This window comes from Mycobacterium sherrisii, from assembly GCF_002102355.1.
GTDB classification, from domain to species: Bacteria; Actinomycetota; Actinomycetes; order Mycobacteriales; family Mycobacteriaceae; genus Mycobacterium; species Mycobacterium sherrisii.
In genome coordinates, this window is the sequence record NZ_LQPT01000033.1 from 56395 (window position 1) to 98614 (window position 42220).

Annotated in this window: 41 protein-coding genes and 1 pseudogene; 12 read left to right on the forward strand and 30 right to left on the reverse strand. The window is 67.1% G+C overall.

What is annotated here, in order from left to right; all coding sequences use genetic code 11:
* Positions 1-213 precede the first annotated feature (213 nt).
* On the forward strand, positions 214-648 hold the full coding sequence (locus AWC25_RS06415) for an SRPBCC family protein (RefSeq protein WP_069400225.1): 435 nt from the start codon (positions 214-216) through the stop codon (positions 646-648).
* A 37-nt stretch (positions 649-685) separates the two neighbouring features.
* Here AWC25_RS06415 and AWC25_RS06420 read toward each other — a convergent pair whose 3' ends face one another.
* Positions 686-1045 carry a hypothetical protein gene (locus tag AWC25_RS06420; protein WP_069400224.1) on the reverse strand — a complete coding sequence of 120 codons (360 nt, stop codon included), beginning with the start codon at positions 1043-1045 and terminating at the stop codon, positions 686-688.
* A 72-nt stretch (positions 1046-1117) separates the two neighbouring features.
* Here AWC25_RS06420 and AWC25_RS06425 point away from each other — a divergent pair, with 72 nt between their 5' ends.
* Together AWC25_RS06425 and AWC25_RS06430 are read left to right on the forward strand one after the other, a co-directional pair.
* Positions 1118-2002 carry a helix-turn-helix transcriptional regulator gene (locus tag AWC25_RS06425; protein WP_084229306.1) on the forward strand — a complete coding sequence of 295 codons (885 nt, stop codon included), beginning with the start codon at positions 1118-1120 and terminating at the stop codon, positions 2000-2002.
* Between the two features lie 305 nt (positions 2003-2307).
* Positions 2308-3267 carry an alpha/beta fold hydrolase gene (locus AWC25_RS06430; protein WP_069400222.1) on the forward strand — a complete coding sequence of 320 codons (960 nt, stop codon included), beginning with the start codon at positions 2308-2310 and terminating at the stop codon, positions 3265-3267.
* On the opposite strand, the gene AWC25_RS06435 is transcribed toward AWC25_RS06430, so the two are convergent.
* Positions 3262-4608, reverse strand: a complete 1347-nt coding sequence (locus tag AWC25_RS06435; protein WP_069400221.1) for a flavin monoamine oxidase family protein — start codon at positions 4606-4608, stop codon at positions 3262-3264. The genes AWC25_RS06430 and AWC25_RS06435 overlap by 6 nt on opposite strands.
* Before the next feature lie 184 nt (positions 4609-4792).
* Here AWC25_RS06435 and AWC25_RS06440 point away from each other — a divergent pair, with 184 nt between their 5' ends.
* Positions 4793-6031 carry an MFS transporter gene (locus AWC25_RS06440; protein WP_276048712.1) on the forward strand — a complete coding sequence of 413 codons (1239 nt, stop codon included), beginning with the start codon at positions 4793-4795 and terminating at the stop codon, positions 6029-6031.
* 5 nt (positions 6032-6036) lie between these two features.
* Positions 6037-7389, forward strand: coding sequence for an LLM class flavin-dependent oxidoreductase (locus AWC25_RS06445; RefSeq protein ID WP_142278716.1), 1353 nt, complete (start codon positions 6037-6039; stop codon positions 7387-7389).
* A 35-nt stretch (positions 7390-7424) separates the two neighbouring features.
* On the opposite strand, the gene AWC25_RS06450 is transcribed toward AWC25_RS06445, so the two are convergent.
* Positions 7425-8540, reverse strand: coding sequence for an Rv3169 family protein (locus tag AWC25_RS06450; RefSeq protein ID WP_085166508.1), 1116 nt, complete (start codon positions 8538-8540; stop codon positions 7425-7427).
* Complete coding sequence (locus AWC25_RS06455) at positions 8540-9673, reverse strand: phosphotransferase family protein (RefSeq protein ID WP_069400217.1); 1134 nt, start codon at positions 9671-9673, stop codon at positions 8540-8542. The genes AWC25_RS06450 and AWC25_RS06455 overlap by 1 nt, the downstream gene beginning before the upstream one ends.
* A 57-nt stretch (positions 9674-9730) precedes the next feature.
* Here AWC25_RS06455 and AWC25_RS06460 point away from each other — a divergent pair, with 57 nt between their 5' ends.
* The 7 genes from AWC25_RS06460 (at position 9731) to AWC25_RS06490 (ending at position 15433) form a co-directional block, all read left to right on the forward strand.
* Positions 9731-10333: a TetR/AcrR family transcriptional regulator gene (locus AWC25_RS06460; RefSeq protein ID WP_069400216.1), complete on the forward strand. Its 603-nt coding sequence runs from the start codon at positions 9731-9733 to the stop codon at positions 10331-10333.
* The gene (locus tag AWC25_RS06465) at positions 10330-11199 is read left to right on the forward strand and encodes an SDR family NAD(P)-dependent oxidoreductase (protein ID WP_069400215.1); all 870 of its coding nucleotides are present in this window, start codon (positions 10330-10332) and stop codon (positions 11197-11199) included. Before AWC25_RS06460 ends, AWC25_RS06465 begins: the two co-directional genes overlap by 4 nt.
* Before the next feature lie 101 nt (positions 11200-11300).
* Entirely contained in the window at positions 11301-12239 is a 939-nt protein-coding gene (locus AWC25_RS06470; RefSeq protein ID WP_069400214.1) for a DUF4129 domain-containing protein, read from the forward strand.
* Entirely contained in the window at positions 12236-12718 is a 483-nt protein-coding gene (locus tag AWC25_RS06475; protein WP_069400213.1) for a hypothetical protein, read from the forward strand. The genes AWC25_RS06470 and AWC25_RS06475 overlap by 4 nt, the downstream gene beginning before the upstream one ends.
* Before the next feature lie 14 nt (positions 12719-12732).
* Positions 12733-13719 carry an AAA family ATPase gene (locus AWC25_RS06480; protein WP_142278717.1) on the forward strand — a complete coding sequence of 329 codons (987 nt, stop codon included), beginning with the start codon at positions 12733-12735 and terminating at the stop codon, positions 13717-13719.
* On the forward strand, positions 13716-14981 hold the full coding sequence (locus AWC25_RS06485) for a DUF58 domain-containing protein (RefSeq protein WP_069400211.1): 1266 nt from the start codon (positions 13716-13718) through the stop codon (positions 14979-14981). Before AWC25_RS06480 ends, AWC25_RS06485 begins: the two co-directional genes overlap by 4 nt.
* A gap of 2 nt (positions 14982-14983) precedes the next feature.
* Complete coding sequence (locus AWC25_RS06490) at positions 14984-15433, forward strand: hypothetical protein (protein ID WP_069400210.1); 450 nt, start codon at positions 14984-14986, stop codon at positions 15431-15433.
* 4 nt (positions 15434-15437) lie between these two features.
* Here AWC25_RS06490 and nuoN read toward each other — a convergent pair whose 3' ends face one another.
* From nuoN to AWC25_RS06620, 26 genes and pseudogenes are all read right to left on the reverse strand, one after another.
* Positions 15438-17033 carry an NADH-quinone oxidoreductase subunit NuoN gene (gene nuoN / locus AWC25_RS06495; protein ID WP_069400209.1) on the reverse strand — a complete coding sequence of 532 codons (1596 nt, stop codon included), beginning with the start codon at positions 17031-17033 and terminating at the stop codon, positions 15438-15440.
* Positions 17033-18613, reverse strand: a complete 1581-nt coding sequence (locus AWC25_RS06500; protein ID WP_085166509.1) for an NADH-quinone oxidoreductase subunit M — start codon at positions 18611-18613, stop codon at positions 17033-17035. The genes nuoN and AWC25_RS06500 overlap by 1 nt, the downstream gene beginning before the upstream one ends.
* A complete protein-coding gene (gene nuoL, locus AWC25_RS06505; RefSeq protein ID WP_069400207.1) occupies positions 18607-20502 on the reverse strand; it encodes an NADH-quinone oxidoreductase subunit L in 1896 nt (631 codons plus the stop codon). The genes AWC25_RS06500 and nuoL overlap by 7 nt, the downstream gene beginning before the upstream one ends.
* Positions 20503-20512: 10 nt before the next feature.
* On the reverse strand, positions 20513-20812 hold the full coding sequence (gene nuoK, locus AWC25_RS06510; protein WP_044510267.1) for an NADH-quinone oxidoreductase subunit NuoK: 300 nt from the start codon (positions 20810-20812) through the stop codon (positions 20513-20515).
* Entirely contained in the window at positions 20809-21579 is a 771-nt protein-coding gene (locus AWC25_RS06515) for an NADH-quinone oxidoreductase subunit J (protein ID WP_142278718.1), read from the reverse strand. The genes nuoK and AWC25_RS06515 overlap by 4 nt, the downstream gene beginning before the upstream one ends.
* Before the next feature lie 20 nt (positions 21580-21599).
* A pseudogene (nuoI, locus tag AWC25_RS06520) lies at positions 21600-22166 on the reverse strand (NADH-quinone oxidoreductase subunit NuoI); the annotation flags it as partial.
* Positions 22150-23412 (reverse strand): NADH-quinone oxidoreductase subunit NuoH, encoded by a 1263-nt coding sequence (nuoH, locus tag AWC25_RS06525; protein WP_142278719.1) that lies wholly within the window; start codon positions 23410-23412, stop codon positions 22150-22152. The pseudogene nuoI and the gene nuoH, both read right to left, overlap by 17 nt.
* A gap of 8 nt (positions 23413-23420) precedes the next feature.
* On the reverse strand, positions 23421-25841 hold the full coding sequence (locus AWC25_RS06530; RefSeq protein WP_069400203.1) for an NADH-quinone oxidoreductase subunit G: 2421 nt from the start codon (positions 25839-25841) through the stop codon (positions 23421-23423).
* 114 nt (positions 25842-25955) lie between these two features.
* The gene (nuoF, locus tag AWC25_RS06535) at positions 25956-27299 is read right to left on the reverse strand and encodes an NADH-quinone oxidoreductase subunit NuoF (protein WP_069400202.1); all 1344 of its coding nucleotides are present in this window, start codon (positions 27297-27299) and stop codon (positions 25956-25958) included.
* Positions 27299-28081: an NADH-quinone oxidoreductase subunit NuoE gene (nuoE, locus tag AWC25_RS06540; RefSeq protein WP_069400201.1), complete on the reverse strand. Its 783-nt coding sequence runs from the start codon at positions 28079-28081 to the stop codon at positions 27299-27301. Before nuoE ends, nuoF begins: the two co-directional genes overlap by 1 nt.
* Positions 28078-29424, reverse strand: coding sequence for an NADH dehydrogenase (quinone) subunit D (nuoD, locus tag AWC25_RS06545; protein ID WP_069400200.1), 1347 nt, complete (start codon positions 29422-29424; stop codon positions 28078-28080). Before nuoD ends, nuoE begins: the two co-directional genes overlap by 4 nt.
* A complete protein-coding gene (locus AWC25_RS06550) occupies positions 29424-30152 on the reverse strand; it encodes an NADH-quinone oxidoreductase subunit C (RefSeq protein WP_069400199.1) in 729 nt (242 codons plus the stop codon). The genes nuoD and AWC25_RS06550 overlap by 1 nt, the downstream gene beginning before the upstream one ends.
* The gene (locus tag AWC25_RS06555) at positions 30149-30703 is read right to left on the reverse strand and encodes a NuoB/complex I 20 kDa subunit family protein (RefSeq protein ID WP_066816174.1); all 555 of its coding nucleotides are present in this window, start codon (positions 30701-30703) and stop codon (positions 30149-30151) included. The genes AWC25_RS06550 and AWC25_RS06555 overlap by 4 nt, the downstream gene beginning before the upstream one ends.
* A 7-nt stretch (positions 30704-30710) precedes the next feature.
* Positions 30711-31088, reverse strand: coding sequence for an NADH-quinone oxidoreductase subunit A (locus tag AWC25_RS06560; RefSeq protein WP_044510284.1), 378 nt, complete (start codon positions 31086-31088; stop codon positions 30711-30713).
* A 233-nt stretch (positions 31089-31321) separates the two neighbouring features.
* Positions 31322-31723 (reverse strand): Rv3143 family two-component system response regulator, encoded by a 402-nt coding sequence (locus tag AWC25_RS06565; protein ID WP_085166511.1) that lies wholly within the window; start codon positions 31721-31723, stop codon positions 31322-31324.
* A gap of 83 nt (positions 31724-31806) precedes the next feature.
* Positions 31807-32220, reverse strand: a complete 414-nt coding sequence (locus tag AWC25_RS06570) for a nuclear transport factor 2 family protein (protein WP_069400196.1) — start codon at positions 32218-32220, stop codon at positions 31807-31809.
* A gap of 9 nt (positions 32221-32229) precedes the next feature.
* A complete protein-coding gene (locus AWC25_RS06575; protein ID WP_069400281.1) occupies positions 32230-32568 on the reverse strand; it encodes a DUF6285 domain-containing protein in 339 nt (112 codons plus the stop codon).
* Entirely contained in the window at positions 32568-33605 is a 1038-nt protein-coding gene (locus tag AWC25_RS06580) for a phosphotransferase family protein (protein WP_069400195.1), read from the reverse strand. The genes AWC25_RS06575 and AWC25_RS06580 overlap by 1 nt, the downstream gene beginning before the upstream one ends.
* Positions 33602-34840 (reverse strand): acyl-CoA dehydrogenase family protein, encoded by a 1239-nt coding sequence (locus AWC25_RS06585; RefSeq protein WP_085166512.1) that lies wholly within the window; start codon positions 34838-34840, stop codon positions 33602-33604. Before AWC25_RS06585 ends, AWC25_RS06580 begins: the two co-directional genes overlap by 4 nt.
* 24 nt (positions 34841-34864) lie before the next feature.
* Entirely contained in the window at positions 34865-35494 is a 630-nt protein-coding gene (locus AWC25_RS06590; RefSeq protein WP_085166513.1) for a TetR/AcrR family transcriptional regulator, read from the reverse strand.
* Positions 35491-36402: a hydroxymethylglutaryl-CoA lyase gene (locus AWC25_RS06595; protein ID WP_085166514.1), complete on the reverse strand. Its 912-nt coding sequence runs from the start codon at positions 36400-36402 to the stop codon at positions 35491-35493. The genes AWC25_RS06590 and AWC25_RS06595 overlap by 4 nt, the downstream gene beginning before the upstream one ends.
* On the reverse strand, positions 36399-37682 hold the full coding sequence (locus tag AWC25_RS06600; RefSeq protein WP_085166515.1) for a CaiB/BaiF CoA transferase family protein: 1284 nt from the start codon (positions 37680-37682) through the stop codon (positions 36399-36401). The genes AWC25_RS06595 and AWC25_RS06600 overlap by 4 nt, the downstream gene beginning before the upstream one ends.
* Positions 37679-38878 carry an alpha/beta hydrolase gene (locus AWC25_RS06605; RefSeq protein WP_085166516.1) on the reverse strand — a complete coding sequence of 400 codons (1200 nt, stop codon included), beginning with the start codon at positions 38876-38878 and terminating at the stop codon, positions 37679-37681. Before AWC25_RS06605 ends, AWC25_RS06600 begins: the two co-directional genes overlap by 4 nt.
* Positions 38878-39981 (reverse strand): homogentisate 1,2-dioxygenase, encoded by a 1104-nt coding sequence (locus AWC25_RS06610; protein ID WP_085166517.1) that lies wholly within the window; start codon positions 39979-39981, stop codon positions 38878-38880. The genes AWC25_RS06605 and AWC25_RS06610 overlap by 1 nt, the downstream gene beginning before the upstream one ends.
* Before the next feature lie 170 nt (positions 39982-40151).
* A complete protein-coding gene (locus tag AWC25_RS06615) occupies positions 40152-41120 on the reverse strand; it encodes an NADPH:quinone oxidoreductase family protein (protein WP_069400189.1) in 969 nt (322 codons plus the stop codon).
* Between the two features lie 22 nt (positions 41121-41142).
* Positions 41143-42141, reverse strand: coding sequence for an acrylyl-CoA reductase family protein (locus AWC25_RS06620; protein WP_069400188.1), 999 nt, complete (start codon positions 42139-42141; stop codon positions 41143-41145).
* Between the last annotated feature and the right edge of the window lie 79 nt (positions 42142-42220).

Here is a 42220-nt window from a genome sequence, read left to right on the forward strand (position 1 = left end):
GCCTGTCGTGATCAAATCGTTACTAGCTAAGGCAGGTATCAGCAAACTCCCCTTAAGCTCGTTATCTGGCATCAATCGAAGCGTGGAGTAGCAGCCGCAAAGCCAGTGAGGGTTGCCCGGTGAACCCAGTGCGCCGCGGCGGCAGCCCGCCGAGACGGCATCGGGCTAGCATGTGCGGGAGCCGCTGCAGTCACCGCCCGCGGGGGAATTCTGATGGTCGAGATTCGCTTGGAACGCACGATCGCCGCGCCTGTGGAGCAGGTTTTCGATTGGCTGGCCGAACCGGTCAATTTCGCCGCCGCTCCGCTGGTGCTCAGGGGCAAGTGGGCTAAGGGCACGACGGGTCCCGGCCCGGGCGCCGTGCGTGAAGTGATCGGCGCCGGCACCTGGTTCCGTGAAGAGCTCACGGTTTACGACCGGCCACGCAGCTACAGCTATCTGATCCTGCGATCCTTCCCGCCGTTCGATCACGACGGTGGCACCCTGACATTCACCACGGTCGGCGACGCAACCCGGGTGGACTGGCTGACCAGTTACACCCATGCGGCCGCGGTGGGGGGCAAGGCGCTGGAGGCGGTGACGCGCCACCTGTTGCGTCCTAACCTCCTCGCGATTCTCGACGCATGCGCCAAGGCGCTGCAGAAATAACCCAGTCTTGTTGGTGCGCGGCGTTTTCGGCACCGGCTCAGCGGTGCGGAACGACGGAGTCGGCCAGCAGTGCGCCCGTGACGACGGCGGCCACGATCAGTACCAGCGCCGCGGCCGGCCACACCCACAGCACGCGCTTGCGTGACGCCGCGATGATGATGCCCGCGACGGCGAGGACGGCGGCGAGCCCCACACCGCCCCACGTCACCGCATAGGCCCAATCGAGTGCCGAAGTGTCGCAGGCGTTGGGCGAACACGAGTCGGTGGCCATCGCGAAGAAAAAGGAGAAAGACACCGACAGCGTCCCGGCAATCACGGCCAGCACGAACAGGATGACCGTGGCGATGGTGTCGGCCGTCGAGCGCTGCTTGGTCTCGGGATGCTGGGCGGCAGTCATACGGCAACTCTATGCCCGCATCGTTTCCTGGCAACGCCGCATGGCGGCCCGCCGCTGGGGTACCCGGAACGGGTGGACGTTGCCAAGGACATCAGGGACTTCTTGATGACGCGGCGTGCCCGGATCGCGCCCGAGCAGGTAGGCATGCCGCCGGGGCGGCGGCGCCGAGTGCCCGGCTTGCGACGTGAAGAGGTTGCCCAGCTGGCCGGCGTCAGCATCGAGTACTACACCCAAGTAGAGCGCGGGAACGTTGCCGGCGTCTCCGACGACGTGCTGCGTGCCATTGCCCGGGCGTTGCAACTCACCGAGGCCGAAGAGGCGCACCTGTTCGATCTGGTGCGCGCCGTCAAGGGCGATCGGGGCCGACCGGCGCGGCCACCGGACCGCGGCCTACCCGAAGGCGTACAGGCGCTGCTGGACGGCATGGTCACCGCACCGGCGATCGTGATCAACGGCCAACTCGATGTGGTGGCCGCCAACGCGCTCGGGCGTGCGCTCTACGCACCCGTTTGCACCGGGGCGAAGGCGACACCGAACCTGGCCCGGTTCATCTTCCTCGATGCCGCGGCCCGCCGGTTCTTTCCCGATTGGGACCGCGAAGCCGACGACGTCGTGGCGCTGCTGCGGGCCGAAGCGGCCCGCTCACCCGACTCGCCGGAGCTCGGCCGACTCATCGGTGAACTCACCGCTCGCAGCGAGCAATTCCGCGGCAGTTGGGCAGCGCACAATGTCAAGGCGCATCACCATGGTGTCAAGCGATTTCACCATGCCGAGGTCGGTGAATTGACGTTGACCTACAACGTCTTCGACATCACCAGTGTGGGCGGCTTGTCACTGATCGGCCATACCGCCGAACCGCAATCACGATCCGACGAAGCGCTGCGGCTGCTCGCCAGCTGGGCCGTGACTGAGCACCAGTCCGACGCGGATCCTCGAAATGACAACGCGTCCACCTGACCCGTAGTCCGTCTGGAAACCACTGGGGCGACCACGTTTTGGTGGTCTAAGGTGTCAGGTGCTGGATAAGTTGACGTGCGGCGTTGCGGCCGCTGAGCACCGCCCGACGGGACATCGGGGACATGACAGTCACCCTCTCACACCGCAACCGGGCCCGTGGTGCGGTCGGCGCGCCCGCCCGGACACGTGTGCTGCGATTCGCTGCGCGCGGTTTGGCGAAAGTTGCATAGTTGGACGCGCGTGCCGATATAAGATTCCGGTATCCGGGGTGCGGCGACGGGGCCGTGTTCGAGGGGGGAGCGGCGATGAGTGCTCGGCGATCGAGGCGAGTGGCCGACCCACTGTCCGGCGCGTTACCGCCGAGCCGCACCCTGACCGTCCGTGCGGTCGACGGCACTCCCTTGCACACCGAGGTTTTTGGGCCGCCCGAGAGGCTTCCGATCGTGCTGACACACGGCATCACCTGCTCGATCAGGGCGTGGGCGTACCAGATTGCGGAATTGGCCACCGAATACCGGGTGATCGCGTTCGACCACCGCGGACACGGCCGCAGCGGCGTGCCGCGGCGCTGCGCGTATAGCCTCAAACATCTTGCCTCCGACCTCGATTGCGTCTTGGAGGCGACGGTGGCTCCGCACGAGCGCGCGGTGCTGGCCGGGCATTCGATGGGAGGCATCACCATCGCCGCCTGGTCGGCCCGTTACCGGCACAAGGTCCATCGCCGAGTCAATGCCGTGGCGCTGCTCAACACCACCACCGGTGAGGTCGCCCGCCGGGTAGAGCTGCTGTCGGTGCCGGGGCTGCTCTCGCCGGCGCGGGTACTCGCCGCGCGCGGCCTGATCGCCGCGTTCGGCGGACTGCCGATTCCGGCGACGGCGCTGCTGGCTACTCGCTCCGTGGTGGCGATGCTGGCGGTCGGAAAAGAGGCAGATCCGAACACGGCGAAATTCATCTACGAGTTGTTCGCCCAGACATCGCCCGCCGGGCGCGGCGGCTGCGCCAGGATGCTGGTCGAGTCGCTGGGTGCCCGCTACCTCGATCTGTCCGGGCTGACGGTGCCAACCCTGGTCATCGGTAGCGAGAACGACCGACTGACACCGCTGCGCCAGGCCCGCGAGATCGCCCGCACCGCACCCAACGTCGTCGGTCTTGTCGAGTTACCCGGCGGCCATTGTTCGATGCTCGAATATCCGCACGAGGTCAACCGGCAGCTACGCTTGCTGGCCGAATCGGTCAGCGTGCACGCGGAGCCGATCAGCTCATAGCTTGGCGCTGACCTCGGCGGCCGCGCGCTGACCCGACCTGACGGCGCCGTCGAAGAACCCGGTCCATTCGTCGGCGGTCTCGGTGCCGGCCCAATGGATCGGGCCGACCGGTTCGCGCAGCCAAGGACCGAACTGTGTCCACGACCCCGGCGGCACCGCCGCGGTCGGTCCCCCAGGGGCGAAAGCCTCGGTGCCCCAACGATAATCCGTGTAATCGAGGGGTGTGAGGGCCGCATCCCCGAACAGCGACGCGAAGCAGCGCAACGCGTCGCGACGGCGTTGATCGGTGGGCAACGAATCGAAGGCGCGGGCGTCGACAAAGCCCATCAGGATGCCGGGCCCGTCACCGTCCGGACTGACGTCGAACGTGATGAACACCGGCCCCCGATCGGAGAGCGCCTGGCCGGAAAAGCCGTTGGCCCGCCAAAACGGTGTCTCATAAGCCGCGAAGGCCTTACTGAGCCGGCCCTGCGGCCAGCGGTCGAACAGGTGGTGGTACTCGGCGGGCAGCGGGGGAGTGAACTCGATGGCCGCCCGGTGCGCCGGTGGGATCGCGACGATGACGAACCCGGCCTCGGCCGCGCCGCGATCCGAGGTGACCGTGACACCCGCACCGTGCCGCTCGATGCGCCGGACGGGCGCGTCGAGCACCACACGTGCGCCCAGGGCGTCGGCCGCCGCCCGGGCGATCTGCTGCGTGCCGCCCGGGAAATGGTCCTGCTGGGCGCCGTCCCGGACATCGAGCAACCGGTCCAGCCCACCGGCGGCACGCACGTAGCGCACCGCGTGCAGCATCGACACGTCCTCGAGTTCGCATCCCCAGGTCACCCGGGCCATGATCGCCATCAGATCCCGAGACGAGGCGGTGGCCCGGACCGAGCGCAGCCAGCCGGCGAACGACAGGCTGTCCAGCTCGCGCGCACGGCGGGCCTGCCACGGGGCGTCGACCGGGATGCTGCGGGTGATTCTCTCGAATTGCCAACGCAGGCGGCCGATGTCGAGCAGCCCGGTCAGCGAGAGCTTGGGGATGGTGCCGTGATACGAGCGCGTCCAACCGCGCCAGTGGATGACGTTCTTGCCGTCATGGTGGGTGGGGGTGGTCGGGATCGAAAGTTCGGCGGCCAGCGCCAGCACGGCGTCTTGGGTGGGGCCGACGAACGCGCCGCCCATGTCCACTGGCAGCCCGGCCACGCTGCCGGTGAAGGAGCGCCCGCCAACCCGGTCTCGGCCCTCGAAGACCACCACGTCGTGGCCCTGGTGGGTCAGCGCTCGCGCCGCGCTCAGGCCGGCAAAGCCCCCGCCGACCACCACAACATCGACAGTCCACGACGGCTTCGTCACGCCCCTAGTCAACCGCATGGTGACGTGGCCTCGGCAGCGCGGTCCCGTTCGGGGTTCTCCTCACCGCGATGGCAACGGTATGCCGGCGGGGGCACCCCGGCTAATCTGCGGTCACGTGACAGTTATCGAGCCGACCGCGACCGCCGGTGCTCAACCGCAGCTGCGCACCGTGGCCCTGGGCAGCATGATCGGCACCACGATCGAGTGGTACGACTTCTATCTCTACGCCACGGCGGCGGCGTTGGTATTCAAACCGCTGTTCTTCCCGAATGTTTCGCCGACTGCCGGAACGCTCGCGTCGTTTGCCACCTATGCGGCGGGCTTCGGGGCCCGTCCGCTCGGGGCGGTGGTGTCCGGCCACTTCGGCGACCGGCTGGGCCGCAAGACCGTTCTGGTTGTCGCCCTCGTGACAATGGGTTTGGTTACCACCGCCATCGGGCTGCTGCCCAGCTACGCCCAGGCCGGCCTGCTGGCCCCCGCACTGCTGGCGGCGCTGCGGGTGCTGCAGGGGCTGGCCGTGGGCGCCGAATGGGGCGGTGCCGCCGTGCTGTCGGTGGAGCACGCACCGCCCGGCCGCCGGGGACTTTTCGGTAGCTTCACCCAGCTCGGTTCTCCCGCGGGCATGTTGCTGGCGACGTCGGTGTTCTATCTGACCCGCAAGGTCACCGGCAGCGCGGAGTTTCTGAGCTTCGGCTGGCGAATCCCGTTCTTGTTCAGCGCCGTTTTGGTGGGTATCGGGTTGTTCATCCGCCTTCGGCTGACCGATGCCGCGGTCTTCGACCGCCTCAGAGAACGTGACGACCTCGCGGCCCGGCCGGTGCTGGAAGTGCTGCGCCGGCAGCCGCGGAATGTCTTGATCACCACCGGGTTACGACTGTCGCAGATCGGCCTGTTCGTGCTGCTGACCACGTACTCGCTGACCTATCTGCAGGACACGTTCGGTAAGAACAGTGGGATCGGTTTGCTGGCGGTGTTGATCTCGTCGGCAATCGGCCTGATCAGTACCCCCGGCTGGGCGGTGCTGTCCGACCGGATCGGCCGTCGGCCACCGTATCTGTTCGGCGCCGTCGCCGGGGTGGTGGCACTGACGCTGTTCTTCGTGGCCGCCGCAACGCGGTCGCCGCTTGCGGTGTTGCTGGCGATTGTGTTCGGCGTCAACGTCGTTCACGATGCGATGTACGGCCCGCAAGCCGCCTGGTTCGCGGAACTCTTCGATACCCGGGTTCGTTACAGTGGGTCGGCTCTGGGCTATCAGGTTGGAGCCGTGCTTTCGGGTGGCTTTGCGCCGCTGATCGCGGCGGCGCTGCTGGTCGTCGGTGGCGGTAGACCGTGGTTGATCGTTGGGTACTTCGCGGTACTGGCCGCAATCACCGTCATCGCGGCCCTGGCAGCGCGGGAAACGTACGCGGATCAGATCGAGTGAGTGCAGTGAGCAGGATATATCTCAATGCCTTCGACATGGCATGTGTCGGGCATCAGTCGGCGGGACTGTGGCGGCACCCGCAGGATCAGGGTTACCGGTACCGCGAGCTCGGCTATTGGACCGAGCTGGCCCGCATCCTAGAGGCGGGCGGCTTCGACGCGCTGTTTCTGGCCGACGTGCTGGGCGTCTACGACGTGTATGGCGCCTCGCGCGACGCGGCGGTCCGCGACGCCGCCCAGTTCCCGGTCAACGACCCGACCGCCGCGGTGTCGGCGATGGCCGCCGTCACGGAGACCCTGGGCTTCGGGATCACGCTGTCGCTGACCTACGAGCAGCCGTACGCGCTGGCGCGTCGGTTGTCGACACTGGATCACCTGACCGATGGGCGAGTGGCGTGGAACATCGTGACGTCCTACTTGGACAGCGCCGCACGCAATCTCGGTCTGGACGCCCAAATTCCGCACGATCGGCGTTATGACATCGCCGACGAGTATCTCGAGGTTTGCTACAAGCTCTGGGAGGCGTCCTGGGAATCCGATGCGCTGGTACGCGATCCGGAGCGTGGAGTGTTCACCGACCCGGCCAAGGTGCACGACATCGAACACAAGGGCCGTTACTTCACCGTCCCGGGACCGTTTCTGTGCGAGCCGTCGCCGCAACGTACCCCAGTGCTGTTTCAGGCAGGGGCGTCGCCGCGGGGGGTCAAGTTCGCGGCCGCCAACGCCGAGGCCGCGTTCATCTCCGGTCCGACCCCGCAGATCGTGCGAGGTCCGGTCCGGGCATTGCGGGAAGCCGCCGCCGCGCTGGGCCGAGACCCGCGTTCTATCAAGGTGTTCACGATGGTGACCCCAGTGGTCGCCGAGACCCGTGAGCAAGCGCTGGGTAAGTTGGCCGGGTATCGCGAATACGTCAGCACCACAGGCGCTTTGGCGCTGTTCGGCGGGTGGACGGGGGTCGACTTGGCCGAGCTCGGTGACGAGGATCCGTTGCGCTACAGCGAGACCGATGCCAACCGGTCCGCGCTGGCCTCCTTCACCACCGACGAGCGGACCTGGACCGCACGCGAACTCGCCGAGGAGATCGGCATCGGCGGTCGCGGCCCGGTGCTGGTGGGTTCGCCCACCGACATCGCCGACGAGCTGGAACGGTGGGTCGACGAGGCCGACGTCGACGGTTTCAACCTGGCCTATGTGACGACACCGGGCACCTTCGTGGACTTCGCGAAGTTCGTCGTGCCCGAACTGCGTCGCCGCGGGCGGGTGCCGGAACGGGTGCCGCGCAGCACGTTACGGGAACGGTTGGGCGGCAAGGGGCCGCTGTTGCCCGACGATCACCCCGGCGCCGGCTACCGCCGCTGAGACCAGCACCGGGCCCGTCGGCGCCGAGCGGCAGGCTACGGCGCCACCGTTAACCAGTCGGCGAAACCGGACGGGTCGTGGCGGCCCAGCGCGCCGTGCTCGTAAAGGCCCCAGCCCTCGACCGGATCCCGGCCGTCCTCGACGCAGACCGCGCGACCGACGTGGTCGATCACACCGAAGCCGGCGCGTCCGACGATGGCCGGGTCGGTCATGTTGTACGTCAGGCGTTCGGCGAACTTCTCGCCCTTCCACATGCCGTGTATCCAATCGGAATCACCGCCGTAGCCGCCGCCGACGTGAATCGGTACCGGCAGCTTGGACTCGACGTCGAAGTGCACCGGCAAGCCGTCGGGTGTGGTCGCGTCGATGGTGGCGCCGGTCGGGATCCGGGTACCGGAGCGGTAGTGGATCTGCACCCGGGGCCAGCCCAGCTGCTCCACGCGTCCGTCGCGCCAGATCCGGGTGCAGTCGTTGAGTGAGCGAAACCCGTTGGGCTCCTCCTGAATGATCAGCACGATGGCGAAGTCGTCGAAAGCCATTGGTACATAAAGCCACCACATGCCCTCGAACGGCGGGTCGGCGGGCCGTCCCGCCGGCTCGGCCTCACCGATCGGGCGGATGCCCCAGGATCGGTCACGGCTGCCCAGCCACGTGCCGGGATCCACCGTGATCCTTTCACCGTCGATCACGATGTGTCCGCTCCAACTGCCGAGTTGGGCAAATCGCTGCGCATCCAGGGTGACCCGGGTGCCGGACCGCAGGATGTGCGGCTGTTCCTGCACGACGTCGAACAGCCCCGTCCAGGTGAGATCGGCAGCGATGCCCTCGGTTTCGTCGAGGACGATGCGCAGCTCGTGCAGCGGCTCGATCACCTCGACGCGGTAGCCGTTGACGTGCTGGTTGAGCCGGTCTTGATCGATCGCGTCCGAAACGTGCACGGCGGTCTGCGTGTCGCCGCGCCGGACGAGCACGAAGGCATCCTTGACGCCGAGGTTGGGATAGTAGCCGATGCCGCTGATGAGGAAGATGTTGCCGGTGCGGTCGTGGGCGTTGAAGTACGACCGATCGTAGAAGTTGCGGTCCGAGGAGCCCGGCCAGGCGATCGGTTGGGGAATCTGGTGTACCGGGTATTCGTCGAGCGGTCCGAGCATCACTGGTCCTCTCCGATAAGACGTTTCATCAGTCCGGCGTGGTAGAACAGCGACTCGACGTCGTCGGGCTTCTCGGTTTCGCCGAAATGCACTCGGCGCGCACCGGTGCGCATGAAAACGCATGCCCACATCACGCCCGAGTACACATAGAACCAGCGCAGGTCACCCACCTCGACGCCGGTGAGTTGCCGGTAGGTGGCGCGCACGTCCTCCTCGCGCATCACCTCGGGCAGCCCGGGGAGTCCGGCCAGACCGGTGAGCTCTTGAAAAACCATGTGCGCGTAGATCATCCACGCGACGTCGAGCTCGCGGGGACCCAGCGTCACCATCTCCCAGTCCAGCACCGCAACCGGCTGGAAGTCACGGTACAAGACGTTGCCCACCCGGGCGTCGCCCCACAGCAGCACCGGTTCGCGTGCGGCGACCTCCGTCGGCCAGTTGTCGTTTAGCCACGCGAAAGTCCGCTCCAACAGCGGCGAACGGCCGATGTCGGGCACCGCGAATTCATACCAGCTCTGCACCCAGTTGAAGTGTCGGCGCAGCGCGCTGTCTCCGGGGCCACCGGAGAGGAATCCGAATGTCTGTTCGGCGTTAGGAATTGAGTGCAACTTCGCCAGCACCCCCACGGTGGCGTCCTGCAGTTCGCGTTGCTTTTCGGCGGGTGCATCGGCGAACCAGTTGTTACCGAAGGTGTAGGGCATGACGTCGGGGGGCACCACACCGTCGACGTAGTCCATCACGAAGAACGGCGTCCCCAAGACATCGCCGGTGGGTTCGAGCCAGCGCACCGGGGGAACCGGGACGTCGGTGAGTTCGCCGACCTTGCGGATCACGTCGAATTGGTGATCGAGTCGGTAAGTGGGAAAGACCTGGACGTCCGATGCGCTGGGGGCAACCCGGGTCACCAGCTTCCGCTGCACCGGCTCCCCGTCTTGCTGCCATCGGGTGGAGAGGATGATGGTCTCCGAGGACATGCCCGTCGAGTCGATGCCGCTTTCGACGGTCACCTCCGGTGCGGCGCCTTCGGGGAGGATGGTAGACAGCCATTTCGACATCACCGCGGGCAATGTCGTGACGTCGCGACTGGAACGTTGAAGTCGATCGACGTTGTCGAGCACGGGTTCAGTGGCCACGCGGTGCCTCCATTCGTTGAGACCTTTCGCGGCAATTACGATACGGTAGGTAGCGATATGAAAGCAGACCCGCCCACCCTTGACAAGGCCCCCGGCGCCGGCCGCCCGAGAGATCCGCGTATCGACTCTGCCATCCTGACGGCCACCGCGGAACTGCTTGTCGAAATCGGCTACTCGAACCTCACCTTGGCCGCCGTCGCCGAGCGGGCCGGCACCACGAAATCGGCGCTGTATCGCAGGTGGTCGAGCAAGGCCGAGCTGGTGCACGAAACCGCGTTCCCCACCGCGCCCAGCGCGCTGGAGGCCCCGGCCGGCGACTTCGCCGCCGACCTGCGGATGATGCTCGAGGCGACGCGAGATGTGTTCACCACGCCCGTGGTGCGGGCGGCGTTACCGGGCCTGGTCGCGGACATGACGGCCGATGCCGAGCTGAACGCCCGGGTGATGGCGCGCTTTACCGACCTGTTCATCGCGGTGCGGACCCGGCTGAGGGAGGCCGTCGACCGCGGAGAAGCGCACCCGGACGTGGACCCCGATCGCTTGATCGAGTTGATAGGGGGCGCCACGATGCTGCGGATGTTGCTGCGGCCGGAGGAGAGTCTCGACGACGCGTGGGTGGCCCAAACCGCCGCCATCCTGGTACACGGAGTCACCCGTTGACGCGGCGACTCGAGGGGCGGGCCGCGATCGTCACCGGCGGCAGCCGGGGCCTGGGCCGGGCGATCGCGCTGGCACTGGCCGCGGAGGGGGCCGCCGTGGCAGTGGTCGGGCGGACCGAACAGGTGTGGGATGACCGGCTCCCGGGGACCATCGGGGAAACCACTGCCGCCATCGAGGCGGCGGGCGGACGGGCCGTGCCGATTCGGGCCGACCTGACCGATCGGGACGACGTGGCGCGGTTGGTGGGGGAGGCGCGAGCGGCGTTGGGGCCCATCACCGTTCTGGTCAACAACGCGGCGTTCACCGCGCCCGGACGCCCGCCGGTGCCGGGCACCGCGGCGCGTCCGAGGGCCGCCCGGCCCGCCGGCGCGGCGAAACCGGGCTGGCCGGGCTTCGTCAGCACACCGGTGTCCGCATTCCGCCGACACTTCGACATCGCGGTGTTCGCCGCCTACGAGCTGATGCAACTGGTATGTCCGGACATGATCGAGACCGGCGGGGGTTCGATCATCAACATCACCTCGGTGGCGTCGCGGCTGCCCGGCGATGGGCCTTACGCGGATCGAAGCGGCGGTGTCTTGCCTGGCTACGGCGGCTCCAAGGCGGCGCTCGAGCATCTCACCCAGTGCGCGGCGTTCGACTTGACCGAATACCGCATCGCCGTCAACGCGCTGGCGCCGTCGAAGCCGATCATGACGCCCGGACTGTCGTACTACGCAACAGCATTCGACGACACGGCAACCGAAGACGAATTCGCGCGGGCGGCAGTGCAATTGGCGCTGGTGACGCCGGATACCGTCACCGGGCGCACGATCGGGCATCATCAGGTCCTGGACGGCAGCTTTCGTCGGTTTGCGCTGGACTAGAACCGGTACCCGCCGATGCTGGCTACCTGACGGCTTGACGTGCAAGGATAAACCAAGCCCGTGCCGCGACGGCGTGGGGAACCCGGCGAGTGGTGTGTCATATGCCCGATAGGCCGACTGGGCGCGTCGTTGCGCTCATCGTGCTGGTGATCGTTGTTGCTGCGGCCTTGCGGGGATATCTTCCGGTGCGCGACGGGCCGCCGCACACCCAACCGGGCGGGGGCCGGGCCGCGACGGTATTCGTCGTCGTTGCCCTCTCTGCTGCCCTCGCGTTGCTGACGGTGGCCGTCGTCGCGCGACTGCGGGATCCGCGCGCGATGGCGCCCAAGGCCGGCGACCTTTCCGAGCTGCTCGGCACCGGCCGGCGCCGGCCGAGCTGGCGCGTAGTGGTGATCGGGCTCGTCGTGATGGTCGGGTGGTTGCTGATCGTCCTGCTGCTGTCCCGGCTGTCGCTGCCGCACGGCGAGGTTCCCGTCCAGCAGGCACCCGAGGCCGCCGCGGCACCGCACGGTGCCCCACCGTCGCAGGCGCCGCGAACCGCACCGTCCAAGGACACCGGCACCATGCTGGGAATGCTGCTCGCCGCAACGGTGCTGATGCTGCTGGTCCTCGTGACGGGCACGATCCTCATGTCGCGACGCAAAGCACGCGCCGTCGCCCCGCACCCGTCGCTCGACGACGGCAGCGACGACTTGCCCTCGCCGCAGCGCTCCGAATGCCTGGTCCGCGCAGCCGAACTGGGGCTGGCAGAGATGGCGGACCTGACCCGCGACCCCCGGGAGGCGATCATCGCGTGCTACGCCGCGATGGAACGCGAACTGGCGAACTTTCCGGGCGCCGCACCGCAAGAATTCGACACCCCGACCGAGGTGCTGGCCCGCGCCGTCGAACTGCGCGCGCTGCACCGAGACAACGCCGCCGAGCTGGTCAACCTGTTCGAGGAAGCAAGGTTCAGTCCCCATGTCATGCGCGAGACACATCGGGACGCCGCGACGCATGTGCTTCGGCTGGTTCTCGGCGAACTTCGGAGCCCGGCATGAAAAAGCTGATTGCCCTTGGTGTTTGCCTCATTGCCGGTGTCGAGTTGTTGGCGTTGATCGTGCAGGACCGCCGCTTGGTGTTGGTGGCTGCCGGTATCGCCCTGGCGCTGGTGCTGCTCGACGTCCGTCGACTCCTGGGACGCAAAACGGAGCCCGGCGCGGATCTGGACCCCGATGATCTCGGCGATTCGCTGCGCCGCTGGCTTGCCAACACCGAGACGACGATCCGCTGGTCGGAATCCACCCGAGCGGACTGGGATCGGCATCTGCGGCCAATGCTCGCCCGCCGCTACGAGATTGCGACCGGGCAGCGACAAGCCAAGGATCCGGCGGCTTTCCAGTCGACCGGCCGCATGCTGTTCGGCTCCGAACTCTGGGAGTGGGTCAACCCCAACAACGTTGCGCGCACCGGCGATCGGCGGCCGGGACCCGGCCGGGCCAGATTTGAAGAAATCCTTTCGAGGTTGGAGCAGGTATGACCGAGGGCGCTACGATGCCGGCCGGGCAAGCCACCGTGCACTGTGAGGCGGTGCTCGACGAGATCGAGCGCGTGGTGGTCGGAAAGCGCAGCGCGTTGACCCTCATCCTCACCGCGGTTCTTGCGCGCGGACACGTGCTCATCGAGGATCTGCCGGGACTCGGCAAGACGTTGATCGCGCGATCCTTCGCGGCCGCACTGGGATTGCGGTTCACCCGGGTGCAGTTCACGCCGGACCTGCTGCCCGCCGATCTGCTCGGCTCGACGATCTACGACATGCAGTCGGGACGGTTCGCGTTCCGTGCCGGCCCCGTTTTCACCAACCTGCTGCTCGCCGACGAGATCAACCGCACGCCGCCCAAGACTCAGGCGGCGCTGCTCGAGGCGATGGCCGAGGGTCAGGTCAGCATCGACGGCGAAACCCATAGGCTACCTATGCCATTCATTGTGTTGGCGACCGATAATCCGATCGAATACGAGGGCACCTACCCGCTGCCCGAGGCGCAGCTGGACCGCTTCGCGATGCGGCTGGAACTGCGCTATCTCTCCGAGCACGACGAGACGTCGATGCTGCGCCGGCGACTCGAGCGCGGTTCGGCCGAGCCGACGGTCCATCAGGTGGTGGACGCACACGATCTGCTGGCGATGCGCGAATCGGTGGAACAGGTCACGGTGCATGACGACGTGTTGCATTACGTGGTGTCGCTGGCCACCGCCACCCGCCGTCACCCACAGGTCGCGGTGGGCGCCAGCCCGCGCGCCGAACTCGACCTGGTCCAGCTGGCCCGGGCCCGCGCGCTGCTTTCGGGGCGCGACTACGTGATCCCCGAGGACGTCAAGGCGCTCGCGATTCCGGCCATCGCCCACCGCATCACGCTGCGACCGGAAATGTGGGTCCGCAAAATTCAGGGCGCCGACGTCGTCGGAGAACTGTTGCGGCGGGTGCCGGTGCCTCGAACCAACATGGACACCAACCTGGAGACCCCGACGAGTTCGCCATGAACGATGACGAGGTCGAGTTCCGTTGGCGAGCAGCACCTTTGACGCGGGCAATCGCCAGCTGCGCCGGCGTCGCGCTGGCCGGCGCCGTGATCGGCGCCCGCTGGGAGCTCATCGCGTTCGCGGCGCCGCTGCTCGGCGTACTGTGCTCGATCAGCTGGCAACCTCCGGTACCCCGCGTTCGCGTTCAGGGGGCACCGGAGTCGCAGCGCTGCTTCGAAGGCGAACGCGCCCGCGTCACGCTCTCGGTGGCCGGCGACGACCGGCTGGGCAGTACCGCGACGGTGCGACTCACGGTCCCCGACGTCGACGGCATGCAGATCGAGCATCTCGAGTCGCCATCTCGATGGTCGAAAAGCGTTGCGGCAGTGGCCCAGCGTTGGGGACGATACTTCATTGCGGCGCGGGTCGACGTGGTCGCGCGCGGTGGCCTGCTCGCGGGGACGGCGGTCGTCGACGCCGCCGACGTCATCGTGTTTCCGCTTACGCCCCCGCAGTCGACGCCGATACCGCGGACCCCGCTGCTCGACCGGTTGGGCGCCCACCTCACCGCGCATGTCGGGCCCGGTGTCGAGTACGCCGACATCCGCCCGTACGTTCCGGGTGATCAGTTGCGCGCCGTGAACTGGCCGGTTAGCGCCCGGCGCCGGCAGTTACACGTGACAGAGCGGTTGACCGACCGCGCCGCCGACGTGGTGGTGCTGATCGATTCCTACCGGCAGCCGGCGGGCCCGGCGACCGCAGCGACCCAGCGAGCCGTGCGGGGCGCAGCGCAGGTAGTGCAGACCGCGCTGCGCTACAGCGACCGGGCCGGCATCGTTGCGCTCGGCGGCAATCGGCCGCGCTGGCTCGGCGCCGACATCGGACAGCGCCAGTTCTATCGGGTGCTCGACACCGTACTGGGCGCGGGGGACCGATTCGAAAACACCACCGGCACGTTGGCGCCCCGCGCGGCGGTGCCTGCCGGGGCGATCGTCATCGCCTTTTCCACCCTGCTCGACACCGAATTCGCCCTGGCCCTGATCGATTTGCGCAAGCGCGGCCATGTCGTGGTCGCTGTCGACATCCTGGATCGTTCGCCGTTTGAACACGAGCAGGACCCGCTGGTGGATCGGCTGTGGGCGTTGCAGCGCTCGGCCATGTATCGCGACATGGCGTCCATCGGTGTCGACATCGTGTCCTGGCAGGACGATCAGGCGCTGGAGCAGTCGATGAGCGTGTTGCCGGACCATCGCCGCCGCGTGCGGGAACGGTTGCGGCGGTAGCGATGCCAACGTTCACACGTATCGGTCTGCACGTCCTCTCGGTCGCGTTCGGCCTACTGATGGTGGGATTGGCCGCGGCGGATGCAAACGGTCCGGCGCGCGGGATCGCGATCGCCGCGGCGGCGGCGGCGGGTGTCGCAATGGCCTTTCGGCCGGCGGCGACGCTCGCCGTGGCGGGGTCGGTGCTGACGATCCTGCTGTCCGAACCGCCATATGAGGTGGTCGGGCTCTCGGGGCTATGTGCGGCCGGGTATCTGGTCTGCCGCCACGCGGCCGGGACGCCGGGCGCGGTCGTGATGGCCAGCTGGCCGACAGTCGTTGGTGCCGTGGGGTTTACCGGCGCGGGGATGGTCGCGATGTTTTTCCCGCTGCAGCTGCCCTGGGTGCCGCTGGCGGCCCCGCTGGTGGCGCTGGCGATCTATCTGCTCGCCGCCCGGCCGTTTCTCGGTTGACGGCTCACTGTAATAACTGCGCGGCGTGGTCGGCGAGGTCGAGCAGCGGCTGCGGGAAGATACCCAAAACCACGGTGATCGCGGCGCACAATGCGATCGCGATCTTGCTCAGGATCCCGGGTGCGACGACGTGGGGGGTATCGTCGGTCGGTTCGGTGAAGAACATCAGCACGATCACCCGGACGTAGAAGTACGCGGCGACCCCGCTGGCGATCACACCGATGATCACCAGCGGCACGGCGCCGCCCTGGGCGGCGGCCTTGAACACTGTTAGCTTGCTGATGAATCCACTGGTCAGCGGGATGCCGGCGAACGCGAGCAGGAACATCGAAAGCATCACGCCGACAATGGGAGACCGTTGTCCCAAGCCCGCCCAATGCGACAGTCTGGCGTCTTCGACGCCGTCGGAGTTGCGAACCAGGCCGACGATGGCGAACGCGCCGACGGTGCTGAAGCTGTAGGCGACCAGATAAAACAGGGTCGCGGCGAGACCGGCATGGTTGTCGGCAATCACGCCGGTGAGGATGAAGCCGACATGGGCGACCGACGAGTAGGCGAGCATCCGCTTGACGTCGACCTGGTTCACCGCGGTGACCGTGCCGACCGCCATGGTCAGGATCGAAATCGCCCACAGCACCGGCCGCCACTGTTCGTGCAGCGGTGGCAGCGCGACATACACCACCCGCAGCAACGCGCCGAACGCCGCGACCTTGGTGGCCGCCGCCATGAAGCCGGTGATCGGCGTGGGTGCGCCCTGATACACGTCGGGAATCCACGAATGGAACGGCACCGCACCGACTTTGAACAACAGGCCGACCGACAGCAGGGCCACCCCGACCAGCGCCATCGAGCTATCCGCGTGCGCCGCGAAGGCGTCACGGATACCGGTGAGCAGCAGGGTGCCCGTCGCGCCGTAGATCAATGCCACGCCGTAGAGGAAGAACGCCGACGAAAAGGCACCCAGCAGGAAGTACTTCATCGCCGCTTCCTGCGAGAGCAACCGGCGGTGCCGTGCCAGCCCGCACATCAGATACAACGGTAGCGACAACACCTCCAGCGCGACGAACATCGTCAACAGGTCATTGGCCGCGGGGAAGACCATCATGCCGCCGACCGACAGCATCAACAGCGGGAAGAGCTCCGTCTGGGAGGCTCCGGCCCGCTCGGCCTCGCGTTCGGCGTCGCTGCCCGGGACCGCGGATGCCTGGGGGGTGAACGAATCCAGCCCCGACGCGTGCCCGGACACCCCCGTCGCGACCGCGACCTTGGTGGCGGTCTGGGCGATGTTGCTGCGCTCGGCAATCAAGATGACGGCCATCACCGACACCAGCACGACCGTGCCTTGCAGATACAGCGTCGTCCGGTCGATGGCGACCGCACCCAGCACCGCGCTGCGACCCGACGCCGGCAGGGAACGGCTGACCACGATGTCGGCGACGAGCGCCGCGATCAGGCCACCGAGAGCCAGCCCGACCTGGGCGGCGTATCGAGAGTTCCTGGGTAGGAACGCTTCAGCGAGCACACCGATCACGGCGATGCCGAAGACGATGAGCATCGGGCACAGCAGGAAGTATTCGACGCTGGGGGTGGGCAGGGTCATCATCGCGGTCCTTCGCCTGTACCGGGGGTCGCCCCCAAAACCGGACGCGGCACGCTCGGTGCGGGATCGTGCTGGCCGATGGTGATCATGGTGTGCTCCACGGCGGGGTTGATGATGTCAAGCACCGGTTTGGGGTAAACGCCGAGGATGAACAGCAGCGCCATCAGCGGGGCGACGACGATCAGCTCCCGCGGCCGCAGATCGCCGATCCGGTCGTTGCCCTCGGCCACCGGCCCGGTCATGACGCGCTGGTAGAGCCACAGCATGTAGATGGCGGCCAAGACCAGCGCGGTGACGCCGAAGGCCCCGGCCAGCCAGTACCGGTTGAAAGTGCCGAGCAGAACCAGGAATTCGCTGACGAACGGTGCCAGGCCGGGCAGTGACAGCGTCGCCATCGCGGAAACCAGGAAGGTGCCGGCCAGGATCGGCGCGACCTTCTGCACACCGCCATAGTCCGCGATCAACCGGCTGCCGCGCCGTGTCACCAGGAATCCAGCGATCAGGAACACCGCGGCCGTGGACAGGCCGTGGTTGAGCATGTACAGCGTGGAGCCGCTCTGCCCTTGGCTCGTCATCACGAAGATCCCCGCGATGATGAACCCGAAGTGAGAGATCGAGGTGTAGGCGATCAGCCGCATCATGTCGGTCTGACCGATTGCGACGATCGCACCGTAGATCACCCCGATGATGGCCAGCGTCACGATCAGCGGCCGGAAATACGTTGAGGCGTCGGGGAACAGCTGCAGGCAGTAGCGCAGCATGCCGAAGGTGCCGACCTTGTCCATCACCGCCGTGATCAGCACCGCGGTGGCCGGGGTGGCCTCAACGCAGGCGTCGGGAAGCCAGCGGTGGAAGGGCCACAGCGGGGCCTTGATAGCGAACGCGAACATGAAGCCCAAGAACAGCGCCTTGAACACCGCGGGGTCCACCCCGGCGAAGCGGCCCGAGGAAATGCCGGTCACGATCTCGCGGAAGTCGAAGGTGCCCCCACCATGCTGCTCGGTCACCACATACAGGCCGATCACCGCGGCCAGCATGATCAGGCCTCCGAACAGGTTGTACAGCAAGAACTTCACCGCGGCACGCGAGCGGCCCGTGCCCTTGCCGAAGCCGCCGATCAGGAAGTACATCGGGATCAGCATGGCTTCGAAGAACACGTAGAACAGCAGCACGTCGAGGGCGATCACCGAGATCAGCACCATCGACTCGATCGCGAGCGTCAGCGCGACGTACGCGTGCACGCCGCGGGTGCGCTCTCCTCCGTCATTCCAGCCCGCCACCAGCAGCAGCGGAATCAGGATGGCGGTCAGCAGCACCAGCACCACCGCGATGCCGTCCACGCCGAGGTTGTAGCCGGCGCCGAAAGACGGTATCCAGGGATGCTTTTCGAGGAATTGGTAGGGGGCGCCGCCGGTCTTGAACCCGAGCGCGACGACGATGGCCACCCCCAACGTCGCGACGCTGACCACCACGCCGGTCCATTTCGCCAGTTGCCGCATCCCCGGCGGCATCAGGATGATCAGCACCGAACCGACCAGCGGGACCAGCCACAGAACGCTCAGCCACGGAACGTTCACCACAGTTGCACCGCCAGGATCAGCGCGACCAGCAGGGTGGCGCCCGCCAACATCGAAAGCGCGTAGGAGCGGGCGAATCCGGTTTGTAGCCCGCGCAGGCGGTTCGAGGTCCGACCGACCAGCGCGGCCAGGGCGTTGACCGAACCGTCCACGCCGGCGTTGTCGACCTCGACCAGCGCCTCGGTCAGCTGCGCGCCAGGGCGCATGAACACCTCCTCGTTGAAGGCATCGCCGTAGAGGTCTCTGCGTGCGGCGGTGGTAAGTGCCGACACCTGGACGGGTGCGACTCTGGGGATGTCGGCTCGGCCGTACTTCTGGTAGGCGACCAGGATTCCGACCGCGACGACCCCCAACGCCAGTGTGGTGCTGATCCAGGCGGGCAGCGCGTGCGTGCTTTCCTGGTGCGCCCCGACGACCGGCTCCAACCAGTGCGGCAGGGTGCCGCCGATGGCGAACAGGCCGCCGGAAAGCACCGAGCCGAAGGCGAGCAGGATCATCGGTCCGGTCATCAACGCCGGCGCCTCGTGCGGGTGACTGCCGGGCGCCCAACGTTTTTCGCCGAAGAATGTCATCAACATCACCCGCGTCATGTAGAACGCGGTGACACCGGCCCCCAGCAGTGCCGCCCCGCCCAGTGTGTAGCCACGGGCGCCGCCGTCGGCCAGGGCCGCCTCGATGATGGCGTCCTTGGAGTAAAAGCCGGCGAACGGCGGCACGCCGATGATCGCGAGGTATCCCAGCCCGAAGGTGATGAAGGTGATCGGCAGGGCCGCGCGCAGGCCACCGTAGCGGCGCATGTCCTGTTCTTCGTGCATTGCGTGGATGATCGAGCCCGAGCCCAAGAACAGCCCGGCCTTGAAGAAGCCGTGGGTGAGCAGGTGCATGATCGCGAACGCGTAGCCGGCCGGACCGAGGCCGGCGGCCAGCACCATGTAGCCGATTTGGCTCATCGTCGACGCGGCCAGCGCGCGTTTGATGTCGTCCTTGGCGCAGCCGATGAATGCTCCGAACAGCAGCGTGACGGCACCGACCAGCACCACGCCCAGCTGCGCGCCGGGAGCCAGGTTGTACAGCGGGTTGGACCGCACGATCAGGTACACACCGGCGGTCACCATGGTGGCGGCGTGGATCAGCGCGGACACCGGCGTCGGGCCTTCCATCGCGTCACCCAGCCAGGCTTGCAGTGGAACCTGCGCGGACTTGGCGCAGGCGCCGAGCAGCAGCAGCAGGCCCATGGCCGTCAGGACGCCTGTCTTGCCCGGGCCTGCCGCGGCCGCGCCGGCGAAAACACCGGCGTACGAAAGGGTTCCGAACGTGCTGAACATCAGGAACATGCCGACGGCCAGACCGGCGTCGCCGACCCGGTTCATCACGAACGCTTTCTTGGCGGCGGTGGCTGCCGACGGCTTGTGGTACCAGAAACCGATCAGTAGGTACGATGCCAGGCCGACGCCTTCCCAGCCGACGTAGAGCACCAGGTAGTTGTCGGCGACGACCAGGAGCAGCATCGAAGCCAAGAACAGGTTGAGATATCCGAAAAACCTTCTGCGGTCTGGATCTTCGGCCATGTAGGCGACCGAGTAGATGTGGATCAGCGATCCCACGCCGGAGGTCAGCAGCACGAAACAGATTGACAGCTGGTCGATCTGCAACCCCAGGTCGACCTGAAAGTCGTTGACCGGGACCCAGGTGAACACTTTCTGGTGGATGGCGCGGTGCTCACTGTCGCGGCTGAGCAAGTCCGACAACAGCGTCGCGCCGATTCCGAACGATCCCAGCGCGGCGAGGACGCCCAGCCAATGTCCCCACGTGTCGGTGCGTCTGCCGCCGAACAGCAGGATTGCGGCACCGGCCAGCGGTAATGCGACCAACAGCCAGGTGTATTGAGTCATCTTGGCGTTCTTAGCCTTTGAGGAGGTTGGCGTCGTCGACCGACGCGGATTTGCGGGCACGGAAAATCGTCATGATGATGGCCAGGCCGATGACGACCTCGCACGCGGCCACCACCATCGTGAAGAACGCGATCATCTGCCCGTCCAGGTGGCCGTGCAGGCGGGCGAACGTGACGAACGCCAGGTTGACGGCGTTGAGCATCAGCTCGACGCACATGAACATCACGATGGCGTTGCGCCGCAACAGCACACCGGCGGCTCCGATGGTGAACAACAGTGCCGAGAGGTACAGATAGTTGGCCGGGTTCATGAGGCACCGCCTTTGAGCGCTTGCGGGGTTGTTGTGCCGTCCGCGGCGCGAGCGCGCAGCAGGCTCGACACCGACTCCTGCGAGTACGAGCCGTCGGGCAACAACGCGGCCACGTCGACGGCGTTGCGGCGTGCATAGACCCCCGGATTGGGCAACGGGGTGGGGCGCCCACCGGAGCGGAACCGCTCCTCGGACAGTTCGCGCTGGGTCTTGCGGCGTTCGAAACGTTCGCGGTGGGCGAGCACCATGGCCCCGACCGCCGCGGTGATCAGCAACGCGCTGGTCAACTCGAACGCCCACAGGTAGCGCGAAAAGATCAGCGCCGCCAGGCCTTCGACGTTGCCGTTGGCGTTGGCGGTGGTCAGCCCGACGAAGCCGCCCGTGGCGATGTTCCCGATGGCCGCGACCAGCAAGACGCCGAACCCGATGCCGGTGATCACCGCGGCGACACGCTGTCCACGCAGCGTTTCCCTCAGTGATTCCGCGGAGTCCACGCCGATCAGCATCAACACGAACAGGAACAGCATCATCACCGCGCCGGTGTAGACCACCACTTGGACCACACCGAGAAACAGCGCGTCCTGAATCATGTAGAAGACGGCGAGGATGATCATGGTCATCGCCAGGAACATCGCCGAATACACGGCGTTGACGGACATCACCACCCCGATCGCGCCGATCAGCGCCAGGGCGCCCAGTAGCCAGAACGCGACCGCTTCGCCGGTCGAGGTGCGAACGATGGTGTCACTCGCCAGCGCGGTGGCCAGCACCTGCCCGGTCACAGCGGTCACCTGGGCTCTCCTGCCGCATCTTTGGCGTGGGTCTGCGATCTCAAGCCGTGTGCGGTGACGTTGCCGAGGTAGTAGTCCTTGTCGGTGGCGCCCTCGGTCCTCGGATGTGGCGGCGCGAGCATGTCTTGCAGCAGCGGTGCCAGCAATCGGTCCTTCTCGTAGATCAGGTCGGCGCGGTTGTCGTCGGCCATTTCATAGTCGTTGGTCATCGTCAGGGCGCGGGTCGGGCACGCCTCGATGCACAGGCCGCATCCGATGCACCGCAAATAGTTGATCTGATAGACCCGGCCGTAGCGCTCGCCCGGCGAATAACGCGCCTCTTCGGTGTTGTCGGCGCCCTCGACGTAGATGGCATCGGCCGGGCAGGCCCACGCACACAGTTCGCAGCCGATGCACTTCTCCAGGCCGTCGGGGTAACGGTTGAGTTGATGACGGCCGTGATAACGCGGGGCGACCGGGCCGGGCTTCTCCGGATATTCCTCGGTCACAGTCTTTTTGAACATCGCCGCGAACGTCACGCCGAATCCGGCCACGGCGTCCAGGAATTTAGCCATGCGCGTTCTCCTTGCTCGCACTGACCGAGGACGTCAAGACCTTGCCCGGCAGGGGCGGTGTCGGGAACGCCGGTGGCGGCGGCAGTGCGTCGCGGTGCTTACGTAGCTCACGTTTCAGGGCGCGCTCGCCGGGTGCCTTGAAGGGCTTGCTGAGCAACGAGATCAGGACGACGGCGACAACGATGCTGGAGAGCACGAGCAGCGGGGTCCAGTGCGGGTATCCCTGGTTGCGCAGCGAGCGGATGATGCCGGCGATCAACACCCAGACCAGCGAGACGGGGATCAGCAACTTCCAGCCCAGGCCCATGAATTGGTCGTAGCGCAACCGCGGCAGCGAGGCCCGCAGCCACATGTAGATGAACAAAAACGTCCACATCTTGGCGGTGAACCAGATCAGCGGCCACCAACCGGTATTGGCGCCATCCCACAGGTTGAGCGGCCAGGGCGCATGCCAGCCGCCGAAAAACAGGACGGTGGCCAACGAGGAGACCGTCATCATGTTGACGTATTCGGCGAGCATGAACATCGCGAACTTCAGCGACGAGTACTCGGTGTGAAATCCGGCTACCAGTTCGCCTTCGGCCTCGGGCAAATCGAAAGGGGCACGGTTGGTTTCACCGACCATCGAGATGAGATAGATGATGAACGACGGCAGCAGCAGGAACACATACCAGACACTGCCCTCCTGCGCCTTGACGATGCCCGACGTCGACATCGTGCCGGCGAACAGGAAGACGGCCGCGAACGACAACCCCATCGCGACCTCATACGAGATGACCTGGGCGGTGGAACGCACCCCACCCAACAGTGGATAGGTCGATCCCGACGCCCAGCCGCCCAGCACGATGCCGTACACCCCGATCGCCGACAGCCCCAGGATGAACAGCACCGCGACCGGCAGGTCGGTCAGCTGCAGCGGGGTGCGATGACCGAACACCGACACCTCGGGACCGAACGGGATGAACGCGAACGCGGTGAAGGCCGGGATGACCGAAAAGACCGGCGCGGCAAAGTAAACGAACTTGTCGACGCCACCCGGGGTGATGCTTTCCTTCAGGGCCAGCTTGATCCCGTCGGCCAGGCTTTGCAGCACCCCCCACGGCCCCGCCCGGTTCGGGCCCGGCCGCCGCTGCATCCAGCCGAGGATCTTGCGCTCGAGCAGGATGGCGACCAGTACGTTGAGCATCAGGAACACGAAGATGGCAAGCGATTTACCGAGCACCAGCCACCAGGTGTCGTGACCGAAGCCGGTCAAGGTGGAAGTCATTGGCCCACTCCGATCCGCACGACGCTGCCAACGGTGACGCCCAGGTCCTGCTGGACTGCCGAACCGGGTGAGTTCAGCGGCAGCCACACCACCCGGTCGGGCATGTCGGTGATGTTCAACGGCAACCTGATTGATCCGCGCGGGGTGCTCACCGTGACCATGTCACCCTCGACGGCACCGATCTCAGCGGCCGTGGCGGCGGAGAGTCGGGTCACGGGTTTGCGCGCCGTCCCGGCCAGATGAGGCTCGCCGTCCTGCAGCCGGCCGTTGTCCAGCATCAGCCGCCAGCCGCTCAGCACGGCTTCTCCCTGCCCCGGCTGCGGCGGCTGAGATGCCTGCACCGATGGGCCGGCTGCGCGTTTGCCGTCCCAGTGACCCAGGGCGGCGATCTCCTCGCGGGCCGTCGCGACGGTGGTCATGCCCAGATACACGCCCATCTCATCGGCCAGCGTGTCGAGAATCTGATGATCGGATTGCGCGGCCTGCCGGGTGACGCCGCGCAGCGCCGCCTCGAAGGGGCGGAATCGCCCCTCCCAGTTGACGAATGCCCCCGCCTTTTGCGTCGTCGGTGCGACCGGGAACACCACGTCGGCGCGTTCGGTGACCTCACTGTGCCGCAGCTCCAGGCTGACGACGAAGGCGGCGGCGTCCAGTGCGGCCCGCACCGCGTCGGGATCGGCGAAGTCGCCGGGCTCGATGCCGCCGACCAGCAGAGCGCCTAGAGTCCCGTCCGTCGCGGCGGCCAGGATTCCGTCGACGTCGCGCCCTGGCGCAGACGGCAATTCGTCGACATTCCACACCGCGGCCACCTGTGCGCGGGCGGCATCGTCGGCGACGAGGCGACCGCCGGGCAGCAGCCCGGGCAGGGCCCCGGCCTCCAGCGCGCCACGCTCCCCGGCCCGCCGCGGCACCCAGGCCAGTCGGGCACCGGTGGCATCGGCCAGTCGCGCGGCCGCGGACAGCCCGCCGGGCACCGTGGCCAGCCGCTCGCCGACCATGATGACCGCCCCTGGCGTCGACAACAGGTCGCCGACCTCGCCGGTGGCCAGCCCGTCCAACGCCGACGGCTCGGCGCCCGGAGCGGTTTGCAGCAACCGGCCCGACATCTTCGTCAGCGCGCGAGTGGCGAAGGGGGCGATCGCGTAGATCGGCACACCGCGCTTGCGGGCGGCCTTGCGTAGCCGCAGGAACACGATCGGAGCTTCATCCTCGGGCTCGAAGCCGACCAGCAGCACCACCGGTGCCGATTCCAGGTCGGAGTAGGTGACCGCGAGCGGTCGGCCCGCGATACGCGCCGACAGAAACTCCGTCTCTTCGGCCGAGTAGGGACGAGCGCGGAAGTCGATGTCGTTGGTGTCCAACGCGATTCGCGCGAATTTGGCGTAGGAGTAGGCGTCTTCCCAAGTGGCCCGACCGCCGACGAGCACGCCGGTGCGCCCGCGGGCCGCCTCGAGCCCGCGGGTGGCGGCCACGATCGCGTGTGCCCACGACGCCGGCTGCAGCGCGCCGTCGGAGTCCCGAACCAAGGGGGTAGTGAGCACGTCGGGCTGGGTGGCGTAGCGGAACGCCCACCGGCCCTTGTCGCAGTTCCACTCCTCGTTGACCTCGGGGTCATCCCCGGCCAAGCGGCGCAGCACTTTCCCGCGGCGGTGGTCGGTGCGCTCGGCGCAACCGCCGGCGCAGTGCTCGCAGACGCTGGGGCTGGAGACGAGGTCGAACGGGCGCGCCCGGAACCGGTAGGCGGCGCCGGTGAGCGCGCCGACGGGGCAGATCTGGACCGTGTTGCCCGAGAAGTACGAGTCGAACGGCTCGTTCGCATAAATGCCGACCTGCTGTAGCGCGCCACGCTCCTGCATGTCGATGAACGGGTCACCGGCGATCTGCTCGGAGAATCTCGTGCAGCGCGCGCACAGGATGCAGCGTTCGCGATCCAGCAGGACCTGCGAGGAGATGTTGATCGGCTTGGCGAACGTGCGCTTGACGTCTTCGAAGCGAGAATCGGTGCGGCCGTTGGACATCGCCTGGTTCTGCAGCGGGCACTCACCGCCCTTGTCGCACATCGGGCAGTCCAGCGGATGGTTGATCAGCAACAGTTCCATCACACCGTGCTGGGCCTTGTCCGCCGCTTCGGAGGTCAACTGGGTGCGCACCACCATGTCGTCGGTGCAGACGGTGGTGCACGACGCCAGTGGCTTGCGCTGGCCCTCGACCTCGACCAGGCACTGCCGGCAGGCGCCGACCGGGTCGAGCAGCGGGTGGTCGCAGAACCGCGGAATCTGGATGCCCATCAACTCGGCCGCGCGAATCACCAGCGTTCCCTTGGGCACACTGACCTCGACGCCGTCGATGGTCAGGTTGACCATGTCCGGCGGGGTCGCCTCGTCACCACCGGTCTGCGTTGTGGCCGCACTAGTCATGAGCGCCGCTCCTCCTCATCGCTTCGCTCTGCATCGTCGTTAGCGCGGGTCATGAGCGCCGCTCCTCCTCATCGCTTCGCTCTGCATCGTCGTCAGCGCGGGTCATGGGCGCCGTCAGGCCTTTCCGTTCGCGGTGAGCATGGAGTCTCGCGGGTCGAACGGGCAGCCGCCGCCGTCGACGTGGGCGATGTACTCGTCGCGGAAATGCTTGATCGACGACATCACCGGGCTGGCCGCACCATCGCCCAACGCGCAGAAGGACTTCCCGAGAATCGCATCGGAGATGTCCAGCAGTTTGTCGAGATCCTCGTGGGTCCCGCGACCGGTTTCCAGCCGGGTGTAGATCTGATCCAGCCAGAAGGTGCCCTCACGGCAGGGCGTGCATTTTCCGCAGGACTCGTGCTTGTAGAAGTAGATCCATCGTCGCACCGCCCGCACCACGCAGGTGGTCTCGTCGAAGATCTCCAGCGCCTTGGTGCCCAACATCGAACCGACGCCGCCCACGCCCTCGTAATCCAGTGGTACGTCCAGATGTTCGTCGGTGAGCAGCGGGGTGGACGAGCCGCCGGGAGTCCAGAACTTCAGCCGATGCCCCGCGCGGACACCGCCGGCGTAAACGAGCAACTCACGCAACGTGATTCCCAGCGGGGCCTCGTACTGACCGGGGCGCGTGACATGCCCGGACAGCGAGTAGAGGGTGAAGCCGGGCGACTTCTCGCTGCCCATGGACCGGAACCACTCCACACCGTTGAGAATGATCGACGGCACGCTGGCGATGGTTTCGACGTTGTTGATCACGGTGGGGCAGCCGTACAGGCCCGCCACCGCGGGAAACGGCGGGCGCAACCGGGGCTGACCGCGCCGGCCCTCGAGCGAATCGAGCAGCGCCGTTTCCTCACCGCAGATGTACGCCCCGGCGCCCGCGTGCACGACCAACTCGAGGTCGAAGCCGGACCCGTTGATGTCACGGCCCAGATAGCCGGCGGCGTAGGCCTCGGCCACCGCGTTCTGCAAACGGCGCAGCACCGGCACGACTTCGCCGCGCACGTAGATGAAGGCGTGGCTGGCCCGAATGGCGTATGCGGCGATGATGATGCCCTCGACCAGCACATGCGGGGTGGCCAGCATCAACGGAATGTCTTTGCACGTACCGGGTTCCGACTCGTCGGCGTTGACCACCAAGTAATGAGGTTTGGCCGCCGCACCGGTGTCGCCCTGCGGAATGAACGACCACTTGGTGCCGGTCGAGAAGCCGGCGCCGCCGCGGCCACGCAGGCCTGAGTCTTTGACGGTGGCGATCACGTCGTCGGGCGGTGTCGCGAGCGCCTTCGTCATCGCCTGGTAACCGCCGTGCCGCAGGTAGGTCTGCAACGTCCACGACTCGGGGTCGTCCCAGTACCGGCTGATAACCGGGGTCAGCGGTGTCGCCTGTCCGCCGGGCGCGGTGGGGGCGGCCATCAGTCTCCTTCCCCGGTCGGCGTCTGCGGTGCCTCCGGCGCCTGCATGCCGTTCTCCTTGGCCACCCGCAGTCCGGCCAGCGTCGCCGGGCCGGCGCCCCCTTGGCCTTGGTCGGGCCGTTCGTCGGGTAGACCGGCCAGGATGCGCGACGTCTCCCGGAACACGCACAGCGGCGCACCGCGAGTGGGCGTCGCGGGCTTGCCGGCCCGCAGCGAGTCGACGAGATCGCGTGCGGAGTCGGGCGTCTGGTTGTCGAAGAACTCCCAGTTCACCATCACCACGGGCGCGAAATCGCAGGCGGCATTGCATTCGATGTGCTGCAGCGTGACCGATCCATCCGCGGTCGTCTCGTCGTTACCGATGCCGAGATGCTCTTTGAGAGAGTCGAATATCGCGTCGCCGCCCATCACCGCGCATAGCGTGTTGGTGCAGACGCCGACCAGGTAGTCGCCGGTGGGTCCGCGCCGGTACATGGTGTAGAAGCTCGCGACCGCCGACACCTCGGCGCCGGTCAGGCCGAGTTGTTGGCCGCAGAATTCGAGGCCGGCCGGCGTCAGGTAGGAGTCTTGCGCCTGGACCAGGTGCAGCAACGGCAACAGCGCGGATCGCTTGTTGGGGTAGCGACCGATGATCTCCTTGGCGTCGACCTCCAGCCGGGCTTGGACCTCCGGCGAATACGACTGCGGCGCACCGTCGACCACGAATTGGTTGGGTTCTTCAGGCGGCGGACCCAGCCGAAGAAAAACGCGCTCGCCACTGCCGCTTACGTTGGGTTCGCTCATCGGTCCACCCCGCCCATGACCGGGTCGATGCTGGCGACGGCGGTGATCAAATCGGCGACCAGGCCACCCTCGCACATCGCGGCGACCGACTGCAGATTCGTGAAAGACGGATCTCGGTAGTGCACGCGATAGGGGCGGGTGCCACCGTCGCTGACCATGTGCACGCCGAGCTCCCCGCGCGGCGATTCGACCGCGCTGTAGACCTGGCCGGCGGGAACGCGAATGCCCTCGGTGACCAGCTTGAAGTGGTGTATCAGTGCTTCCATCGAGCCGCCCATGATCTTGGCGATGTGCTCGGGCGAGTTGCCCATCCCGTCGGGGCCTACCTTCAAATCCGCGGGCCAGGCGATCTTGCGGTCCTCGACCATGGTCGGCCCCGGCTTCAGCTTGTCCAGGCACTGCTCGACGATCTTGACCGACTCCCACATTTCCTTGACTCGAATTATGTAGCGCCCGTAGGCATCACACGTTTCGGCGGTGATCACGTCGAACTCGTAATCTTCGTACCCGCAGTAGGGCTCGCTCTTACGCAGGTCGTGCGGCAACCCGGTGGCGCGCAGGATCGGCCCCGTGACGCCCAGCGCAATGCACCCGGTCAGGTCGAGGTAGCCGACGTCCTCGGTGCGTGCCTTCCAGATGGCGTTTTCGTTGAGCAGGTCGCCCATTTCTTTGAGCACTTGCTTGAGATCTTTGAGCGCTTCGGCGACTTCGGTTTCGGCGTTAGGGGGGAGATCCTGCGCCACACCGCCGGGACGGATGTAGGCGCTGTTCATCCGGAGGCCGCTGATCTTTTCGAACAGGGTCAGCACGATCTCGCGCCCGCGGAACCCGACGAACATCGGGGTCATGGCGCCCAATTCCATGCCGCCGGTGGCCAAGGCGACCAGATGTGAGGAAATCCGGTTGAGCTCCATCATCATCACGCGAATGACGTTGACGCGCTCGGGAATCTCATCGGTAATGCCGAGCAGTTTCTCGACGCCCAGACAGTAGGCGGTCTCGTTGAAAAACGGCGACAGGTAATCCATTCGGGTCACGAACGTGACGCCCTGCGCCCAGTAGCGGTATTCGAGATTCTTCTCAATTCCGGTGTGCAGATAGCCGATTCCGCAGCGCACCTCGGTGACGGTCTCGCCCTCGATCTCCAGGATCAGCCGCAGCACCCCGTGGGTGGAGGGATGCTGCGGTCCCATGTTGACGACGATGCGTTCACCGGGATCCGCCGCGCGCGCGGCTTCGACGACCTGGCCCCAGTCCTGTCCGCCGGCAACCACGACCCGCTCGGGGGTCTCGGGGCTCTCTGAGGCGCCGCCACCGGGCGTCGAATCAGTGATTGTGCTCATTAGTTGTAGGCTCTCCGCTCGTCGGGCGGGGGTATCTCAGCACCCTTGTACTCGACGGGAATTCCACCGAGCGGGTAGTCCTTGCGCTGCGGATGGCCGTGCCAGTCGTCGGGCATTTCGATGCGGGTCAACGACGGATGCCCGTCGAAGATGATGCCGAAGAAGTCGTACGTCTCGCGCTCGTGCCAGTCGTTGGTCGGGTAGATCCCATACAGCGACGGGATGTGCGGATCGTTGTCTGGCGCAGACACTTCCAGCCGAAGACGGCGGTTGTGGGTGATCGACTGCAGCGGGTAGACGGCGTGCAGCTCGCGGCCCGTCTCGTTCGGATAGTGCACCCCGCTGACTCCGAGGCACATCTCGAAGCGCAGTTCGGGGTGGTCGCGAAGATGCTGCGCCACCGTCGGCAGCGCCGAGCGGCCGACGTGCAGGGTGAGCTCGTTGCGATCGACGACGACTTTCTCGATGGCGTTGTCGAATTCGATACCGTCGGCCTTGAGCGCGTCGGCGAGCCGGTCGACCACCTCGTCGAAATAACCGCCGTACGGTCGGGGGCTGCCCCCAGGCAGCGTGATCGCGCGCACCAACCGTCCGTATCCGGAGGTGTCGCCGGACCCCGAGACGCCGAACATGCCGCGGCGCACGTTGATCACTTCGTCGCCCGCCGCCGGCACCGCGCCGCCCACTTCGCTGGCGGCTACCTTCGGGTCCTGTTCCGGTGAGCTCATCGCAGCAGCCCGCGCATCTCGATCGTGGGCCGCGCGCCCAGCGCCGCCTGCTCGGCTTCGGCGATCGCGGCCTCGCGGTTGACGCCCAGCGGCATCTCCTGAATCTTCTCGTGCAGCTTGAGGATTGCGTACAACAGCATCTCCGGACGGGGCGGGCAGCCGGGCAGGTAGATGTCCACCGGAACGACGTGGTCGACGCCCTGAACGATCGCATAGTTGTTGAACATCCCGCCGGACGACGCGCACACGCCCATTGCCAGAACCCATTTCGGTTCGGCCATCTGGTCGTAGATCTGGCGCAGCACCGGCGCCATTTTCTGGCTGACTCGGCCGGCCACGATCATCAGGTCCGCCTGCCGCGGCGTGGCCGAGAACCGCTCCATCCCAAACCGCGCGATGTCGAATCGTGGCCCGGCGGTTGCCATCATCTCGATGGCGCAGCAGGCCAGCCCGAACGTGGCCGGCCACAGCGAGTTCTTGCGCACATAGCCGGCGATCTTCTCGACAGTCCCCAGCAGGATGCCGGCGGGTAGCTGTTCTTCCAGGCCCACGTCTACCTCAATCCCACGTCAGGCCGCCGCGGCGCCACACATATGCGTACGCCACGAAGACCGTGAGCATGAACACCACCATCTCCACAAGGGCAAACACCCCCAACGCGTCAAAGCTGACGGCCCAGGGGTAGAGGAAAACGATCTCGATGTCGAAGACGATGAAAAGCATCGCGGTCAGGTAGTACTTCACCGGAAAGCGCTGCCCGGGCGTGGCGTGCGGGCCGCTGACCGACGTCTCGGTCGGCTCGATTCCACACTCGTAGGCGGCCAGCTTCGATTTGTTGTACCGCGACGGGCCGGCGATGCTCGCGATTCCGACCGAACCCACAGCGAAGGCGGTGGCGATTCCGCCTAGTACCAGGATGGGTATGTAGACGTTCAACTCGCTCCAAGATCCGTCGTTTTGGGCCGCCTACAAGCGACCAGGCGGCGACCGGGCTGCTGTGACGAACCGGACTGTTGCCCGTCACAGTGATCTTCAACATAGCGTGAGCCAGCAACGCTATGTGGCCCGGGTGGTGCTAAACCGGCGTTCTCGGTGTGAGATCGGGCACGTTTTTCCGGCAGGCCGAATACGGCGCCCTGAAGGCGCCGGGAAGGAGCAGGTCGTCGGCGTCAGGCGGCGGGCGCGCGAAGCAACCCGAGCACGGTACGGCCCAGCACAATCGGGTCGATGGGATGCGGCACCGAGGCCTCGGCCCGCGACCATCGCGCCAGCCACGCGTCGTCGGCCCGCCCGGTGAGCACCACGATCGGCGGGCAGGACTCGAGTTCATCTTTGAGCTGTTTGGCGATGCCCATACCGCCAACCGGCGTGGCCTCGCCGTCCAGGATGGCCAGGTCGATGCCGCCCTTGTCCATCGTGCGGATCACCATCGGTCCGGTCGCCACCTCGACGTAGTTCAGCTCCGGCAGGTCGGGGTGCAGTTGTTTGCCGAGGGCGCGCTTCACCTCTTCGCGGGTATTGGGGTTGTCGCTGTAAACCAGGATCCGCAGAGCGATGGTGGCTTCGGACACGGTGCAGATGCTACTGGTGCTACGCCGCGTTCATTGGGGAGACCACTGGATTTCGAGCGGGTTCGGGGGCCGGTGGTCGTTCGTCAGCCGATCAGCGGCGCGATCTGGGCCGGGTCGAAGTACTCGTCGATCCGCTCGATCAGACCGTTTGCGCCCACCCTGATCACGATGCACACCCGCATCGAGATCGTCCGGCCGGCATGACCCGTGGCGTGCAGGATGTGTTGCTGGACAAAGCCGCTGACCGCCCCGTCCTCGAAGAAGCGGCGGTCGAGGATCTCATAGCGGCGGGCGGCGGTCGCCGTGATGAACCAGTCGATGACCCGCAGCGCTCGGGCCTTGTCGTCCGTCCGGAGGGGATCAGGGCCGGCGCCTGCCCGCCACACCGCAATGTCCTCGCTCCACAGCCGTTCGACCGCGGCCTTGTCGCCGCGTGTGATCGAGGCGAACAGCCGGTCGGCCGTCTCGGCGACGACCGCGGCGGTGACAGCGGTCATGATGGCCTCCTATTCGCTGTCGTATCCGGGATGGGCAACCGCCAACCGATTGCGAACCAGGGTCCGCAGGCCGGCCAGCACGTCACCGGCTCGGGCGTCGAGGTCACCGGCCCGGATCGCCGCGGCGAGTTGCTGCTCGTCGGTGAAGCCCAGCGCGGCCAGCGCGGCACGCGACTCGGCTTCGCTCTCGTCGAGCAGCTCGCGCTCGACGATGCGCAGGGCGTTGGCCGCCACTCGGGCGTGAAAGTTGACCTGTCCGCTGGTCGCCGCGCGGACGTCGGTCTCCAAAAATTCGGCCACCGCGGCCACCAGTTCGGCCGCCAGCGGGCGGCCATACGCACCGATCATCACGGCATCTCCCCTGATTGCCCGCCTCCTCCTCGCGCCGCTGCGCGGCGCGCATCGTCACCGGGCGCTTCGAGGAGGTTGAGGATGTCCCATTCCGTCTCGCAGACGCGGCGGCCGATCGTGGCCAACTCGACCGAGCGCGACTGACCGCTGAGGTGCCGCTCCGCCTGGAAGCGACAGATGACACCCCAGCGCAGCGTCGCCAACACCAGCCACCAGTGCAGCGTCACCCGGTCGACGGTTGTCGCGCTGGCTTGCTCGTATTCGCGGACGAATCTCTCGATGCTGCCCAGGCCGCCGGCCCCCAGGCTGGCCGGGGCGCCGAACCGCCAGGCACGAATGCAGAACCACGCCAGGTCTTCGTAGGCCTCGCCGCGGTGCACCAGCTCCCAGTCGAGCACGGCGGCCAAGTGGAATCCGTCCACGATCAGATTCCCCATCCGGTAGTCCCCGTGCACCAGTACCGGTGCCGACGGTGCCGGCCGATGGGCGGCCAGCCAGCGAAAAGCCCACTCGAAGGTGGCCGTGGTGTCGTTCATCGCGTCGAGACGCGCGCGGTATTCCTCGAGCTGGTCCTGATAGTCCAGCCCGGGAATGTCCACGTCGGCGCGATGAATGGCGGCCAGCGCCTGCGCGCATTGCCGGAGCAACTCGGTTCGGCGTGCGTGCCCGTCACCGGCTTCGAGTTGACGCTGGATCCGACGGACAATGGTCTCGCCCTTGATCTCGTCGCAGATGAGGAACGGATTACCAAGGGCGGCAACCGAATCCTGGGCGACGAGGATGTGGGGGACCGGCGCACCGGCAGCGGCAGCGGCAGCCTGGGACCGGGCTTCCAGCTCCATGCCGGCATGCACGTCGTCGGGAGGTCCGGTACGCAGGATCAGTGCCCGGCGCTGCGCACCGGTGACCGCGTCGAAAGCCCACGTGGTGCGGCTGGCGCCGCCGGTCAGGGCGCGCAGGTTCTCGATCGCGGTGTCCGCACCGAGAACCGGCGCAAGCACCGCGACTAGCTTGGCATCCAGATCCGCGGTCATTGCTTGCCAAACTTGAACAGCCGCTGCGCCACTCGGCGGATCTGAATCTCCTCGGCCCCCTCGGTGATCCGGTAGCGGCGGTGATGACGGTAGATGTGCTCGAACTGTTCGTGCCGGCTGTAGCCGAGTCCGCCGTACACCTGCATGGCGCGGTCGGCGGCGTCGCAGACCAGGCGGTTGGCGCGATAGTTGGCCATCGACACCTTGTCCGACACCTCCATGTGGTGGTCGCGGTCTAGGTGCCAGGCCGCGTATTGCACCAGTAGCCGTACCATCTGGGCCTCGGTCTGCAGCTCGGCCAGCGGCCATTGCACGGCCTGGTTGACCGACAGCGGCTTACCGAACACCGTCCGCTTGGCCGCATATTCGGCGGCCCGGTCGATACAGTATTGCGCGGCGCCCAGGCTGCTGGCGGCCTGACGAATCCGGTTCTCGTGCAGGAATGTTTGCGCGACTTCCAGGCCGCGGTCGACCTCCCCGAGGACGGCGTCGGCGGGTATTCGCACGTCGGTCAACTCGACCTCGCCGTGGTCGGTGGGCATGTTGAAGGTCCACCAGTAGTAGGGGACCCGGAATCCTGGCGTGTCGGTGGGGACCAAAAAAGCGGTGATGCCGCGGGCTTGCCCCGGCTCGCCGGAGGTGCGGGCGAAGATCAGGTCGTGGGTGGCGCGGTGCACCCCGGTGTTGAACCGCTTGGCGCCGTTGATCACCCAGCTGTCGCCATCGAGCCGGGCGGTGGTTTCCAGCCACGTCGCGTCGGATCCGTGCTGCGGCTCGGTGAGTCCGAACGCCATCGACCGCTCGCCGGTGATCAGCGCTTCCGACCACTGGCGCCGCTGCTCGTCGGTGCCGAACCGTTCCATCATGATCACCTGGGGAAAGTTGCCCACGATGGAGGATTCGTTCTGCAGGTCGTTGTGCAGGCCAAGCCCCTTGTGCGCGAGATGTTCCCGGATTACGGCCATGTCGACGTTGGTGCCGTCGCGTCCGCCCAGCGAGGCCGGCAGCCCGTAGCGCAGCCAGCCCGCCTTGTCCGCGCGCCGCCGCATTTCGGCGAGTAGCTCCTCCCACGCCGACGTGGGGATGCCGTCGCGGTCCCAATCCGTGCGCGCGTATTCGCGTCGCTGGTCGAAGTATTGGATGTGCTCACGTTCCAGCGGCTTGATCTCGGCCTCGATGAAGGCGTCTATCTCGGCCAGCACGCCCGGAAGATGTTCTGGGAGGGTAAAATCCATTACAATCTCCTTGCGATCTCGCGGTTACGCGCCATAGAGCGTTTTCTTCCACACCGTCGACAACGTGGCGATGGCGTCCTCGTCGCTGATCTGGAATCCAAGACCGGACTGCCCGACGAAAACGGTGGTGAAGTTCTCGAACAGCAGCGCGATGGCCGCCGCGGTATGTCGTGGGTTGAGTTCAGCGCCGTAGCCCTGCTTCTGCGCGCGGAGCACGGACGCCGCGATGATGTCCATGCCGAACCGTCGAAACTCGTTCTGCACGGCCGCAAACCGCTGCTGAGTGGTGGCCAGTTGGGCGACCGCGATCATGATGCCGATGTTCTGCTTGAAGATGTTCCAGTACCCGCTGACCACCGAACGGAAGAAGGCGTCGTCCTGCGGCGACTCCGGTAGCGTAACGTTCAACCCCGATGGTGCCACGACGTCGTGCAGGAACGACTCGGCCAGCGCGGCCAGCAGGTCTTCCTTGTCGGCGAAGTACCGGTAGAACACCGCCGGTGACTTTCCCGCCGCCGAGGTGATGTCGGCCAGCGTCGTGCCGTGAAAACCCCTTTCGGCAAACAGCTTTCGCGCGGCTTGCTCGATGGCCTGGCGGGTCTGGCGACCCTTGGAGGTCAGCGCCGGCGACGAGTCGGGCGTGGGCACCCTCATCGGCTCCTGATCCGGTCGCCGGCGCGCAGCAGCGCACCCGGCAAGTCATGGCCCACAGCCGATCTCGCGACCTCGGCGGCCGCGATCGCGGCCTGCAGGTCGACGTCGACGGTGCAGCCGCTGTCGGTGAGCAGGTAGACCAGATCCTCGGTGGCAATATTGCCGGTGGCGCCCGGCGCAAACGGGCAACCCCCCAGCCCGCCCACGGAGGCGTCCAGCCGGGTGACTCCGGCGGTAACCGCCGCATACGCGCTGGCCAGCCCGGCGCCGCGGGTGTTGTGAAAGTGCGCCCCCAGCGGCAGGTCACCGATCACTTCAAGCACCTGGGCGATCAGTGCAGTGACCCGGCCGGGAGTGGTGGTGCCGATGGTGTCGGCGATCGAAATGCGGTCGGCGCCGCGGTCCCGGGCGGCCGCGGCGATCTCGACGACCCGCCGTGGCGGGGTAGGGCCTTCGAACGGCGAGTCCCAGGCGGTCGCGATGATGACCTCGACGGTGGCCGGAGACCCTGGGGCGGCGTGCGCGATGGTGACGATCTCGTCGATCTGCGCGGTGGCCTCCGCGCTGGTGCGCCCGACGTTGGCCGTGCTGAACGCGTCGTCGGCGGCCACCACGTACTCGATCGAGCGCAACCCCGCGGCCACGGCCCGCTTGGCGCCGTTGGGACTGGCGACCAGCGCGGAGAATTCGATGTCGGCATAGTTGTGCAGGTGCGTGGCCAGCTCGGCGGCATCGGCCATCGAGGGGACCTTCGTGGGGGAGACGAAGGCGGTGGCCTCCACCTCCCGAACGCCGGTCGCGGCGACGGCCGCCAGCAGTTCCAGCTTGGCCGACAACGGGATCGGCGTTTCGATCTGCAACCCGTCGCGCAGGCCGACTTCGCGGATGGTGACGTGGGTTTGCGTCACAGCACCCCCTCGGCGCGCCACTGCTCGAGTTGCGCGGTTGTCTTGCCCAGTAAGCCGACGTAGACGTCCTCGTTGTGCTGTCCGGGACGGGCCGGACCGGCATGGCGGACGGTGCCCGGTGTCTCCGAAAGCACCGGAACCACGCCCGGGCCAAGGACATTGCGCTCCAGGCGTTCGTCGTAGTGCTCGACCAGCATGCCGCGTGCCCGCAGTTGTGGATCTTCGACGACCTCCGCGACGGTGTTGATGGGACCCGCGATGACGCCTGCGGCGTTGAGGGTTTCGACGATGTCGGCCGGCTGCCGCTCCGCTGCCCAGGCGCCGATGATCTTGTCGAGCTCGTCTTGATTGCGGCCGCGGGCGACGTGCGTGGCGAACCGGTCATCGGTGGCCAGCTCTGGGCGGTCCATCGCCGCGCACAGCCGGGCGAACACGGTGTCCTGATTGGCGGCAATCACCACCCAGGAACCGTCGGCGCTGCGGTAAATGTTGGACGGCGCGATACCGTCCAGCCGGGTGCCCGACGGTCCGCGCACCACGCCGCCGACGTCGTAGTCGGGAATGGTGGATTCCTGGACGGCCAGACATGCTTCGGTCAGCGCGACGTCGACGACCTGCCCGCGCCCGGTCACGCTGCGCCGGTACAGCGCGGCCATCGCGCCTTGGGCGCCGAACATGCCGGCCAGGGTGTCGCCCAGGGACAGGGCCAGCCGCGGCGGCGGTCCGCCGGGAAAACCGTTGAGGTGCCGCAGCCCACTGGCGGCCTCGGCCACCGAGGCGTAGCCAGCCTTGTGCGCGTCGGGTCCGGTCTGCCCGTAGCCGGACACGCGGACCAGGATGATGCCCGGGTTGCGAGCGCTGAGCACGTCGTAGCCCAGCTGCCACCTTTCCAGCGTGCCCGGGCGGAAGTTTTCCACCACGATGTCGGATTTCTCGACGAGCTCACAGAACAGCTCGCGGCCGCGCGGCCGGCGCAGGTCCAGCGTGACCGCTTTCTTGTTGCGCGCGGCCACGGTCCAAAACACGTGGTGCCCGTTGTATTCGGCTTGCCCCCAGGTGCGCAACGGGTCCGGCGCGCCCGGCGGCTCGATCTTGATGACCTCGGCTCCCATGTCGGCGAGCTGGCGGCCGGCGAACGGCCCCGCGATCAGGGTGCCCAGCTCGAGCACCCGGATGCCGTCCAGCGGTCCGCTCGGTGTTGTTTGCCGCCGCTGCGCTGGATCGCGTTGTCCCCCGCACGAGGACGGCGCCCCGACTGGATCGTCGCCGACGGATGTCATTGCGCGCTCGCGAAATCGTGGCGGACCAGCCAATCGGAGACGAGGTTGACGGCTTCGCGCAACTTGTCACGCTGTTGGGGTCCGGCGTAATAGTGTGTCGCACCGGGGATTTCGTACATCTCCTTGTCGGGGTGCCCGAGGGCATCGAACAGCCGGCGGGTATGGCTGGGGGTGCACGCGTCGTCGGCCAGGTTGCCGATCACCAGGGCGGGAATCGTGATGTCGCGACCGCACGCGATGCCGTCGCCGCGCGCCTCGTCATAGCTCCACTGCGACAGCCAGCCCCGCAGCGTCGAGAACCGGGCCAGCCCGACGGGGCTCATGTTCACCACCCGGGGGTCGCCCAGGTAGCAGGTTCCGGGGGTGCGTTCGTTGGGGTCGACGCTGGGGTCCAGCCACCGCGGGTCGGCCATCGTGCCGTGCACGACGAAACCGAACTCGTCTTCGGGACGGCCCTGCGCGCTCAATTCAGCCAGCTTCTCTTTGACCCATGCGGTGATCCGGCGGTTGCGATCGATCTGGGCTTGACGGTACCGGGCCAAAAATTCCTGGCTGTATGGCGGCTGGTTGGGGTTGGCGGGGTTGTACAGATCCAGCTCGGGATCGCGCTTGGTGGGGTCGGATTCGTCGAGGATGGACGCGTCGAGCCATTCGGTCAGCGTGCCGTGCCGACTGATGTGGGCGGCCAGCAGCATGATGCCGTCGGCGGCGGGCAGTTCGAGCTTGGTGAGGTCGGGGCCGTCGCCGGTAGGGCTCGCAGTGATCGTCGCGTGCTGGGCCTGCTGCTGGTAGAACAGCGACAGCGAACCGCCGCCACTCCATCCGGCCAGCACGACCTTGCGGTAGCCGAGCCGGCCCTTGGCGTCCTTGATGCACTCGCCCAGGTCCTCGACCACCTTTCCCATCAGAAGAGCGGCGTCCGTACCGCGGAATCGGCTGTTGCAGTAGATGACATGGTGCCCGGCGCGTGCGAGCGCGTTGATCATCGGCAGGTACGCGCCGCCACCGATCGGGTGCATGAACACCAGCACGGTGTCCGACGCCGTGTCTTTGGGCTTGAGCAGGTAGCTTTCCAGCACGGTCATCTCGGCCAGCCCGCCGTACACATCGCGGACCGTCGAATTGGTCTGGAAGGCAACCAGATACGGGATTCGGTCGTAGTCGTGCTTGACGGTTTGTCGCACGGCGTGGCTCATCAGTGTTGCCCCAGGTCGTGTGCCAGTACTTCGGGCGACGGTGTCAGTCGGCGGCGGGTGTCGATCGCGATCACCTGCCAGTCGACGCGCGAATGTTCGTCGAATTTGCGTCGTGCCCGCTCCCGCGCCTTTTCCGGGGCCCCATGGTGAACTCCTTGCGGCGCATGGGTTATCAGCCCCGGGGGCATCGGGATGCCGTAGAGCGAGCCACCGTGGAAGAAGGCGATCTCGTCGTAGTCGACGTTGCGGTGATACCACGGCGTGCGCTCGGTGCCCCGAACGCTTTCCGCCGCCCGCGGCAAAAAGTTCATCACGTAGACGCCGGTGGCCTGCATGAACAGATGCACAGTTGGCGGCAGGTGGACGCTGTCGGAGGTGATCACGTTGTAGTCGTCGACGTTGAAGGTGAACGCAAAGTTGTCGCCGCGCCATCCTTCGACGTCGAGCGGATTGTGCTGGTAGTACAGCGTTGTCGGCCCGCCGACATGGACGAGCCGGACTTCGTACTCGTCGCGCTCATCATCTTCGATCGGCGCGGGCTCGGGGATGGTGGCCTGGGACGGGTCGAAGGGGAAGTGGCGGCCCAGGGCCCCCGGCGGGGGCACCCGAAATTCGTCGGTGGCCTCGACCATCAGCAGCGTCGTCGCCTCCTTCGTTGCGGGGTCGGGCACCTGACGCCAGGTGCACGCCTTCGGCAGGTACACCCAGTCGCCCTCGCGGTAACGCAGCGGGCCGAACTCCGTCTGCAGCAGACCGGCGCCTCGGTGCACGAAACACAGCAGGTCGCCGTCGACATGGCGGACGAAATACGGCATCGGTTCGGCGCGGCGGCTTAGCAGGATGCGGCAGTCGTCGTTGCTGAACATCAGCAGCGGCCCGCCGTGGGCGTCGATGCTGTCGCCGGGCTTGAGCTCGCCGGACAGCACATCGACGGGACGTAGCGGCCCGAGCGCCCGGTAAGCGGTCGGGTCGTGGCGCCGGTAGATGTTGGCCGTCCGTCCGGTGAAGCCGCCGCGGCCGAGTTCGTCGTCCTTGAGTCCGTCGAGATCGGCGTGCAGACGGCGCGGGGTCCTGCCTTTGCGCAGGTGAACGAAGGATTCCATGGTGACTCCCGAATGGTGGAGCGGGACGGTCGAGTCAGAAACTGAAAGTGACATTAGTTTCTCTTTTGCCACGGCACAAGGGCGGGCGGCCGCGCCGTTGCGTCGAGGCTTAAACCATCGCGAGGTCTTGCGGCGTGTCGTCGCAGACGTTTACGTGTCGCGGGTCGTGCTCAACGGATGCGCAGGACGACTTTGCCCTTGGCGGTGCGGTTCTCCATGGACGCCACCGCGGCGGCGGCCTCCTCCAGCGGGTAGACCTCGGGCTGCGGCGCGGCCAACCGGCCGGAGCTGAGCAAGCGCTCGAGGCCGGTCCACTGCTCTTCCAGCGCGCCGGGGTGCGTGCCCGTCCAGGCGCCCCAGCCCACACCGACGACGTCAATGTTGTTCAGCAGCAATCGATTTACCTTGACGGTGGGGATCTCCCCGCTGGTGAAGCCGACGACCAGCAGGCGCCCGCCGGGAGCAAGGGACCGCAGCGAATCGGTGAACCGGTCGCCGCCGACGGGGTCGACGACCATGTCGACGCCGCGACCGCCGGTCAGTTCCTTCACCGCGTCCTTGAAGCCGTCGGTCTGCACCACATCCGTCGCGCCCGCCGCCAGGGCGACCTGCGCCTTCTCCTCGGAGCTGACGACCGCGATGGTGCGCGCCGCGCCGAGTGCCGGTGCCAGGCGCAGCGTCGAGGTCCCAATGCCGCCGGCCGCGCCGTGCACCAGCACGGCCTCGCCCTGGTGCAGCCGGCCCCGCACGGTCAGCGCGAAGTAGACCGTCAGATCGTTGAACAGCAGCCCGGCACCCGCCTCGAAGCTGACGTTGTCGGGCAGCTTGAACGCCCGCTCCGGCGACAGCACGGCCACCTCGGCCATACCGCCGGTCAACATCGTCAGGCCGACGACCCGGTCGCCCGGACCGACATGGCAGCCCTGCGGGGCGGACCGGACGACCCCCGCGATCTCGGCGCCGAGCACGAACGGCGGATCGGGCCGGTACTGGTACAGGCCCCGGGTGAGCAATGCGTCCGGAAAAGCCGCGCCCGCGGCGTGCACGTCGACGATGATCCCATCGCCGGTGGGCTCGTCGATCTCGGCGATCTCGATCGCGTCCGGTCCGTCTAGCCGTGTCACCCGTGCTGCGCGCATGGTCGATGAGCCTACTGCCAGCTCAGAATCCACCGGCGACGCGGACCACCGCGCGACCCGAGAATCTGCCGGCGCGAAGCTGATCCAGCACATCGACGACGTCCTTGACGTCGACGTCCTTGGTCACCGCATCCAGGTGCCGCGGCCGCAACGAGTCGCCCAGCAACGCCCACAGCTGGCGGCGGCGGGCGATCGGCATCAGCACCGAGTCCATCCCCAGCAGCGCGACGCCCCGCAGGATGAACGGCATCACCGTGGTGTGCAGGGCCGGCCCGCCGGTGAGCCCGCTGGCCGCGACGGCGCCGCCGTAGTCGATGGTGCTGAGCACGTCGGCCAGTGTCGCGCCGCCGACACAGTCGATCGCACCCGCCCAGCGGGCCTTGGCCAGCGGCCGCGGCTTGGCGTCGGGGTCGGCGGGCAGCCGCCCGATAACCTCCGCCGCACCAAGCTCTTTCAGCAATTGGGCGGCGTCTTCCTTACCGCTGGACGCGACCACGTGATAGCCGGCCGCCGCCAGCAAATCGACGCTGACGGTGCCGACGCCGCCGGACGCGCCGGTGACCACGATCGAACCGCTCTCGGGCGTGATGCCCCAGTCCATCAGTGCTTGCACGCTCATCGCGGCGGTGAAGCCCGCGGTTCCGATCGCGGCGCCGTCACGCGGACTGAGCGAGCCCAGCGCGACCACCTGGTCGGCCGGCAACCGCGCGTACTCGGCGTAGCCGCCGTGGTGGCCGGTGCCGATCTGGTACCCGTGGGCCAGCACCAAGTCGCCGACGCCGAAATCCGGCGACTGCGATTCGACGACCTCGCCGGTGAGGTCGATGCCCGGCACGACCGGATAGCTGCGCACCACGCCGCCGCCCGGCGTGAGCGCCAGTGCGTCCTTGAAGTTCGCACTCGAATACAGGACCCGGATCGTCACATCCCCGGGGGGCAGATCGGAGGCGCCGAGCGTCTCGACCGACGCGGTTATCCGATCGCCATCTTGACGGGCCACCAGCGCGTGAAAGGAATCCATACGTTTCTCCTATGTCAAGTCGCTGCCGTTTGGCAAGGCTGTGTTCGGGTGTGGTGGTCGGTGTGGAGGTGGCCGAAGA

Bases quoted from the DNA above. Each gene is read 5' to 3' on its own strand.
- AWC25_RS06620 (WP_069400188.1), bottom strand. From the start codon at position 42,141: ATGGATTCCTTTCACGCGCTGGTGGCCCGTCAAGATGGCGATCGGATA.
- nuoN (WP_069400209.1), bottom strand. From the start codon at position 17,033: ATGACCCTGCCCACCCCCAGCGTCGAATACTTCCTGCTGTGCCCGATG.
- AWC25_RS06585 (WP_085166512.1), bottom strand. From the start codon at position 34,840: ATGGATTTTACCCTCCCAGAACATCTTCCGGGCGTGCTGGCCGAGATA.
- AWC25_RS06600 (WP_085166515.1), bottom strand. From the start codon at position 37,682: ATGACATCCGTCGGCGACGATCCAGTCGGGGCGCCGTCCTCGTGCGGG.
- AWC25_RS06530 (WP_069400203.1), bottom strand. From the start codon at position 25,841: ATGACTAGTGCGGCCACAACGCAGACCGGTGGTGACGAGGCGACCCCG.
- AWC25_RS06615 (WP_069400189.1), bottom strand. From the start codon at position 41,120: ATGCGCGCAGCACGGGTGACACGGCTAGACGGACCGGACGCGATCGAG.
- AWC25_RS06450 (WP_085166508.1), bottom strand. From the start codon at position 8,540: ATGCTCGGACCGCTCGACGAATACCCGGTACACCAGATTCCCCAACCG.
- AWC25_RS06590 (WP_085166513.1), bottom strand. From the start codon at position 35,494: ATGAGGGTGCCCACGCCCGACTCGTCGCCGGCGCTGACCTCCAAGGGT.
- AWC25_RS06610 (WP_085166517.1), bottom strand. From the start codon at position 39,981: ATGGAATCCTTCGTTCACCTGCGCAAAGGCAGGACCCCGCGCCGTCTG.
- AWC25_RS06480 (WP_142278717.1), top strand. From the start codon at position 12,733: ATGCCGGCCGGGCAAGCCACCGTGCACTGTGAGGCGGTGCTCGACGAG.
- AWC25_RS06470 (WP_069400214.1), top strand. From the start codon at position 11,301: ATGCCCGATAGGCCGACTGGGCGCGTCGTTGCGCTCATCGTGCTGGTG.
- AWC25_RS06570 (WP_069400196.1), bottom strand. From the start codon at position 32,220: ATGACCGCTGTCACCGCCGCGGTCGTCGCCGAGACGGCCGACCGGCTG.
- nuoL (WP_069400207.1), bottom strand. From the start codon at position 20,502: ATGACTCAATACACCTGGCTGTTGGTCGCATTACCGCTGGCCGGTGCC.
- AWC25_RS06440 (WP_276048712.1), top strand. From the start codon at position 4,793: ATGATCGGCACCACGATCGAGTGGTACGACTTCTATCTCTACGCCACG.
- AWC25_RS06580 (WP_069400195.1), bottom strand. From the start codon at position 33,605: ATGACCGCGGATCTGGATGCCAAGCTAGTCGCGGTGCTTGCGCCGGTT.
- nuoD (WP_069400200.1), bottom strand. From the start codon at position 29,424: ATGAGCACAATCACTGATTCGACGCCCGGTGGCGGCGCCTCAGAGAGC.
- AWC25_RS06490 (WP_069400210.1), top strand. From the start codon at position 14,984: ATGCCAACGTTCACACGTATCGGTCTGCACGTCCTCTCGGTCGCGTTC.
- nuoE (WP_069400201.1), bottom strand. From the start codon at position 28,081: ATGAGCGAACCCAACGTAAGCGGCAGTGGCGAGCGCGTTTTTCTTCGG.
- AWC25_RS06475 (WP_069400213.1), top strand. From the start codon at position 12,236: ATGAAAAAGCTGATTGCCCTTGGTGTTTGCCTCATTGCCGGTGTCGAG.
- AWC25_RS06460 (WP_069400216.1), top strand. From the start codon at position 9,731: ATGAAAGCAGACCCGCCCACCCTTGACAAGGCCCCCGGCGCCGGCCGC.
- nuoK (WP_044510267.1), bottom strand. From the start codon at position 20,812: ATGAACCCGGCCAACTATCTGTACCTCTCGGCACTGTTGTTCACCATC.
- nuoF (WP_069400202.1), bottom strand. From the start codon at position 27,299: ATGGCCGCCCCCACCGCGCCCGGCGGACAGGCGACACCGCTGACCCCG.
- AWC25_RS06605 (WP_085166516.1), bottom strand. From the start codon at position 38,878: ATGAGCCACGCCGTGCGACAAACCGTCAAGCACGACTACGACCGAATC.
- AWC25_RS06550 (WP_069400199.1), bottom strand. From the start codon at position 30,152: ATGAGCTCACCGGAACAGGACCCGAAGGTAGCCGCCAGCGAAGTGGGC.
- AWC25_RS06575 (WP_069400281.1), bottom strand. From the start codon at position 32,568: ATGATCGGTGCGTATGGCCGCCCGCTGGCGGCCGAACTGGTGGCCGCG.
- AWC25_RS06420 (WP_069400224.1), bottom strand. From the start codon at position 1,045: ATGACTGCCGCCCAGCATCCCGAGACCAAGCAGCGCTCGACGGCCGAC.
- AWC25_RS06485 (WP_069400211.1), top strand. From the start codon at position 13,716: ATGAACGATGACGAGGTCGAGTTCCGTTGGCGAGCAGCACCTTTGACG.
- AWC25_RS06430 (WP_069400222.1), top strand. From the start codon at position 2,308: ATGAGTGCTCGGCGATCGAGGCGAGTGGCCGACCCACTGTCCGGCGCG.
- AWC25_RS06415 (WP_069400225.1), top strand. From the start codon at position 214: ATGGTCGAGATTCGCTTGGAACGCACGATCGCCGCGCCTGTGGAGCAG.